Annotated in this window: 59 protein-coding genes (2 of these 59 only partly in view); 39 read left to right on the top strand and 20 right to left on the bottom strand. The window is 59.9% G+C overall.

The genetic code is table 11. The features are described 5' to 3' along the window. Window positions 1-531, top strand: the 3' portion of a protein-coding gene (locus G6L97_RS10140; protein ID WP_019565087.1) for a heme ABC transporter ATP-binding protein. It extends 252 nt beyond the left edge of the window; 531 of the gene's 783 nt are visible here — the last part of the coding sequence; the start codon falls outside the window, past its left edge; it ends in the stop codon at window positions 529-531. A 71-nt stretch (window positions 532-602) separates the two neighbouring features. Here the strand turns inward: G6L97_RS10140 and G6L97_RS10135 are convergent, their stop codons facing one another. Continuing rightward, window positions 603-959 carry a YbaN family protein gene (locus G6L97_RS10135; RefSeq protein ID WP_003514002.1) on the bottom strand — a complete coding sequence of 119 codons (357 nt, stop codon included), beginning with the start codon at window positions 957-959 and terminating at the stop codon, window positions 603-605. Window positions 960-1,218: 259 nt separating this feature from the next. On the opposite strand from G6L97_RS10135, the gene G6L97_RS10130 reads away from it, so the two are divergent. The 5 genes from G6L97_RS10130 (at window position 1,219) to G6L97_RS10110 (ending at window position 5,413) form a co-directional block, all read left to right on the top strand. Then, the gene (locus G6L97_RS10130) at window positions 1,219-1,614 is read left to right on the top strand and encodes a VOC family protein (RefSeq protein ID WP_111784148.1); all 396 of its coding nucleotides are present in this window, start codon (window positions 1,219-1,221) and stop codon (window positions 1,612-1,614) included. Between the two features lie 14 nt (window positions 1,615-1,628). Next, the gene (ung, locus tag G6L97_RS10125; protein ID WP_025594362.1) at window positions 1,629-2,321 is read left to right on the top strand and encodes a uracil-DNA glycosylase; all 693 of its coding nucleotides are present in this window, start codon (window positions 1,629-1,631) and stop codon (window positions 2,319-2,321) included. Between the two features lie 121 nt (window positions 2,322-2,442). Further along, window positions 2,443-3,519, top strand: a complete 1,077-nt coding sequence (locus tag G6L97_RS10120) for a siderophore-interacting protein (RefSeq protein WP_111784149.1) — start codon at window positions 2,443-2,445, stop codon at window positions 3,517-3,519. A 165-nt stretch (window positions 3,520-3,684) separates the two neighbouring features. After that, on the top strand, window positions 3,685-4,629 hold the full coding sequence (locus tag G6L97_RS10115) for a VOC family protein (RefSeq protein ID WP_111784157.1): 945 nt from the start codon (window positions 3,685-3,687) through the stop codon (window positions 4,627-4,629). Window positions 4,630-4,798: 169 nt separating this feature from the next. Further along, window positions 4,799-5,413, top strand: coding sequence for an alpha/beta hydrolase (locus tag G6L97_RS10110; protein WP_065662148.1), 615 nt, complete (start codon window positions 4,799-4,801; stop codon window positions 5,411-5,413). Between the two features lie 117 nt (window positions 5,414-5,530). Here G6L97_RS10110 and G6L97_RS10105 read toward each other — a convergent pair whose 3' ends face one another. Then, a complete protein-coding gene (locus G6L97_RS10105; protein ID WP_013636743.1) occupies window positions 5,531-6,115 on the bottom strand; it encodes a transglycosylase SLT domain-containing protein in 585 nt (194 codons plus the stop codon). Between the two features lie 682 nt (window positions 6,116-6,797). On the opposite strand from G6L97_RS10105, the gene G6L97_RS10100 reads away from it, so the two are divergent. After that, on the top strand, window positions 6,798-7,331 hold the full coding sequence (locus tag G6L97_RS10100; protein WP_026330751.1) for a transglutaminase-like cysteine peptidase: 534 nt from the start codon (window positions 6,798-6,800) through the stop codon (window positions 7,329-7,331). Between the two features lie 53 nt (window positions 7,332-7,384). On the opposite strand, the gene G6L97_RS10095 is transcribed toward G6L97_RS10100, so the two are convergent. After that, entirely contained in the window at window positions 7,385-8,272 is an 888-nt protein-coding gene (locus G6L97_RS10095) for a DMT family transporter (protein WP_162686679.1), read from the bottom strand. Window positions 8,273-8,511: 239 nt separating this feature from the next. Between G6L97_RS10095 and G6L97_RS10090 the strand changes: the two genes are divergently transcribed. Continuing rightward, window positions 8,512-9,810 carry an adenylosuccinate synthase gene (locus G6L97_RS10090; RefSeq protein ID WP_003513983.1) on the top strand — a complete coding sequence of 433 codons (1,299 nt, stop codon included), beginning with the start codon at window positions 8,512-8,514 and terminating at the stop codon, window positions 9,808-9,810. Window positions 9,811-9,880: 70 nt separating this feature from the next. Next, entirely contained in the window at window positions 9,881-12,184 is a 2,304-nt protein-coding gene (locus G6L97_RS10085; protein ID WP_162686680.1) for a hypothetical protein, read from the top strand. A gap of 253 nt (window positions 12,185-12,437) precedes the next feature. Here the strand turns inward: G6L97_RS10085 and rpoH are convergent, their stop codons facing one another. The 4 genes from rpoH to G6L97_RS10065 form a co-directional block, all read right to left on the bottom strand. Further along, window positions 12,438-13,340 carry an RNA polymerase sigma factor RpoH gene (gene rpoH, locus G6L97_RS10080; RefSeq protein WP_003491840.1) on the bottom strand — a complete coding sequence of 301 codons (903 nt, stop codon included), beginning with the start codon at window positions 13,338-13,340 and terminating at the stop codon, window positions 12,438-12,440. A gap of 165 nt (window positions 13,341-13,505) precedes the next feature. Continuing rightward, a complete protein-coding gene (locus G6L97_RS10075; protein WP_174002889.1) occupies window positions 13,506-14,330 on the bottom strand; it encodes a class I SAM-dependent methyltransferase in 825 nt (274 codons plus the stop codon). 33 nt (window positions 14,331-14,363) lie between these two features. Then, window positions 14,364-14,612, bottom strand: a complete 249-nt coding sequence (locus G6L97_RS10070; RefSeq protein ID WP_003513980.1) for a hypothetical protein — start codon at window positions 14,610-14,612, stop codon at window positions 14,364-14,366. Window positions 14,613-14,614: 2 nt separating this feature from the next. Continuing rightward, window positions 14,615-15,637 carry an RluA family pseudouridine synthase gene (locus G6L97_RS10065; RefSeq protein ID WP_111784152.1) on the bottom strand — a complete coding sequence of 341 codons (1,023 nt, stop codon included), beginning with the start codon at window positions 15,635-15,637 and terminating at the stop codon, window positions 14,615-14,617. Window positions 15,638-15,675: 38 nt separating this feature from the next. On the opposite strand from G6L97_RS10065, the gene G6L97_RS10060 reads away from it, so the two are divergent. Continuing rightward, window positions 15,676-16,068 carry a hypothetical protein gene (locus G6L97_RS10060; protein WP_003513978.1) on the top strand — a complete coding sequence of 131 codons (393 nt, stop codon included), beginning with the start codon at window positions 15,676-15,678 and terminating at the stop codon, window positions 16,066-16,068. After that, window positions 16,058-16,930, top strand: coding sequence for a TrmH family RNA methyltransferase (locus G6L97_RS10055; protein ID WP_025594351.1), 873 nt, complete (start codon window positions 16,058-16,060; stop codon window positions 16,928-16,930). Before G6L97_RS10060 ends, G6L97_RS10055 begins: the two co-directional genes overlap by 11 nt. 84 nt (window positions 16,931-17,014) lie before the next feature. Here G6L97_RS10055 and G6L97_RS10050 read toward each other — a convergent pair whose 3' ends face one another. Further along, a complete protein-coding gene (locus G6L97_RS10050; RefSeq protein WP_111784153.1) occupies window positions 17,015-18,214 on the bottom strand; it encodes a coiled-coil domain-containing protein in 1,200 nt (399 codons plus the stop codon). 143 nt (window positions 18,215-18,357) lie between these two features. Next, window positions 18,358-18,954 (bottom strand): DUF1134 domain-containing protein, encoded by a 597-nt coding sequence (locus G6L97_RS10045; protein ID WP_003513975.1) that lies wholly within the window; start codon window positions 18,952-18,954, stop codon window positions 18,358-18,360. A gap of 250 nt (window positions 18,955-19,204) precedes the next feature. Between G6L97_RS10045 and chpT the strand changes: the two genes are divergently transcribed. The 3 genes from chpT (at window position 19,205) to G6L97_RS10030 (ending at window position 21,635) form a co-directional block, all read left to right on the top strand. Next, the gene (chpT, locus tag G6L97_RS10040) at window positions 19,205-19,852 is read left to right on the top strand and encodes a histidine phosphotransferase ChpT (RefSeq protein ID WP_003513974.1); all 648 of its coding nucleotides are present in this window, start codon (window positions 19,205-19,207) and stop codon (window positions 19,850-19,852) included. A gap of 86 nt (window positions 19,853-19,938) precedes the next feature. After that, window positions 19,939-20,466: a GNAT family N-acetyltransferase gene (locus tag G6L97_RS10035; protein ID WP_111784154.1), complete on the top strand. Its 528-nt coding sequence runs from the start codon at window positions 19,939-19,941 to the stop codon at window positions 20,464-20,466. Between the two features lie 122 nt (window positions 20,467-20,588). Further along, window positions 20,589-21,635, top strand: a complete 1,047-nt coding sequence (locus G6L97_RS10030; RefSeq protein WP_174002887.1) for an alpha/beta hydrolase family protein — start codon at window positions 20,589-20,591, stop codon at window positions 21,633-21,635. Between the two features lie 50 nt (window positions 21,636-21,685). Here G6L97_RS10030 and G6L97_RS10025 read toward each other — a convergent pair whose 3' ends face one another. Together G6L97_RS10025 and ctrA are read right to left on the bottom strand one after the other, a co-directional pair. Continuing rightward, window positions 21,686-22,201 (bottom strand): GNAT family N-acetyltransferase, encoded by a 516-nt coding sequence (locus G6L97_RS10025; protein WP_174002885.1) that lies wholly within the window; start codon window positions 22,199-22,201, stop codon window positions 21,686-21,688. Window positions 22,202-22,283: 82 nt separating this feature from the next. Beyond that, window positions 22,284-22,988 (bottom strand): response regulator transcription factor CtrA, encoded by a 705-nt coding sequence (gene ctrA, locus G6L97_RS10020; RefSeq protein WP_003491823.1) that lies wholly within the window; start codon window positions 22,986-22,988, stop codon window positions 22,284-22,286. 481 nt (window positions 22,989-23,469) lie between these two features. Here ctrA and G6L97_RS10015 point away from each other — a divergent pair, with 481 nt between their 5' ends. Beyond that, window positions 23,470-23,820: a flagellar export protein FliJ gene (locus G6L97_RS10015; RefSeq protein WP_003513968.1), complete on the top strand. Its 351-nt coding sequence runs from the start codon at window positions 23,470-23,472 to the stop codon at window positions 23,818-23,820. Between the two features lie 312 nt (window positions 23,821-24,132). Beyond that, complete coding sequence (locus G6L97_RS10010; protein WP_003513967.1) at window positions 24,133-24,336, top strand: DUF1059 domain-containing protein; 204 nt, start codon at window positions 24,133-24,135, stop codon at window positions 24,334-24,336. Window positions 24,337-24,546: 210 nt separating this feature from the next. Here G6L97_RS10010 and G6L97_RS10005 read toward each other — a convergent pair whose 3' ends face one another. The 4 genes from G6L97_RS10005 to cysQ form a co-directional block, all read right to left on the bottom strand. Beyond that, window positions 24,547-24,828, bottom strand: a complete 282-nt coding sequence (locus G6L97_RS10005; RefSeq protein WP_003513965.1) for a GNAT family N-acetyltransferase — start codon at window positions 24,826-24,828, stop codon at window positions 24,547-24,549. A gap of 220 nt (window positions 24,829-25,048) precedes the next feature. Further along, complete coding sequence (gene sciP, locus G6L97_RS10000) at window positions 25,049-25,324, bottom strand: CtrA inhibitor SciP (RefSeq protein ID WP_003513963.1); 276 nt, start codon at window positions 25,322-25,324, stop codon at window positions 25,049-25,051. Window positions 25,325-25,515: 191 nt separating this feature from the next. Then, a complete protein-coding gene (locus tag G6L97_RS09995) occupies window positions 25,516-26,559 on the bottom strand; it encodes a DUF2793 domain-containing protein (RefSeq protein ID WP_111788418.1) in 1,044 nt (347 codons plus the stop codon). A 386-nt stretch (window positions 26,560-26,945) separates the two neighbouring features. Then, a complete protein-coding gene (gene cysQ, locus G6L97_RS09990) occupies window positions 26,946-27,740 on the bottom strand; it encodes a 3'(2'),5'-bisphosphate nucleotidase CysQ (protein WP_111784106.1) in 795 nt (264 codons plus the stop codon). Window positions 27,741-28,075: 335 nt separating this feature from the next. Here cysQ and G6L97_RS09985 point away from each other — a divergent pair, with 335 nt between their 5' ends. The 6 genes from G6L97_RS09985 (at window position 28,076) to G6L97_RS09960 (ending at window position 33,748) form a co-directional block, all read left to right on the top strand. Then, window positions 28,076-28,978, top strand: a complete 903-nt coding sequence (locus tag G6L97_RS09985) for a branched-chain amino acid ABC transporter permease (RefSeq protein ID WP_003513958.1) — start codon at window positions 28,076-28,078, stop codon at window positions 28,976-28,978. A gap of 49 nt (window positions 28,979-29,027) precedes the next feature. Then, entirely contained in the window at window positions 29,028-30,380 is a 1,353-nt protein-coding gene (livM, locus tag G6L97_RS09980; RefSeq protein ID WP_370647612.1) for a high-affinity branched-chain amino acid ABC transporter permease LivM, read from the top strand. Next, window positions 30,380-31,258 (top strand): ABC transporter ATP-binding protein, encoded by an 879-nt coding sequence (locus G6L97_RS09975; protein WP_111784105.1) that lies wholly within the window; start codon window positions 30,380-30,382, stop codon window positions 31,256-31,258. The genes livM and G6L97_RS09975 overlap by 1 nt, the downstream gene beginning before the upstream one ends. After that, window positions 31,258-31,986 carry an ABC transporter ATP-binding protein gene (locus G6L97_RS09970; RefSeq protein WP_003513939.1) on the top strand — a complete coding sequence of 243 codons (729 nt, stop codon included), beginning with the start codon at window positions 31,258-31,260 and terminating at the stop codon, window positions 31,984-31,986. The genes G6L97_RS09975 and G6L97_RS09970 overlap by 1 nt, the downstream gene beginning before the upstream one ends. Before the next feature lie 171 nt (window positions 31,987-32,157). Continuing rightward, window positions 32,158-32,511 carry a DUF6867 family protein gene (locus tag G6L97_RS09965; RefSeq protein WP_003513938.1) on the top strand — a complete coding sequence of 118 codons (354 nt, stop codon included), beginning with the start codon at window positions 32,158-32,160 and terminating at the stop codon, window positions 32,509-32,511. Between the two features lie 118 nt (window positions 32,512-32,629). Continuing rightward, window positions 32,630-33,748 (top strand): branched-chain amino acid ABC transporter substrate-binding protein, encoded by a 1,119-nt coding sequence (locus G6L97_RS09960; protein ID WP_003513936.1) that lies wholly within the window; start codon window positions 32,630-32,632, stop codon window positions 33,746-33,748. Window positions 33,749-33,951: 203 nt separating this feature from the next. Here the strand turns inward: G6L97_RS09960 and G6L97_RS09955 are convergent, their stop codons facing one another. From G6L97_RS09955 to G6L97_RS09935, 5 genes are all read right to left on the bottom strand, one after another. Beyond that, window positions 33,952-34,488: an AAA family ATPase gene (locus tag G6L97_RS09955; RefSeq protein WP_174002883.1), complete on the bottom strand. Its 537-nt coding sequence runs from the start codon at window positions 34,486-34,488 to the stop codon at window positions 33,952-33,954. A 193-nt stretch (window positions 34,489-34,681) separates the two neighbouring features. Further along, on the bottom strand, window positions 34,682-35,611 hold the full coding sequence (locus tag G6L97_RS09950; protein ID WP_013636721.1) for a response regulator: 930 nt from the start codon (window positions 35,609-35,611) through the stop codon (window positions 34,682-34,684). Beyond that, on the bottom strand, window positions 35,608-39,003 hold the full coding sequence (locus G6L97_RS09945) for a hybrid sensor histidine kinase/response regulator (protein WP_111784104.1): 3,396 nt from the start codon (window positions 39,001-39,003) through the stop codon (window positions 35,608-35,610). The genes G6L97_RS09950 and G6L97_RS09945 overlap by 4 nt, the downstream gene beginning before the upstream one ends. 43 nt (window positions 39,004-39,046) lie before the next feature. Next, window positions 39,047-39,817, bottom strand: a complete 771-nt coding sequence (locus tag G6L97_RS09940) for an SDR family oxidoreductase (protein WP_003510171.1) — start codon at window positions 39,815-39,817, stop codon at window positions 39,047-39,049. Between the two features lie 218 nt (window positions 39,818-40,035). Next, entirely contained in the window at window positions 40,036-41,070 is a 1,035-nt protein-coding gene (locus G6L97_RS09935) for a glutamine synthetase beta-grasp domain-containing protein (RefSeq protein WP_003510168.1), read from the bottom strand. A gap of 481 nt (window positions 41,071-41,551) precedes the next feature. On the opposite strand from G6L97_RS09935, the gene G6L97_RS09930 reads away from it, so the two are divergent. From G6L97_RS09930 to G6L97_RS09850, 17 genes are all read left to right on the top strand, one after another. Next, on the top strand, window positions 41,552-41,758 hold the full coding sequence (locus G6L97_RS09930) for a DUF2735 domain-containing protein (RefSeq protein WP_003513926.1): 207 nt from the start codon (window positions 41,552-41,554) through the stop codon (window positions 41,756-41,758). 343 nt (window positions 41,759-42,101) lie between these two features. After that, window positions 42,102-43,391 (top strand): urea ABC transporter substrate-binding protein, encoded by a 1,290-nt coding sequence (gene urtA, locus G6L97_RS09925; protein ID WP_111784103.1) that lies wholly within the window; start codon window positions 42,102-42,104, stop codon window positions 43,389-43,391. A gap of 273 nt (window positions 43,392-43,664) precedes the next feature. Beyond that, a complete protein-coding gene (gene urtB / locus G6L97_RS09920) occupies window positions 43,665-45,278 on the top strand; it encodes an urea ABC transporter permease subunit UrtB (RefSeq protein WP_111784102.1) in 1,614 nt (537 codons plus the stop codon). Further along, window positions 45,275-46,453, top strand: a complete 1,179-nt coding sequence (urtC, locus tag G6L97_RS09915; RefSeq protein WP_174002881.1) for an urea ABC transporter permease subunit UrtC — start codon at window positions 45,275-45,277, stop codon at window positions 46,451-46,453. The genes urtB and urtC overlap by 4 nt, the downstream gene beginning before the upstream one ends. A gap of 7 nt (window positions 46,454-46,460) precedes the next feature. Further along, window positions 46,461-47,222 carry an urea ABC transporter ATP-binding protein UrtD gene (gene urtD, locus G6L97_RS09910; protein ID WP_003513917.1) on the top strand — a complete coding sequence of 254 codons (762 nt, stop codon included), beginning with the start codon at window positions 46,461-46,463 and terminating at the stop codon, window positions 47,220-47,222. A 208-nt stretch (window positions 47,223-47,430) separates the two neighbouring features. After that, on the top strand, window positions 47,431-48,126 hold the full coding sequence (urtE, locus tag G6L97_RS09905; protein ID WP_174002879.1) for an urea ABC transporter ATP-binding subunit UrtE: 696 nt from the start codon (window positions 47,431-47,433) through the stop codon (window positions 48,124-48,126). 255 nt (window positions 48,127-48,381) lie between these two features. Continuing rightward, window positions 48,382-49,635, top strand: a complete 1,254-nt coding sequence (locus G6L97_RS09900; RefSeq protein ID WP_019565111.1) for an alpha/beta hydrolase family esterase — start codon at window positions 48,382-48,384, stop codon at window positions 49,633-49,635. Further along, window positions 49,542-50,393, top strand: a complete 852-nt coding sequence (locus G6L97_RS09895) for an urease accessory protein UreD (protein WP_162686682.1) — start codon at window positions 49,542-49,544, stop codon at window positions 50,391-50,393. The genes G6L97_RS09900 and G6L97_RS09895 overlap by 94 nt, the downstream gene beginning before the upstream one ends. A 109-nt stretch (window positions 50,394-50,502) precedes the next feature. Then, window positions 50,503-50,805, top strand: a complete 303-nt coding sequence (locus G6L97_RS09890) for an urease subunit gamma (RefSeq protein WP_003513909.1) — start codon at window positions 50,503-50,505, stop codon at window positions 50,803-50,805. 10 nt (window positions 50,806-50,815) lie between these two features. Next, complete coding sequence (locus tag G6L97_RS09885; protein WP_111784100.1) at window positions 50,816-51,073, top strand: DUF1272 domain-containing protein; 258 nt, start codon at window positions 50,816-50,818, stop codon at window positions 51,071-51,073. 20 nt (window positions 51,074-51,093) lie between these two features. Next, window positions 51,094-51,399, top strand: coding sequence for an urease subunit beta (locus tag G6L97_RS09880; RefSeq protein ID WP_003491734.1), 306 nt, complete (start codon window positions 51,094-51,096; stop codon window positions 51,397-51,399). A 1-nt stretch (window position 51,400) separates the two neighbouring features. After that, window positions 51,401-51,757, top strand: a complete 357-nt coding sequence (locus tag G6L97_RS09875) for a GFA family protein (RefSeq protein ID WP_111784099.1) — start codon at window positions 51,401-51,403, stop codon at window positions 51,755-51,757. 9 nt (window positions 51,758-51,766) lie between these two features. Beyond that, a complete protein-coding gene (locus G6L97_RS09870; protein ID WP_003513903.1) occupies window positions 51,767-52,177 on the top strand; it encodes a lysozyme inhibitor LprI family protein in 411 nt (136 codons plus the stop codon). A 5-nt stretch (window positions 52,178-52,182) separates the two neighbouring features. Beyond that, a complete protein-coding gene (locus G6L97_RS09865; RefSeq protein ID WP_162686683.1) occupies window positions 52,183-52,827 on the top strand; it encodes a Urease operon accessory protein in 645 nt (214 codons plus the stop codon). A 4-nt stretch (window positions 52,828-52,831) separates the two neighbouring features. After that, window positions 52,832-54,541: an urease subunit alpha gene (ureC, locus tag G6L97_RS09860; protein ID WP_013636712.1), complete on the top strand. Its 1,710-nt coding sequence runs from the start codon at window positions 52,832-52,834 to the stop codon at window positions 54,539-54,541. Window positions 54,542-54,550: 9 nt separating this feature from the next. Further along, entirely contained in the window at window positions 54,551-55,219 is a 669-nt protein-coding gene (locus tag G6L97_RS09855) for a TIGR02117 family protein (protein ID WP_162686684.1), read from the top strand. Between the two features lie 168 nt (window positions 55,220-55,387). Beyond that, on the top strand, window positions 55,388-55,521 hold the start of the coding sequence (locus G6L97_RS09850) for a peroxiredoxin (RefSeq protein WP_013636710.1). It continues 403 nt past the right edge of the window; only the first 134 of its 537 coding nucleotides appear in the window; the start codon lies at window positions 55,388-55,390; its stop codon lies off the right edge, out of view.

Here is a 55,521-nt window from a genome sequence, read left to right as displayed (position 1 = left end):
CAGCTTGCCTTTCCTTTCACCGCGCTCGAAATCGTGCGCATGGGCGCTGTCGCGCAAGGGTCGCGCGCGCCGGAAGAGCAGGCCCGCCGGGCGCTCGCCAGGGCCGGGCTTCGCGGGTTCGAGCAGCGCTCCTACAACATGCTGTCTGGCGGCGAGCAGCAGCGCGTGCAATTTGCCCGCGCTCTCGCCCAGGTGCCGCATCCCGTGGAAAACGGCGAGGTGCGGGCTCTCTTTCTCGATGAGCCGACGGCCAGTCTCGATATCGGCCACCAGATCGCGGTGCTGGAAACGGCGCGGGATTTCGCTATTGGCGGCGGTCTCGTGCTTGCCATCCTGCACGATCTCAACCTTGCGGCAGAATTTGCCGATCAACTTATCGTCATGCATGGCGGCCGGGTAACGGCGAGCGGTCCATCGCTGGATACGATCAGCGACGAGACGATTGCAAGGGTCTATGGCATTGGCGGCGTCGTCGGACGGCTGCCGGCGCGGCATATTCCTTATGTGCTGCCGCAGTCGAGGCATCGCTAGAGTATTTCCAGGAAAAGTGGAACCCGGTTTTCCGTCAGGAAATGCGACAAGGCTCTAAAGGTGATGTCGCCTCAGCTTTCCGGCCGGGTGACGATGAAGAGTGCAGAGCCGAGCATGACGGCGGCAACGATTGCCGCGCGCAGAGCCGGCGGGTCGCTCAGGAACCAGAAGGCAGCATAACTCGCACACATGGCCGACAGGGCCGCAATCTTCGCCTTGCGGGCAATTGCGCCGCGTTCGCGCCATTGCCGAAGCGACGGGCCGAATCGGGGGTGGGTCAGAAGCCACGCCTCGAGTTTCGGTGAGGAGCGGGAAAAGCACCAGAGCGCCAGCAGCAGAAATGGCGTGGTGGGCAAAACGGGAAGAAACGCGCCGACGATGCCGGTCGCGACCATAAGCCAGCCAAGACAGAGGTACAGAAGGCGCATGGATATGCCGGTATCATGAGTTCTCTACTCAGGATAGAGCGGCGGGGCGAAATGTGAGGGCCATTTTGACCGGAAAGCCCGCGTGCCCAGGTCATGCGCCAACTGTTTCGCCATCACATTTGCCGTGATCGGGCGGTTTCCCCTGCTCCTTAATCCGTCTTTAGGGTTGAAAGCACGGCACTCTGTCTTTATCCCGTTGGTCCGCAATGTCCGGAGCACAACCGGACGACGACGAGATAAGAAGCAGAAGGAAAACACCATGGCCAAGCTGATCCACTCGATGGTCCGGGTGCTGGAAGAAAAGCGTTCGGTGGAGTTTTACAAGCAGGCTTTCGGGCTTGCGATTGCGGAACGTGCCGAGTTCGAAAATTTCACGCTGATCTATCTCAGCAATGCCGAAGGCGATTTCGAGCTGGAGCTGACTGTCAACCGGGGTCGCGAAGTGCCCTATGCGCTGGGTGACGGCTACGGCCATCTCGCGGTCAGCGTTGCCGATGTGGATGCCGAACATCAGCGTTTCATCGAGCTTGGCCTGTCTCCGGGCAAGATCATCGAAGCCGACCATAGAGGTCAGCCTTTCGCGAAATATTTCTTCATTTGCGATCCGGATGGCTACAAGATCGAAGTGCTGCAGCGCGGCAACCGGTTCAAGTAACAAAGAGGCACAACATGGCAGAGGCAGGCGTCAAACTCGAAGACAGCTGGAAACGTGTTCTTTCCACCGAATTCGCCAGCCCCTACATGCAGAAGCTCAAAGATTTCCTGCTTGCCGAGAAAACTGCTGGCAAGCACATCTTTCCCAAGGGTGCCGAATATTTCCGGGCGCTGGATCTGACCCCGCTCGACAGGGTCAAGGTCGTCATTCTGGGGCAGGACCCCTATCATGGGGTTGGCCAGGCACATGGGCTTTGCTTTTCGGTGCAGCCCGGCGTGCGCATTCCGCCCTCGCTCGTCAATATCTACAAGGAATTGCAGAGCGATCTCGGCATCCGCCCCGTCAGTCACGGTTTTCTGGAAAGCTGGGCGAAACAGGGCGTGCTTTTGCTCAACAGCGTGCTGACGGTGGAAGAATCGCGCGCTGCCTCGCATCAGGGGCAGGGCTGGGAAAAGTTCACCGATGCCGTCATCCGCGCCGTCAATGACGAATGCGAGCATGTGGTGTTCCTGCTCTGGGGTTCGTATGCCCAGAAGAAGGCGGCTTTCGTGGACCAGAAAAAACATCTCGTGCTGCGCTCGCCGCACCCTTCGCCGCTTTCGGCCCATAACGGCTTTTTCGGCAATGGCCATTTTTCCAAGGCAAACGCCTTCCTGGTATCCCATGGCCGCGAGCCTATCGACTGGCAATTGCCGGAAACTGCTTAAGCAACCTTCCATCCTCCGCCGTCATGCCGGCTCAAGACGGGCATGACGGGGAGTGCAGCAAACATCTTTACAGCGCAGTCGGGTCCGGTTTAAGAATACTCGACTACAAAGTGAAGGATTTGTGCCCGTGTCTCTCCTGTCTGCAGAAACCTCTGTCTCGCTGCCCGATCCCGCATCGATCGTCGATGCTTTCGAGGATCATTTTTCGGAGCATATGGAGATGGAGCGGGAAGGGACGACGGTGCGTTTCAAGGCGGAATATGGCCATGGCAGCTTCAGCGCCGAAGGTGGCCGGTTCGCCGCCCGGGTAAGCTGCGTTTCCGAACATATATTGACGTCGGTCAAGGCCATGGTGGCTGAGCATATCGTTGAGTTTTCCGGCAAGACGGGACTCGATTTCCGTTGGAGCGGACACGGCGCCTATCAGCGCGAGCTACCCAATCTCTTCGTCGGCAAGGTTGCCCGCGCCTATAATCTGACGCCGCATATGCGCCGTCTCGTGGTGTCCGTCGAAAGCGGTATTGAAAGGCTTGTCACCGGCGGCATGCATGTTCGCCTGCTGCTCATTCCCGATCAGGCGCGCGCTGCGGTCTGGCCTTACCTCGCGCCCACCGGCGCGATCGTCTGGCCGGCGGGCGACGATCTTCTGACGCGGCGCGTCTATACCATCCGCTCCGGCGATGTCGGCCGCGGTGAGGTGGATATCGATTTCGTCATGCATGAGGGCGATGACATGCCGGGCGCAAATTTCGGCGCGACGGCAAAGCCGGGCGACGTTCTCGGCATCATCGGTCCGAGCGGCACTTGCCCGGAAGCGGAGCGTTACGTCTTTGCCGGCGACGAGACCGCGCTGCCGGTGATGCTGCGCATGGCGGCGGAAATGCCTGTTGGCAAGACGCTCAGCGTCTATGCCGAGATCGACAACGAGGCGGAACGGCAGGTGATCGTCTGCGCCGCCAATGTCGAATGGACATGGCTTTATCGTCGCGGCAAGCCCGCCGGCACATCGGGCCTTATCGAACAGGCGTTGCGCGGCCATGCCTGGACGGGCGAGCATGATGGCCTGCATGTTTTCGTCGCCTGCGAGAAGTCCGAGGCGAGGGCGGCGAAATCCTTCCTCACCGATGAGATTTCCTTCCCGAAAGCGTCGCTGCGCGCCGTCGGTTACTGGAGCATGGGCCTCGCCGACGATCATTGAGGCATGCCTCTATCGACTGAGTTGAACAGTCGGTTTTATCGTTCACCAATCGGGAACAATCCGTTCCTGTTGCCGGTCTATGCCCGCAGCACTTCTTACCCCATCTTCACGCCATGAACACGGCTGGCCCGATTGACGGGCCGCCAAGGCGAAAAGGGGTTTATCATGTTGAACCAGATCAAGGGCCTGCACCACGTCACCTCCATGGCCGGTAGTGCGCGCCAGAACAACGGCTTTTTCACCGATACGCTCGGCCTGCGCCGGGTGAAGAAGACGGTCAATTTCGATGCGCCGGATGTCTACCATCTCTATTATGGCGATGAGGTCGGCACGCCCGGCTCCGTCATGACCTATTTTCCGTTCCCGCACATTGCCCGTGGTCGTCCCGGCACCGGCGAAGTGGGCACAACGCTGTTTTCCGTCCCGGAAGGCTCGCTCGGCTACTGGCAGGATCGTCTTTCCAAGGCGGGCGTGGACGGTCTGAAGGCTGACGAGGCATTCGGCAACAAGCGCCTGCATTTTGAAGGTCCCGATGGTGATGGTTTCGCGCTGGTCGAGGTCAAGGATGATGCCCGTACGCAGTGGACCGGCAATGGGGTCAGTGCGGATCAGGCGATCCACGGTTTTCAGGGCGCCTCCTTGCGCCTCCGTGACGAAGGGGCGACCGCCGAGCTTTTGAAGTTCATGGGTTATGAGGAAGTGGACCGCCAGGATGGCGTGCTGCGTCTCGGCATGCCCGGCGGCAACGGTGCTGATGTCATCGACATCGAAACCATGCCGAACATCTCCGGCGCGCGCCTCGGCGCGGGTTCGGTGCACCACATCGCCTTTGCGGTCGAAAACCGCGAAAAACAGCTCGAAGTCCGCAAGGCGCTGATGGATACCGGCTATCAGGTGACCCCGGTGATCGACCGCGATTATTTCTGGGCGATCTATTTCCGCACGCCCGGCGGCGTGCTGTTCGAAGTGGCCACCAACGAGCCCGGTTTCGACCGCGATGAGGATACGGCGCATCTCGGCGAGGCGCTGAAGCTGCCGACCCAGCACGCGCATCTGCGCGCCCAGCTGGAAAAGCAGCTGGAGCCGCTGGGTGACGAGAAGGCGGTTTAACCCTATCGGACCTGGCCATCCTTTGGCAGGACGTTTGCCACTCTTTTCTTCTCCCCGTCCGGGGAGAAGACGACACGCTGAAACCTCTCGCTCGACATGTGATGCCCAATGCCTTGCGGCAGAGTGAGTTCGGTATCGCTGAATTTCTCCTTTCAGAAAGGATTATCCAATGACCAAAGACACATATTTCCACAAATCCCGTGCCGGCGTTGCGGGTGCACCGCTTTTCGTCGTGCTGCACGGCACCGGCGGTGATGAAAACCAGTTCTTCGATTTCGGCTCGGGCCTGTTGCCGAATGCCACGATTGTCTCGCCGCTCGGCGATGTCGCCGAACATGGCGCTGCGCGGTTTTTCCGGCGCACGGGTGAGGGCGTTTACGACATGGCCGATCTAGAGCGGGCAACAGCCAAGCTGGCGGATTTCGTCAAAGCCAACCGGGAGCACTATCAGGCTGGTCCGGTTATCGGTCTCGGTTTTTCCAACGGCGCGAATATTCTCGCAAATGTGCTGATCGAACAGCCGGAGCTTTTTGATGCCGCCGTGCTGATGCATCCGCTCATCCCGTTCGAGCCGCAGGCGGCTGCGGCCAAATCCTCGCGCCGGGTGTTGATCACGGCCGGAGAACGCGATCCCATCTGCCCGGTGCCGCTGACGAAGGCGCTGGAAAAGAGCCTTGAAGCGCAGGGCGGCACGGTGAAAACGGTGTGGCATCCGGGCGGGCATGAAATTCGTTCGAACGAAATCGAGGCGGTGCGGGCGTTTCTGGCGCCTTATGGAGGGTAGCTTTCTGCCCGGCCTCCTTCCTCACCGTCATGCCGGATCTAGTCCGGGGTGACGGTGAGGGTAGGTGATCCGCCTTTCCGCATCGCATCCAGGCAGAACGATCCTGCTACACCCGCCTTAGCGATATCCGCATTGCTGCAACTGCGCCTCGTAACGCAGCGCCATGTTGGCGGAGCGGCGGGCGGCTTTCTGGACGGCGGAATTGTTGCGCCAGCTTCCCTTGGCGTAACCGGCATGGCCGGAATAATAGGCGAGGTAGAGGTTATAGGGATCGTTCAGCGCAATGCCGTTTTCGCGGCGGCTCTTGGCGTGATACCAGCCGACGAAATGGATTGCGTCGGTGAAATCCGTGCGGCTGGCCGACCAGCGGCCGGTTTCGCGTTTGTAGACCTCCCATGTACCGTCCAGCGCCTGGGCATAACCGTAAGCGGTGGACTGGCGCGTCCAGGGAATGAAGCCGAAGAGTTTGGTGCGCGGCGGGCGGGCATAGGGGCGGAAGGCAGATTCGGTGTAGATCGTTGCCATCATCACCGGCACCGGCACGCCGAACTCCCGTTCGGCTGCCCTCGCGTCACGTCGCCAGTTGTTGAAGAGGCCGTTCCGCTGCTCGAAAATCGCACAGGCATTGGTGACCTGCGACGGTGCGGTTGCGCAACCGGCCAGAACAGTCATCAGTAAAACAACGGCAAATACGCCACGCATCGCGGAACCCTTTCGTTCCGCAATTCTTAAATTGCTAACCATTAACGTCGGGTTTTAAGACAAGGTTAATTCAAATGCCGCCGATCAAGCGCTTGTTAACCCGCTGAAAATTCCTGTGTCCGGGATGCGGCAAAACCATGGGGTGAGTGGCGTTTTTTTCCGGGCATGGCATTGCCGGCATCCCCGCACATCCCCGGTCTCACAAAGCCGCTTATGCTTATCCCATCCCGGTCATCCAGCGTGCGCGCGGCGCAAGGTGGGCGGGGCAGGCGGCCAAAACCGGGGAGTTTCCCGATGTCACGGTTGAGGCGGCCGGCATATGCTCATCCTCCAAACAGGAACCGGTTTGGCGGGCGGGTCACATGTTGAAGCCGGGGCCGCATCGTCTGCAAAACCCTACTACACCATTTGATACTCCCGCAGCGATGCGGCCCCTTTATCGCTTCTAAGCGTTGCCTCGGTTTCGGGGCGACGGGCGCGGGCTATGTTTCCGGAGAGCCTGCCCCCTGTACAAAAATGAAAACCGATAAAATTGTAGCAATCGGCTTAAAGCGGCTGAAAACAGTGCTGTGCCATTGTGGGATCACAGACAAGGAGCGGACAACCTGCAAGGACGGGGCCGCTGCGGAAAACAGAAATCGAGACCGGCACAAGCCGGCGGATCGTCAAACGGGGTATGAAAATGCTGAAGAAGATTATTGCTGCCGCCATCTGCGGAATTGCCATTGCTTCCATGTCCACTCATGCCGATGCGGCTGGTGCCGCCGGTTTTGCACGCAGCTTTGCCGCAGCCGAAAAGAGCGCCGTAACACAGATCGGTATTTCGGCGCCCGGCGGTTTTGATGGCTGCGTTCTGTCCGCCGGCCAATGCGTTTCGACGATTGCCGCACCGCTGACCGGCGAACGCCGCGATGAACTGCTGCGCGTCAACCGCGATGTGAACGCCACCATGGGCGCACTCGATGATTATTTCTCCGGCTTTTCAGCCGATGTTCCGGCAACGCCTTCGGTAAGCGCCAATGATTGTGGCGATTGTGCCGCGATCAAGCGCACGGCACTGGCCGGTGCCGGCTGGTCTTCCGCAGCACTGCGCCTTGCCTTTTTGCTTGATGATGACGGATCGCTCGAAAAGGTGCTCATTGTGAGCACCGACAAGGGCGATATCGTGCTCGGCAACGCCGCTTTCTCTCCGGTTGAGCGCGAAACCGCGCTCTAACCCTAACTTTTCATGCCTGCCAGACTGCGCCGGTTTTCCAGACCCTTACGGGATCAGGAAGCCGGCGATTTTTTTCGTTCCGCCACGGCAATGCCGGCCAGCGCCATCACCAGCGCCGCGATCTGGTAGGGATGCAGGGTTTCGCTGAGGACGATGACGGAGAGAAGCGTGCCGAAGACGGGGACGAGGTTGATGAAAAGGCCGGCGCGGTTGGCGCCGATCTGCTCCACGCCCTTGATGTACAGGATCTGGGCGATGAGCGACGCGAAGATGGCGGCATAGACCACCAGCACCCAACCCTTCTGATCGGGCCAGACGACGTTGTCGCGTGAGATTTCCCAAAAGACCAGCGGGACTGAGGTTAGGAGGGCGAAAAAGGCTGGGATCGCCATCAGCGTGCGCCAGTCCACGATTGGTTTCCAGCGCAGGATGACGGTGTAGATGGCATAGACCAGCACCGCCAGCAGCATGATGGCGTCGCCGGCATTCATCTCCAGTTGCAGCAGCGAGACCGGATCACCATGCGAGGCGAGAAGCGCCACGCCGGCAATGGTGAGACAGAAACCGGCGATCTGGCCGAACAGCACGCGAGTGCGGAACAGGATGAAGTTCAGCACGAATATGACCATGGGAATGCCCGCCTGGATGACGGCGGCATTGATGGCGGAGGTGTGCTGAAGCGCGGTATAAAGAAAGACGTTGAAGGCGGTGTAACCGATACTGCCGAGCACGAAGAAGTAAGGCAGGCGTTTTTTCACCACCGGCCAGTCCTTGATGAGCTGCGGCAAGGAAATGGCGAAGATGATGGCGACGGCCAAAACCCAGCGCAGGAAGGTAAACGCCATGGGGCTGATGTGGCCGACGGCGAGCTTTCCGGCAACGGTATTGCCACCCCAGCAGAGCGTGGCGATGATGAGGGCGAGATAGGCTTTCGAAGGCACGCTGATGTTTCGCTTCTTCAAGGGGCGGGAAAAGGCTAAGGGGTGAATAGCGGCCTTGTGTCCGCGCTTGTCCCCCACGGGGCGAGATAATGCGGAATTCGACGTTTTGTCACGGAAAAAGCAAAATTCACCATAAGAAACAGGGTCGCTTTCCGTAAAACAACGCAGTATACATTCGCGGGTTTGGGTTTCCCATCGGGTTATCGGGCGCGCAAGCGCCATGAGCAGGAAAGCAAGAAATGACGAATGTTGTGGTGGTCGGCTCGCAGTGGGGCGACGAAGGCAAAGGCAAGATTGTCGACTGGCTGTCCGAGCGGGCAGATGTCGTCGTGCGGTATCAGGGCGGCCACAATGCCGGCCATACTCTTGTCATCGATGGCATCAGCTACAAGCTTTCGCTTCTGCCTTCCGGCGTCGTGCGTCCGGGCAAGCTCGCCGTCATCGGCAACGGCGTCGTGGTCGATCCGCATGCGCTGATCGCTGAAATCGGCCGTCTGGAAGTGCAGGGCGTAAAGGTTACGCCGGAAAACCTGCGCATTGCAGACAATGCCACGCTCATTCTTTCCCTGCACCGCGAACTTGATGGCATGCGCGAAGACGCCGCCTCCAACAGCGGCACCAAGATCGGCACCACGCGCCGCGGCATCGGCCCGGCCTACGAAGACAAGGTCGGCCGCCGCGCCATCCGCGTCATGGATCTGGCCGACATGGAGGCGCTGTCCGCCAAGGTCGATCGCATCCTGACGCATCACAATGCGCTGCGTCGCGGCTTCGGCGCTGCTGAAGTTTCGCATGAAACCATCATGGAAGAGTTGAGCTCGGTTGCAGAACGCATCCTGCCGTTCAGCGAAACCGTATGGCTGCTGCTCGACAAGAAGCGCCGCGCCGGTGCGCGCATCCTGTTCGAAGGCGCGCAGGGCTCGCTGCTCGATATCGACCACGGCACATACCCCTATGTCACCTCTTCCAACACGGTTGCCGGTCAGGCCGCTGCCGGTTCGGGCATGGGTCCGGGTTCGCTGGGTTATATTCTCGGCATCACCAAGGCCTATACGACCCGCGTTGGCGAAGGTCCTTTCCCGACCGAGCTGCATGACGAAATCGGCCAGTTCCTGGGCGAAAAGGGCCATGAGTTCGGCACTGTCACCGGCCGCAAGCGTCGTTGTGGCTGGTTTGACGCAGCGCTGGTGCGCCAGTCGGTCGCCACCAACGGCATCACCGGCATCGCGCTCACCAAGCTTGACGTTCTCGACGGTCTGGACGAGCTGAAAATCTGCGTCGGCTACAAGCTCGACGGGCAGGAAATCGATCATCTTCCCGCAAGCCAGGGTGCGCAGGCTCGTGTTGAGCCGATCTATGTCACGCTGGAAGGCTGGAAAGAATCTACCGTCGGCGCCCGAAAATGGGCGGATTTGCCTGCTCAGGCAATTAAATATGTCCGTCAGGTGGAAGAACTGATCGGGGCGCCTGTCGCGCTTCTGTCGACAAGTCCGGAGCGTGACGACACCATACTTGTGACTGATCCGTTTGAGGACTAATGTCCTCGGCGATCTAGATTCATAAACCATATCGGGCCGGTACGTCGCCGGTCACGACGAGAAAGTGCTTATGGCGGATTTTGTAGCAGTCATTCGCAAGGCCGTGGATGGCTTGGCGAACAATACTCCCGAAAACCGGGCGAAGGTTTACGACAAGGCGCGCAGTGCGGTTGTGCGCCAGCTCGAGAATATGAAGCCACGTCCGCCGGAAGAATTGTTGCGCCGGCAGATCGCCAAGCTGGACGCCGCCATAGCCGAGGTGGACAGTGAATATGCCGAGGCCTTGCCGGCACTGGAGGAGGATGATGCTTTCTCCCCCGTGGCGGAAGAGGTGGATGCTGTCTATCATCCGCAGGACGTTGCCGAAGAGCCTGCCGTTCATGCCGCCGAGCGGTACGAGCCGGTGGAGGAAGAGCCTGCTCCGGTTGTGCCCGCACATTCGGAGCCGGTTTATCCTGTCCAGCCAGAGCCGGTTTATGAAGAACCCGCCCGCGAAGAGGAGCCTCTCCCCGAAGAACCCGTCGCCGCTTTAATCCCGCATGAGGAGCAGCATTACGGCGCGCGTGAGCCGGAGGAGCTTTACGACGCACCCGAACCGCCCCGTGTCGCGCCGGTTCATGAAGCCGGTCCTCACGAGGAAGCCGGTACCTATTTCACCCGCGCGCATGAAGAGCCGGCCTATCAGCCGGAGGACGAGCGCGTTGACGATATCGCGCCTGAAGCGGCGGCCCCCCATGCCGATGATTCCGTGCCGCCCCATTGGGCGCAGCCGGTTGACGAGGATGACTGGCGCAAGCTCGAAGAAGCGCAGGACGAGGATGTTCGCCCGGCTGCCGAGGCCGAAGTGCGCCACGAGAGGGACGACCATTCCGTCGTCGCCGGTTATTCCGCTCAGCACTATCAGGCCCCGGATGTCAGCTTCGAGCCTGAGCGGCGCGACGGGAACGAGCATGCCGGTTACCGCGCTGCTGCCGATCACGATCCGATTTTTGGCGGGCACGACGATTTTTCCGAACCCCGGCAAACCGAAGACACGGCCCCGAAAAAGGCTGCTGTCGTCGAGGACTTCTCGTCCTATTTCGAGGACACGGATCTCGCGATCCCGCCGAAGGCCACGCCTGCGTTGCCGCGCGCCGATAACGATCCCTTCGATGACCGTGCCTCCAAGGACAACAAGGAGCGCACGCCCTGGGACGATCTGGACGAACTGATCGGCTATGATGGCGCATCGTCTTCCAGCCGGGCAACGACGAACGAAATGCCCGCTCTCGGTGCTGGTGCCGCGACGCCCGCTTACATGGTCAAGAAGAAGCCGCGCCGGAATTATGCCTCGCTGGTACTTGCGCTTGTGGGCGCCGGGCTTCTTGCCGGTGGTGGTTATGCGCTCTGGTTGAACCGTGATGCGCTGAACGACATGGTCGGTGGCCTGGTGCAATCGGCACAGAAGGATGGCGGCACCCAGACGCCTCCAGCCAATACGGCGCAGACGCCGACATCCACACCGCCAGCTGCCCAGCAGCCGCCCGCCAGCGGGCAGCAGCCGACGACAAGCCCCACCAACCATCAGGCGCAGCCGCATGCCGATGACGGGTCCGTCACCGGCACCAAGTTCACCCAGCGGCTTCTGGCCGACGGGACCGAGCGCGATGACGGGCCGGCGCCGGGCGCCAATGGCCAGCCCGTCACGGCGGAAGGGCAGTCGGTCTATGAGCAGAATGTCGCGCCGCCACCTGCGGGCGAGGCTCCGGCCAATACGGCTGCGGGTACTCCGGCTGGTACGCCGCCGGCACAGCCGCCTGCTGCGGCCGCTGCCGCCACGGGCGACCGCATGTTCCTCTACGAAGAAGTGCTGGGCCAGACGGTTCCGACCGCCATTCAGGGCAGCGTTTCCTGGTCCTTGCAGCAGGAGAACGACAATGAGGGTCGTCCGTCCGCAACGGTGCAGGGCCAGATCACGGTTCCAGGACGTGGCCTCAGCGCGCTCATCACCTTCAAGCGCAACACCGATCCTTCGCTTCCGGCAAGCCATCTGATCGAGATCGTCTTCTCGGTTTCGCCCGGCTTCGAAGGCGGCGCGATCGACAGCGTCCAGCGTATCGCGATGAAGAGCACGGAGCAGGATCGTGGTAACGCCCTGATCGCGGTTCCGGCCAAGATCACCGACGATTTCCACATGATCGCGCTTAACGACTTCCCGGATGCGATGAAGACCAATCTGGAGCTGTTGAAGAGCCGCAACTGGATCGACATCCCGGTTTCCTACCGCAACGGCCGCCGTGCGCTTCTGACCTTGCAAAAGGGCAATGACGGCATCGCCGCCTTCGACACGGCGCTACGCGAATGGGCGGCTGCAAAGCCCGCGACCGGTCAGTGATTTGTGTGGGGGATCGGCTAAAGCCGGTCCCCTCATTTCTTCCTTATGTCTTGCAAATAAAAAGCCCGCAGATCTCGCGATCTGCGGGCTTAGAAATTTACTGGCAAAGAATCTCACTCTCTCGTCACGCCGGACACCAAGGGGAGTGAGATGGGATGGCAGTCGAGCCAATTACTCCGTAGTCATCCTCGGGACAGGCCCGAGTATGACGTAGCCGATAAGTTCAGCCCCACTCTCTTAAAAAGACCGAGCCTTACGCATCCACCACGCGCAGCGCGCGGGCGGCTTCGAGGGCTTCCTTCTGCACCGCTTCCTGAACCTTCTCGAAGGCGCGAACCTCGATCTGGCGCACGCGTTCGCGGCTGATATCGAACTCGGATGAGAGTTCTTCCAGCGTCACCGGATCTTCGGCAAGGCGGCGGGCCTCGAAGATGCGGCGTTCACGATCGTTCAGCACGCCCATGGCCTTGGCCAGCATGCGGCGGCGGGTTTCCAGCTCGTCCTGCTCGATCAGCACGGCTTCCTGGCTTTCATGGTCGTCCACCAGCCAGTCCTGCCATTGGCCGGATTCGCCTTCGGATGCCTTGATGGGCGCATTCAGCGATGCGTCGCCGTGCAGGCGGCGGTTCATCGAGATCACTTCTTCCTCGGAAACCTGCAGCTTGGTGGCGATTTCCTTGACGTGTTCCGGCTTCAGATCGCCATCGTCGATCGCCTGGATACGGCCTTTCAGCCGGCGCAGGTTGAAGAACAGGCGTTTCTGGTTGGCAGTCGTACCCATCTTCACCAGCGACCACGAACGCAGGATATATTCCTGGATCGAAGCCTTGATCCACCACATGGCGTAGGTGGCCAGACGGAAACCGCGTTCCGGATCAAACTTCTTCACCGCCTGCATCAGGCCGACATTGCCTTCGGACACGACTTCGCCAATCGGCAGGCCGTAACCGCGGTAACCCATGGCAATCTTGGCAACAAGGCGCAGGTGGCTGGTGACGAGCTTGTGAGCGGCGTCGCGGTCGCCATGCTCGGCGTAACGCTTGCCAAGCATGTACTCTTCCTGCGGCTCCAGCATCGGGAATTTACGGATTTCGTCGAGATATCTATTGAGACCGGCTTCGCCGGCCGTAATTGTAGGCAAACTATTGCGGGCCATAAAGCACCCCCTTATCTATGGTCTGGAACGGCACCCTCATCGACTGGCGATTACTCGCCCAAGGCACACCGCTAGTGGCGGGTCGTTACCGACCCCGCACGAACCCACGTAACAAATATGTATGCACCCGCCGAGTTTCAAGCGAACACAGCGTTCACACATGCGTTATGTCCCGGCGACACCTTCTTTGACCTGTTTAACTTTCGAACGGTAAATTCGTTCCGAAAAACCACCGAGACCAGAGCGCACCATCAACTCATACATGACCCGCCGGCGGGTGGGGTTGTGCAGGCGAACGACCCGGGAGCCAAGAAACTCCGTTTCGACATGATCGAGTGTCTGCAAGTCGGGGCCAGAGGCAATCGCGTCCGCGTAGACAGCGTGAAATTCACGGCGGCAGACATAGGTCTTGTATTTCGTCATTGCGAAGCAGGCGAGGCTGTGGCCGTGGGTGCGCAGAAAATCGGCGACGCCAACGGTCACTTCCGGCCATGCGGGGTTGAAGGTATCGTCGAAGACGATGACGCCGTGCGGGGCGATCACCTCCAGCGCCAGTTTCGCGTCCGCCAGCACATGGTGCAGGTGGTGCCCGCCGTCAATGCTGAAGAACCTGACGGGACCAGTCCGCGACGTAATATCGGTGGGTGCGAGCCGGGTGCTGTCGCCCTTGATGATCAAGTCCTCATCCATCGCAAAACCCAACCGCCTGCCGTTTTCCATCAGGCGGTCATATTGGTCGAGGCTTCGGTCCGAGGGTGGGTCGAGTTCGAACAGGTCGACGCCCAGAACCTTTTCCTGCGGCTGCGCGAATTTGCGCAGCAGAAAATAGGAGCGGCCATAATAGACGCCGATCTCCGCCATGCCGCCCTTCAGGCCGTCCCTTGTCTGCGCCTGCAGCAGCGCCTTGAAGACAAGCGCGTCGGGTGGGTCGATATAGCCTTCGACGCTTCGTAATTCCTGAAAGATAAACTGGCGTTCATCGGTGTTCATGCGCGATAGATCCCGTCGTCATGCCGGTTCCGTTCAGCTCTGCGGATAAAACGGCGTTCCTTGCAACGTCTGTCTTTCGGCAAGCCAGAGGTCCGGCCACGGCATTCGCGGTGACGATTTCAAGCTTTCCGGGGTTCGAAGAGGTGCGACGATTGAAGCGGAATTGGGGCGGTCTACAAGAAAGACCATGTGGGGAATATCGCTATCCGCTAATCTCTTTTTATTTTCCGTGGCTTCCGGCAAGATGCACGGCGTGGTTTTTTTGACCTCGCCGTGCGGCATTTTCAGCTCCGCAGGGCGATGAGCAGTTCTTCCATATCATCAGGCATGTCTGTTTCGAATTCCATCACCTCGCCGGTGCGGGGGTGTTCGAAGGCCAGGAGATAGGCATGCAGCGCCTGTCGCGGAAAGCGGTTGACGGTGCTTCTTGCCGGTTCATCAAGCAGGTTCGCCTTGGTGCGAAAGGCCGCGCCATATTCGGGGTCGCCGATCAACGGATGGCCGATATGGGCCATGTGCACGCGGATCTGATGGGTGCGGCCGGTTTCCAGGCGGCACTCCACCATCGAGGCGAGGCAGGACGCATCCGCCTTTTCATGAAAACGTTCCATAACCTCGTAATGGGTTATCGCCTCGCGGGCATCGTCCGTGTCCTCGCGCTTGACGGCGCGTTTGGTGCGGTCGGCGCCGCGGCCGAGTGCGGCGTCAATGGTGCCGCGCAGCGTGCGCGGTCGGCCCCAGACGACGGCCTTGTAGGCGCGTTCCAGCGGGCCGGTGCGGCCGTGATCGGCAAATTGCGCGGCGAGATGGCGGTGTGCATTGTCGTTTTTCGCCACGACCATGACGCCGGAGGTTTCCTTGTCCAGCCGATGCACGATGCCGGGGCGCTTCACGCCGCCAATGCCGGAGAGGCTGTCGCCGCAATGATAGATGAGGGCGTTGACCAGCGTTCCGGTCCAGTTTCCGGCGCCGGGATGCACGACGAGACCGGCGGGTTTGACGAGCACGATCAGGTCGTCGTCCTCATATTCCACATCGAGCGGGATATCCTCGCCCTTGGGTTCGGGGTCTTCCGGCTCCGGCATGACGATCTCGACGCGGTCGTGCGGGTGCACCTTCTTTTTCGGCTCGGTCACCGGCGTGCCGTTCAATAAAACGGCACCCTGCTCGATCAGGGCTTTCAGGCGGCTGCGCGACAGATCGCCGCCAACTTCGCCCGCCAGCCACACATCGATGCGGCCTTCGGCGTCTTCGCCGGCAATCAGGACTTTCCTTGCGTCTCCGCCTTGTTTAAAGGGGTCGTTCATTCTTATTTTTCCGATCAATCAGCATTCTAGGGAACCCGATGACGCACATCGAGCAAGACGAACAGGAAGACAAGCCGCTTGATCCGGCCATGGATAAAGTTCGCCGCAAGATGATCCGTTTGCAGATCGTGTCGGGCTCCGTGATGTTCATCAGCCTTATGGCTGTGTTCGGCGCGGTTGTCTACAAGGCGGTAGGACCATCGAAAACCGTTGTAACGCAGAGCGTACCGCAAAATCTGGCGGTTCCCACCGGCAACGGACCGCTTGCCGTGACCGCCAGCCTGCCGCAGGGCTTTACAATCGACAATGTCAGCTATTCCGGCGGTGACATGCTGTTTTACGGCAAGCTTGCCAACGGCACCCGCAAGGCGCTGGTCTTCAACGTCGCGGCCGGCCGGTTTCTCGCCGATGTGACGGTCGATGCCCAGTGAGGATATTGATCCGGCGGGCGCGCATGCGCTCCTGGACGGTCGAGCTCTGATCCCGGTCGAAGACCCGGCCGATCCGCGCATTGCCGCCTTTCGCGATATTCGCGAGCGTGATCTCACCGGTCGCCAGGGCCGTTTCATCGCGGAAGGCACGGTTGTGTTGCGCATGTTGGCCGCCGCCCACAAGGCGGGTGGTGCTTTTGCGGCGGAAAGCATTCTCATCCTCAAGAACCGGCTTTCCGGCGTCGCGGATATCCTTGCCGATTTTCCGCCCGATGTGCCGGTCTATGTGGCGGAAGCGCCGGTGCTGGATGGCATTGTCGGTTTTCACCTGCATCGCGGCATTCTGGCGCTCGGCCGCCGGGTGCGTGACATTACGCTGGACGGGTTGACGGACGCGCTTCCCGCCTCGTCGCTGGTGCTGGTGGGCTGCGGCATTTCCAACCACGACAATTTGGGTGCGATGTTCCGCAACGCCGCGGCCTTTTATGCCGATGCGGTGTTTCTGGACGAGACTTCATGCGATCCGCTCTATCGCAAGGCGCTCCGGGTGTCCGTCGGTTCCGTTCTCTCGGTTCCCTATCATCGCGGCGGTGGTGCGGTGCAGATGCTGGAGCGGCTTTCGCAGGCCGGTTTTGCGATCTGGAGCCTTTCGCCAAATGGCGAGACCGAGATTCGCGATATTCCACGTTCGGAGCGCATGGCGCTGGTCATCGGCACGGAAGGCGAGGGGTTGCCGCAATCGGTACTGTCTCGGTTCCATACCGCCCGGATTGCGCAGTCGCCGCAATTGGACAGTTTGAATGCGGGGACGGCTTCGGGGCTGGCGCTTTATCAGATGGCGGGGGCGATAGGGCGGGTTTAGGTTTACCCTTTGCGCGTGGGGCTTACCCCCCTCTGCCCTGCCGGGCATAAGGGGGTGAGCCGCATACGCAAAGGCGTAGAGGTATCAACCCTTCCGCTTCTCCATCAACACACTCGCCCGCTTCGCAAGGCTCTCACGGCCGGTCGAGGCGGCGGCTTTCGCAAGCAGCCCCGGGATCGGCGATTTCTCGCCCTCCTGCGCTGCGGTGAGCGCGATCATCTGGGCGGCGATGCGGGCGATTTCGCGACGGATCGGTTCGTCGTTGCCGGTGCCGCGCACATTCAGAAGGCGTTCGGTGAGTGCCGTTCCCTGATTGCGGATATCCTCGATCTCCTGCTCCAGACCTTCCGGCGGCGTCGCTGCCGGTTCCATGGCGGTTGAGACCGGTGGAATGTCTGCCGCGACCACGGGCGCGATTTCGGGCAGGACGGGCGCCTTCTGCGGCTGGCTTGCGGTTTCCCCGTTCAGTACGGCGGGGTTGGGCAGACGAATGATCATGTCGTCGGCGCGGCCGCCGGTTGCGGCAAGCTGTTCCTTCAGGCGGGCAACCTCCTGATTGCGCAGGGTCAGCATGGTGTCGAGATCGGCATTTTTTGCCATGACACTGGCGATCTGTTCTTCCAGCCGGGTGACCTTGCGGCTTTCGCGCGCAACCGCCGTCATGGCCTCCTTGTTGCGGGCAGCGACATCCTGCAATTCGCGGGTCGCCGTTTCGCCCTCCTTGCGGAAACGCGAGGCGGTCTGTTTTGCCTGCTCGGCCTCCAGATCGCGGGTGGCGGCGAGGATTTTCGAATCATCCAGCTCGCGGGTCAGATTGGTGAGGCGAGCGGTGATCTCAGACATCTGGCCGGCACGCGCATTTGCGGCCTGTTCCTGCTCCAGAAGGTTTGCCTGTATTGCGCTCGCGCGTTCCTCGCTGGCGTCGAGTGCGCCTCGCAATTCGCCGATTTCCAGCGTCAATTCCTCGATTTTCAGCAAAAGGCCGCGGTTCTGCTCGCCGAGGCGATAGGCGTCGCTGGATGCTGCCTCGTTGGCGAGGCGGAGCGAGGTGTTCTTTTCCCGTTCGGTGTCCAGTTCCTGACGAACCTTGGCGTTTTCGGCGGCATAGAGCGCGCGTGCCATGTCCTTCTGGGCGCGAACTTCCTGGGGGCTGATGGGCATTGTCGCGCGCAGCCGGTTTTCCGTATAGGCAACGATGCGGCGATGGATCGCGGGCGCGATCAGCAAGGCCAGCAGGGTTGCGGTGAGAAAACCCAATCCGAAAAGAATGGCATATTCAATCACGCGAGACAGTCTCCGAAACTCAGATACGCGCGCATTCGGAAAGAGGAGCGCGAGAGCACGTTACGCTATTATTGCAACCGTTGGGAGGGGTATCGCCAAGGCAATTGCGCGGGGAGCCGCAAGAGTGCCTCCCCATCTCAGCGTCAGAAGGGGTTCCAGGTCGGTTCCTGGGTAAGCTTCAGGTAGCCGACATTGATGCCGAGGCGCGCGCCGATGCCGGTGCGAATGGGTGCCAGCGTGACATCGCTGCTTTTCAGATAGGTCATGCCGACGCCGGCGACGATGAAGGCGGAGCCGCTGACGCCGCCGTAACGGCGATAAAGCGAATCGACCGACGGCAGATTGTAGACCAGCATCATGGCGCGGGTGCCCTGGCCGCCGTAATCGAGGCCGAGCGACGGGCCTTGCCAGAAGACGGGATGCTGGCCGGCATTCTTGGTATAAAGCGTGCCTTCGCCATAGGTGAGGCCCGCGACGAAAGCGCCGGAGCCTTCCTGCCCCAGAATATAACCGTTCGGAAGACCGTATTGCTGGAAGGCGCGTTCCACCACCTTGGCGAGGCCGCCGGTGGTTTCACCGAAGAATCCGTGGCCTGCATCCACGACTTCCTGAAAAGAATATTGATCGCTGTTCTGGGCCGAGGCCGGTGCGGCCCACATCAAAAGGCTGGCAAGGAGCGCAAAAATCTTTCCCAGTCCGAGGCGTGCAATGGTGCGGGTTTTCGTAAGGCGCATCGTCATGTCCGTCCGTCTGTTCGTTGGTGCATCAGCCCGAAAATCCGAATCGATTTTCGGCAGGGCCCATGCGAAGATTCAAAGTTCCAGAGCATCCTTTATACGTCCGAACGGACGCAGGGCGCTCCAGGGTGGCCTGTTAAGGCATTTGGCATTTTGAAACCATCCTATTAACAATCGGTTTACCAAATATGGTGTCATTATGGCTTAACAATTTCCACACCGTCCGCGCCTCCCTTGCGCAGGAGAGAATTTTATGACGAGCAAACTCAATATCACGCTGTCCGGCCCCGATCTGGCAGCTCTTCTGTGCAGTCGTGTGTGCCATGACGTGATCTCTCCTGTCGGCGCCATCAATAACGGCCTCGAATTGCTGGACGAGGGCGGCACCGATGACGATGCGCTGGATCTCATCCGCACATCCGCTCTTAACGCATCCGTGCGGCTGAAGTTCGCCCGCCTTGCTTTCGGCGCGTCCGGCTCCGCTGGCGCTTCGATCGATACCGGCGAGGCTGAAAAAGCCGCCAAGGATTTCGCTGCCGCCGAAAAGAAGGCCGAAGTGACCTGGAACGGCCCGCGCGCCATCGTCGCGAAAAATCGTGTCAAACTTTTGCTCAACCTCTTTCTCGTGTCCTACAGCGCGATCCCGCGCGGGGGTAATGTGGATGTGGTGCTGGAAGACCCTGAGGGTGACGCCAAATTCGAAATCACCGTCAAGGGCAAGATGATGCGCATTCCGGCCAAATTCGCCGAGATCTACGAAGGCAGGCTGGAAGAGGCGGTCGACGCCCATTCCGTGCAGCCCTATTACACGCTGCTTCTGGCGGAGGAGGCCGATATGGCCGTGGAATACAAGGTGCATGAGGATCGCATCGTGTTTACCGCAAAGACGGTTGCCGCGTGATCGTTCAGTTGCAGAGGTAGTTTTGTGAAAGGGCCGGGTAGCGTTTTCCGACGCGCCGGCCTTTTTTGCTTTTGGGGAAGAGGTTCATGACACGTCTGACAACCGCGCGCCTCGTCCTGCGGCCGCACGCCATCACGGATGAAGCGCTTTATTGTGCGTTCTGGAGCGCGGATGTCCGGCCCATCGAAGGGGTCACATCGATTACGTCGCTGGACCCCGAAATCGCCTTTGCCCGTCTTTTGCGCTTCATCGGCCATTGGTCGGTCTTCGGCTTCGGTCCCTTTGTCGTGGAGGAGGCAAGCTCCGGGCGTATCGTCGGCGAGGTGGGCTTTGCCCATATGCGCCGTGGAAACGGCACCGATTTCGATGGCGTGCCAGAAGCGATGTGGAAAATCGATGCTGATCTGAACGGCAAGGGCGTCGCGACCGAGGCGGTGGCGGCGGCAACAGGGTGGTTTGATCGCAGCGGAATTTCGCAGCGGACCGTCTGCATGATCGACCCGCTCAACACCCCCTCGCTCGTCATCGCCGCCCGTTTCGGCTTCCGCCTGTTTCGCGATTCGACATTCCGGGGCAATCCCATCCGGCTTTTCGAGCGGGTGGTGGGGGTTTAGTACTGCGCATTCCCACCGTGCCGTCTCAATCGCGTTTCAGGGCGTCCTGAAACCTGTTCGAGGTCTCGGACGGTGGCGGTTTGAACCAAGGGTTGATCCAAGATCAATTTTTGGAGCTTCACATGCGCTATTTTCTTGTGGTCGCCATCGCCATCCTCTCCACCGCTGCGCCCGTGATGGCGGAGAACGCTATTGGTTTCAGACAGCTAAAATTGCCCGATGATTCGGGCACGCGAATGCTGAACCTGTCATTGTGGTATCCGTCCGCACCATCGGGAAAAACTGAGACAGTGGGCGAAAACGCTGCCTTTCATGGTCTCGAGGTTCAACCTGATGCGTCGTTTCTGGCCGGTTCCCGTCCTCTGGTGTTGCTGTCACACGGATTTGGCGGAAGCTGGCGCAATCTGAACTGGATCGCCGGTGAGCTTGTTCAGCAGGGTTATATCGTGGCCGCGCCGGATCACGCGGGCGAATCATTCACTGAAGAGAATGCGATGGAGATCGTGCCGTTATGGGAACGCCCGCGCGACATCAGCCGAACGTTGACGGCGTTGCTCGATAACGATCAACTCGCTGGAAAAATCGACAGGGCACGCATCGCGGTCATCGGCCATTCTCTCGGAGGCTGGACCGCCATGGAGCTGACTGGCGCCCGCTACAGCGCCGATCGCGCGCTAAAAGACTGCAATGCGGAGAAGGTTCTGCCGCAATGCAAGGCACCACGGTTGCTGGCCAAGGTCGGAATCGTTAACGGTGGCAAGGCCGATCCACGCCTTTCGATGGATTTGCGCGATGCTCGCATCCGCGCGGTGATTGCGCTCGACGCTGGCCCGGCTGCCGGTTTCCTGCCGGAAACGCTGAAACGTGTCGATGTACCGGTTCTGGTTCTGGCCGCCGGTGTGGAAACGCCCGAGATTGCCGCTATCAAGGCTGATTCGGAATATATCGCCCGCAATCTGCCAAAGGCGACCACGGTTTATCGCGAAATACCGGATGCCAGCCATTTCAGCTTCATGCAGACATGCAAGCCAAACGGCGAAAAAATCGTCGAGGAGCTTTCACCGGGGGAAGGTTTCGTCTGCCGTGACGGCGGTGGCAGGAACCGCCTGGCAATCCACCGGCAGATCGCGGAGGCGATTGTCGGCTTCCTGAACGTGGAAATGCATTAAGACAGGTGTTCGGGACGTCTCGATGAACCGTTGCGCGACGTCCCGACCCTTCAGGCCACTTTTTGCGGATGATACCGATAGGCAAGGTCTTCGGGATCAGACCGTGGTGTCGATGGGTCGATAACACCGCCGAGGCGCTGTGCAACTGCTGCTGATTTGCTGTTGCGCGGCGAGACATAGCTGACCAGCGTCTGCAATTTCAGGGTCTCGAATGCCCAGTCGCGCAGTGCAGAGGCCGCTTCCGCAGCATAACCGTGGCCTTCCTGGCCGCCATAAAGCAGCCAGCCCAGTTCCTTTTCGGGAAATAGCGGGCCGTGATTGATGCCGACCTGGCCGATACATTGCCCGGTTTCGCCAAGTTCGATCATCAGCGCCCCGTGGCCGAAAAAATGCCAGTTGGCGAGATCGTGACAAAAAACGCCCCAGGTTGACGGCAGGTCATATGGTCCGCCGACGCCGATGGAGCGGGTTGACGCCATAAAGTCTCTATAGGCGGGGAAATCCGCCATGATCTGCGGGCGCAAAATCAGGCGTTCCGTTCTGAGGGTGGGGATAGAATGGTCCATGGCACTATCCAATCATGAAATCGCAACAAAAAACCCGCTGTCGCCAGCGGGTCTTTTAAAAACTGCCATATCCTGAAGGGGATCAGGCGGTTTCGAGAAATTCCGTGGCTCCATCAGGCTCGCGCAGGACATAACCGCGGCCCCAGACGGTTTCGATGTAGTTTGCGCCGCCTGCAGCATTTGCGAGCTTCTTGCGCAGCTTGCAGATGAAGACGTCGATGATCTTCAGTTCCGGTTCGTCCATGCCGCCATAAAGGTGGTTCAGGAACATTTCCTTGGTCAGCGTCGTGCCCTTGCGCAGCGAAAGCAGCTCAAGCATCTGATATTCCTTGCCGGTCAGGTGAACGCGCTGGCCGCCCACTTCAACCGTCTTGGCATCGAGATTGACGATCAGCTCGCCGGTGGAGATGACCGATTGCGCATGGCCCTTGGAACGGCGGACGATTGCGTGAATACGGGCAACAAGCTCGTCCTTGTGGAACGGCTTCGTCATGTAGTCGTCTGCGCCGAAGCCGAGACCACGAACCTTGTCCTCGATGCCGGCCATGCCGGAGAGGATGAGGATGGGTGTCTTGACCTTGGAAAGGCGCAAGGTTCTCAAGACCTCGTAACCCGACATATCGGGCAGGTTGAGATCGAGAAGAATAATGTCGTAATCGTAGAGTTTACCGAGGTCCACGCCTTCCTCGCCGAGGTCGGTCGTGTAGACGTTAAAACTTTCCGACTTGAGCATCAGTTCGATGCTCTGCGCTGTTGCGCTGTCGTCTTCAATAAGTAGAACCCGCATAATTATCCCCTTTGCCGCCCGCAGATTGGTAAATCATTGCCTCGCGCGATGCGGATCCAGACGTTGCCTGATTTGCAGGCTGCCACCAAATGGTTAACAAATTCTAATTGCCTTTGGCAAGGTGTATCGAATTTATTAAGCAAAGTTGGCATTTCGCTGTTTTTGCACGTGAATCCACCATCGCCAAAATTGAAGCTTAACGTGAGGATATCTCGCTAAGTGATTCAATCGACTCTTACATCGTCGGGCCCGTTTTTTTGGACCTGGCATTTACCGACCCTTAAATGATCGTGTTTATCATTAACGATGCCCGTAAACGAAAGGTTAACGGCGGCGTTTTTTTATTAACGCCGGGTAACTTTTGGGAATCATTCCGGCACAACGGGTTAACCGGGCCGGTTGAGCGGGCGGGTTAAACGGGCCGATCGAGGGGGCATAGTGCCTTTTTGATCCGGGTCTCGCTATCCATGGAGTATTGCGTATGAAGTCGCGTGACAGCCTGGTTCGCCTGAAAGAATTTCAGGTTAATGAAAAACGCCGGCAACTTAACCAGTTGCAGCAGATGATGTCCGAGTTTGAGCGGATGGCAAAGGAACTGGTGCATCAGATATCGCTGGAAGAGAGCAAGTCTGGCATTACCGATCCGACCCACTTCGCATATCCGACCTTCGCCAAGGCCGCGCGTCAGCGTGCGGACAATCTTCAGGTCTCGATCCGGGAGCTGAAGACCCAGCAGGAAGCCGCAGAGGCTTCTCTGGAAGAGGTGCAGGCCGAATATGAAAAGGCGGCGGCACTGGAAAACCGCGACGGAGCGATCCGCGCCCGCGCCTAGGTATTGGCGCAAGATCATATAAGGATCGTCCTCATTGACGGCTGCCGGTGGATCAGGAGGCGGCTTTCAATGACAGGATGCCCATGCTTTTTTCTGGAAGGCCGCCCCTCGTTGGCGGCCTTTTGCTTTGGCGCATCGCAGCGTCTTGCCCTGCTGGTTTCTTGCGGGGCAGGGATGCAGGGGATCCCTGCGTTTTCGATTGTCCGGGGCCGGGGAAAGGCGTAATTTGGTGAAGTTCCGACCAAGAGCCGGAGGCTTGTCCCACGCGCGCCCAGCGCGGACGCGGGTGGGCCAGAAGCGGGGAGGAAACAAATGGCCCGCCAATATATCGATTGCCGCGAATTCCCGAGCGACAGCAAATGCTCGATCGCCATCTCAGCCGATACGCCAGAGGAGCTCATGGAAGCGGCGGTTCAACATGCCGTGGCAGTGCATGGCGCCGAGGATACGCCGGAATTTCGGGCCGAAGTTCGAAGGAGCATACATGCAGGAACACCGCCGCTGAAGGTGGCGTGATTGCTGGCAGCCTGAAAATTATCCGTCGACATGCCGGGCCTGATCCGGCATCCAGCCGACGCGCGTCTGCGCGGCGGAAGATTCCCTTAAGCTCAAGGATTTGAGCTGGCTGGACCCCGGCTCTTGGCCGGGGTGACGGAGCGTGTGGGCTCCGCTTTCGCTAAAAAACAAACTTGAGGTTTTGTCCCGAGCCTCAGCCCGTCTGGCTAGTTACCCCTTGATAACATCTGCCCAGTCAGGGTGGCGTAGCGTCTGAGCCTTGAAGAAAGGGCAGAGCGGAATGATTTTCCAGCCGCCCTTGCGCGCTTCATCGATGGCATGGGCGGCGAGCGCCTGGCCGACACCCTTGCCCCGCAGTGCATCGGGCACGCCGGTATGGTCGATGATGATGAGGGAAGGGGAGGTGCGCGAATAGGTCATCTCGGCCTTGTGGCCGTCGATGGTTGCCGAATATTCGCCGCGCGATCCGGTTTCGGTTGTCTTGATATCCATGATCTCTGCCTTCGCATTGCTTTTCGTTTTTTCCACTGTAACGGCCTGCGCCTGAATTGAAACAGCGGGATAGCGAACGCAGTGGACACAAACCGGTGACAGTCACCGGCTGTGTCTGGCAATTTTCAGGGGAAATCCAAAATCAAACCGAAAGCCCCGTCGATACGACGGGGCGTTTTGGAAGTTCGGTTTGGGCGCGTTGCCGCGCCGGCGCACTGGTTTAGTGGCGATATTGCTGAATGCGCGTGGTGCGCAGGCCTGCAAGGCCATGATCGGCAATCGACGATTGCCAGGACAGGAATTCTTCGACGGTGAGCGTATAACGCTCGCAGGCTTCCTCAAGGCTCAGCAGTCCTCCGCGCACGGCGGCGACGACCTCTGCCTTTCTGCGAATAACCCATCGACGGGTATTTGACGGCGGAAGATCCGCAATCGTCAGAGGGCTGCCATCGGGGCCGATGACATATTTAACTCGTGGGCGTATCATTTCGGTCATTGGACACTCTATACAAACTCAAGACCATATGACGGGAACTTTAGCCCCGTACCTTTAAAAATTGCCTAAGCAGTTCGTGACAATTTATTAAGAATTTGAACGGTTTCGCCCGATCTGTTCGAGTCGCCTTATTTTGTCGGGAAAAAATTTTTCCAAAAATCGTGTTTTTTATCGTCCATCGGTTGTTTTCCTCACAACGCCGCAAGCGAAAGGCACGTTTTCCCGCTGCCGTGGGCGAATTCCGCGGTTCCCTCATGCACCAGCCGCAGGCGATCGCCGGCATTGAGGGGCAGGATAAGGGTCGTCGACTGCGAGGTGCCGGCATTGGAGGCGTTGCCCGCTACAGTGAGGCCGCCAGCCGCGCCGTTGACGGCAAGCGAAACCCGGTGCCCGGATGAGGACACCACGGCAAGCGACAGGGTGGCCAGATAGAGACCTTTCACGGGAACGACGAGTTCCCTTCCGCCGCCTGTGCCGACCGCGTCGCCGAGAACGAAACCACCCTCATCGATGAAGAGCATTGAAAACCCCGAAGCCGAGCCGTTGGCCGGCCTCGTCGTGCCCGAAGGCAGGCTGGCCAGAACCACGGGCCGGTTCGGCATCGTGACCCTGCCGTCGCCGCTGCACAAAAGGGCCGTGTGCCAGGAAATGCCGTCGGTGCTGGTCTTGATCGAAAAACCGTCATTGCCTGCAAGGCCCATTTCCGCCCGGCCGCTCCAGCCGGACTGGAACAGCAGCGAGGCGGTATCGGCCTTTGCCGCCTTGTTGATCGCCATGCGGTGGTTGCCGTTCTCTTCTGTGTGGGTGAAGAGGCTGGCGGGGGCGGCAAGCGCCAGACGGTTGGTGACATCGGCCTGTGTGCCAATACCAAGCTTTTCGAGGGTCGCCGCGGCAGGCAGCGGCACGTCCCGCCATGCGCTGTCCCGCAGGACGCGATGTTTACCCTCGCTGGCAAACCATGCCGTCCAGCCGGGCTGCGGCACTATCAGCAGCCATGCACCGTCCTGCCGGAAGGCAAGCTTCCCGCCCTTGCCCGCCCAGTCACCAGCCGCGTCAAGCGAGAGCAGGAAGCAGTCTCCCTCCGGCGAATTGTCGGGCGGGGCGGCGACCACGTCCTTGACGACCAGCTGGACGATCGCGTCCAGCCGCTGCAGCGCTTCGTTGTGGGTGACGTGTTTCTGTGCCTGCGAGGGCAGGATATAAGGAAGCCTAAGTCTCGCCGTCTGTTCAGTCATGATGTCTCTTCCGCGCTCCGTGGCTGTTCGCCGGCGATTGTGATGCGGCGCGGCGGGGCGGGGATGAGCGGGGATGAAATTATTTTCCGAGATACCGGTTCAACGCCGGTATGATCGATATAGAGGAACTGATTTTGGGGCTCGGCGTATGCGGCTTACCCCCCTCTGCCCTGCCGGGCATCTCCCCCACAAGGGTGGAGATCGGCAAGCGGCTTTACCGTCGCTTCATTCTCAAACATTGAGATCTGCGAGACCTTGCCACGAGTCGATCTCCCCACCTGTGGGAGAGATGCCCGGCAGGGCAAAGGGGGGTAAGCCGCAGACACCGAAGCGAACGCCTAAAAACGCCTGATCACCGAAGGAGGTCTAGCGGTCTCCTCGCAGGCTTATGTCGCAATTTCCACCGTCGCTGCCATTGCGCCCTCGGCAATGAAATCCGGGTTGGCGAGTGCATCCTCACCATCGCCTCTCACCTCATAGGCAAGCAGCCGGCCCTCGCAATCCAGCGTTCTGCCACCGGCGGCGCGCAGTACGGCGTCGCCTGCCGCCGTATCCCACATCATGGTGCGGCTGAAGCGGGGATAGATATCGGCAGCACCTTCCGCCAGCATGCAGAATTTCAGTGAGGAACCGACGGAAATGCAGTCTTTCAGGCCGTGTTCGGCCACGAAGGCTTCCGTTTTCGCGGTACAGTGCGAGCGGCTGATCAGCGCCACGGGGGAGGCGCCGCGCTGGCGTGCCCGGATGGGGTGGCGCGCGAGGATCGCTCCTTCGCCTGATATTGCGAGCTTTTCGGCGCTGTCGTCTTTGCCGGTCCAGGCCTGGCCGCGGCAGGGGGCGTAAACCACGCCGACAACCGGCGCGCCGTTTCTGATCAGGGCGATATTGACGGTGAAATCATCCTTGCCGGAAATGAATTCCTTGGTCCCATCCAGCGGATCGACCAGAAAAAATTCCGTGCCTGTCTCCGGCACAATGCCGTTCGAGACCGCTTCTTCGGCAATGACCGGGATTTGGGGAAAATGCGCAGCCAGTGCCTGCAGAATGATCACCTCCGCCCGCTGGTCTGCCTCGGTCACGGGTGAGCAATCGTCCTTGTACGATACGTGTGGCCCGGCGCGATGGACCGCCATGATTGCCTGCCCGGCGTCCAGCGCCGCTTTCGTCAATATGTCGATCATCTTGTTGCCGTTGCCATTTCGTGCCGGGGATCCTTTACCCCTCTATTTCGCTACTCTTTTGCCCGCCACCCGTCAAACAATGCGTCAGGCAACACTGAAATAAGCATTCGAACGCCAATTTTTTAGCACTTACTGCCGAAATCCTGGCTATTCTGATCGGGAAAACGGCAACGAATGTGGAAATTCCAAATTTTGTGCAGGATCGCCCGTTTTTGACTTCACATTTTTAGCGAACACGATATGCATTTTGCAGGTGGGGGCTAATCGAAAAGGTTCTCCCTATAATTAACATAAACGAGGCGTGGCTCATTAGAGGTCATGCCCAGGGGAAAGACATGGAGTATTTTATCCAGCAGCTCATCAACGGGCTGACTCTTGGATCGATCTACGGCCTCATCGCAATTGGCTATACGATGGTCTACGGCATCATCGGCATGATCAACTTCGCTCATGGCGATATTTTCATGCTTGGCGGTTTCGCCGCGCTGATCGTTTTTCTGATCGCAACATCGTTTTTTGCCGGTATTCCGGTGGCGCTTCTTCTGATTTTGATGATGGTCGTCGCCATGCTGATGACCGGCCTGTGGAACTGGGTGATCGAGCGCGTGGCCTACCGTCCGCTCAGAGGCTCGTTCCGCCTTGCGCCGCTGATCACCGCCATCGGCATGTCGATCGCGCTGTCCAACTTCATCCAGGTGACACAGGGTCCGCGTAACAAGCCGATCCCGTCAATGGTGACGGACAGCTACCATTTCGGCTCCATCACCGTCTCGCTGAAGCAGTTCATCATCATGGCGGTGACGTCGGTGCTGCTGTTCGCCTTCTGGTACATCGTCAACAAGACTCCGCTCGGCCGGGCGCAGCGCGCCACGGAACAGGACCGCAAGATGGCGGCCCTTCTGGGTGTGGATGTCGACAAGACGATCTCGATCACCTTCATCATGGGTGCCGCACTCGCGGCGGTCGCCGGTACGATGTATCTGATGTATTACGGTGTCGCATCGTTCAACGATGGCTTCATTCCGGGTGTCAAGGCGTTTACCGCAGCGGTTCTCGGCGGTATCGGTTCGCTTCCGGGTGCCGTTCTCGGCGGTCTCCTGATCGGCCTCATCGAATCTCTCTGGTCCGCCTATTTCTCCATTGCCTACAAGGACGTCGCGGCATTCGGCATCCTGGCTTTCGTGCTGATCTTCAAGCCGACCGGCATTCTCGGTCGTCCGGAAGTCGAGAAGGTGTGATCCCATGACCAATATCGCTTCCGAAAACGACACTTCCAGCCCGAGCCTGATGGCAACGGCGGTGAAGGAAGGCATCTTTGCGGGCATCGTCTCGCTCGGCATGTTCATTCTATACGTCGGTATCGTCACCTATCAGGACATCAACAACCAGCTTATCTGGGGCACCCGCTGGGGGCTTCTGTCGATCTTCGTCGGCGTCGCCGCCATCGGCCGTTTCCTGATGGTCGGCTTCATCCGGCCGTCGATGGATCGCCGCAAGCTTGCCAAGGCCAAAAGCGGCATTCTGGAAATCTCCGAGGAAAAAGGCTTTTTCCACAAGCACTTCCTGAAGCTCGCGCTTGTCCTGCTGCTGCTTTACCCCGTCGTCGCCGTGCAGCTGTTCGGTTTTCAGGGCTCGCTGAAATTCGTCGACAATTTCGGCATCCAGATCCTGATCTATGTGATGCTGGCCTGGGGCCTCAACATCGTCGTCGGCCTCGCGGGCCTGCTCGATCTCGGTTATGTGGCCTTCTATGCGGTGGGCGCCTATTCCTACGCGCTGCTGTCAAGCCATCTCGGCCTGTCCTTCTGGGTGCTTCTGCCGGTGGCCGGCATTCTCGCAGGCTTCTGGGGCATCATTCTCGGCTTCCCGGTGCTCAGACTTCGTGGCGACTATCTTGCCATCGTCACGCTCGCCTTCGGTGAAATCATCCGTCTCGTGCTGTTGAACTGGACGGATGTGACCAAGGGCACCTTCGGCATTTCCGGCATCGCCAAGGCGTCTATCTTCGGCATCTGGTCCTTCGATGTCGGCGCGCCGAACAATTTCGCCAAGGCCTTCGGCCTGACGATGTCGTCGGCCTATTACAAGATCTTCCTGTTCTACGTGATCCTGCTTCTGTGCATGCTGACGGCTTACGTCACCATCAAGCTGCGCCGCATGCCGATCGGCCGGGCGTGGGAAGCGTTGCGTGAAGACGAAATCGCCTGCCGCTCGCTCGGCATCGATACCGTTATCACCAAGCTTACCGCTTTTGCGACAGGCGCGATGTTTGGCGGTTTCGCCGGTTCGTTCTTCGCCGCCCGTCAGGGTTTCGTATCGCCGGAAAGCTTCGTCTTCCTGGAATCGGCCGTCATCCTCGCCATTGTCGTTCTCGGCGGCATGGGTTCGCTCACGGGCATCGCCATTGCCGCCCTCGTCATGGTCGGCGGCACGGAGCTGCTGCGCGAAATGGAATTCCTGAAGCATGTCTTCGGGCCTGATTTCACGCCGGAACTCTACCGCATGCTGCTGTTCGGTCTCGCCATGGTCATCGTCATGCTGTTCAAGCCGCGCGGCTTTGTCGGCTCACGAGAACCGACGGCCTTCCTCAGGGAACGCAAGGCCGTCTCGGGCAGCTTTACCAAGGAAGGTCACGGTTGATGGCTTCCGGAACGACAAACATGACACCCAATCTAACTGGCGACACGATCCTCAAGGTCGAACATCTCTCGATGCGGTTTGGCGGCCTGATGGCCATCAATGACTTCTCCTTCGAGGCGAAGCGCGGCGAGATCACGGCGCTGATCGGTCCGAACGGTGCTGGAAAGACCACGGTTTTCAACTGCATCACCGGCTTCTACAAGCCGACGATGGGCATGATCACCATGCGTCAGCAAAACGGCGAGGCGCATCTTCTGGAGCGCCTTCCGGATTTCGAGATCACCAAGAAGGCGAAGGTGGCGCGTACCTTCCAGAACATCCGCCTGTTTTCGGGTCTGACGGTTCTGGAAAACCTGCTGGTGGCGCAGCACAATGCGCTTATGAAGGCATCGGGCTACACCATTCTCGGTCTTCTCGGCCTGCCCGCCTACAAGAGGGCGGTCAACAGTTCGATCGATAGGGCCAAATACTGGCTGGACAAGGCCGATCTGACCGACCGCGCCGACGACCCGGCCGGCGATCTGCCCTATGGCGCGCAGCGCCGCCTGGAAATCGCCCGCGCCATGTGCACGGGGCCAGAACTTCTGTGCCTCGATGAACCGGCGGCCGGTCTCAACCCGAAGGAATCGCTGGCGCTCAATGCGCTGCTGCGCGGTATCCGCGACGAAGGCACGTCGCTGCTTCTGATCGAGCACGACATGTCGGTGGTGATGCAGATTTCCGATCACGTCGTGGTTCTCGAATACGGCCAGAAGATTTCCGACGGTTCGCCGGACCATGTGAAGAACGACCCGAAGGTCATCGCCGCCTATCTGGGTGTCGAGGATGATGAAGTGGAAGACGTGATTGCGGAAGAACTCGACGGAGGAGTGGCCTGATGTCCGGTGAACCGCTTCTCAAAGTACAGGGTGTCGAAACCTACTACGGTAACATCCGGGCCTTGGCCGGTGTCGATGTCGAGGTCAACAAGGGCGAGATTGTCAGCCTTATCGGCGCCAACGGCGCCGGCAAATCGACACTGATGATGACCATCTGCGGCAGCCCGCAGGCGCGCACTGGCCAGGTGACGTTCGACGGCGAAGACATTACCCGCCTGCCGACGCACCTCATCGCCCGCAAGCGTATTGCCCAGTCACCCGAGGGCCGCCGGATTTTCCCGCGCATGACGGTGCTGGAAAACCTGCAGATGGGCGCCAATCTCGACAACCTCAAATATTTCAAAGAGGACGTCGAGAAGATTTTCGTCATGTTCCCGCGGCTGAAAGAACGTCAGAGCCAGCGTGGTGGCACGCTTTCCGGCGGCGAGCAGCAGATGCTCTCCATCGGCCGCGCGCTGATGGCACGGCCGAAACTGCTGCTTCTCGACGAACCGTCGCTTGGCCTTGCCCCGCTGATCGTCAAGGGCATCTTCGAGGCCATCAAGAAGCTCAACCAGGAAGAGGGCCTGACCGTCTTCCTCGTGGAGCAGAACGCCTTTGCGGCACTGAAGCTTTCCGACCGCGCCTATGTGATGGTCAACGGCAAGGTGACGATGAGCGGTTCGGGCAGGGAATTGCTGGCTGATCCGCAGGTACGCGCGGCCTATCTCGAAGGCGGCCGGCACTGAAAGATTTTACTTGCGCCGGAAATTTTGCGGCGCAAGATAACGAACCGCCGCCGGCCGTTTTCGAAGGGGAAATGGCCGGTGGCAAACAATAAAATGCCTGCCGGAAAAACGGCGGGACGACAAACAAGGCAGGGCCGGACATTTGCATCCCGGCGCTGATGGGGAAAGAAGATGCAGGGCCTTTTATTCGAGACCGATAGCGGCGTGCGTTATATTCTGCGCGCACTGGTTGTTCTTCTTGGTTTCTGGACGGCGTGGCGCACGGGCAGATCCGTCGCCGATGGCTGGGGCGATTTCCCGCGTGTGGTGATCTATACGCTGGCTTTGGGGCTCGTGATGCGGTTTCTGCATTTCGCGCTTTTCAACGGGCCGTTCATCAACGGCTTCTACTACGTGTTTGACGTCGTTCTTCTTCTGGCTTTTTCCAGCATCGGTTTCCGCATGCGCAGGACGAGCCAGATGGTCAATAACTACTATTGGCTCTACGATCGGACGTCGGCATTTTCATATAAAAAGAAAGATTGACAGCCGGATTCCTCCGGCTGCACGATACTCGCGTGAGTGGAACGTTTCCTGTTCGGTTAAGGTGGGTACTGAACAGGTCCTGGTAGTCAACCCATCCAAAGGAACTGGGAGTATAGTAATGAAGAAGTCTCTTCTTTCCGCCGTTGCGCTGACCGCCATGGTCGCCTTCAGCGGTTCGGCCTGGGCCGATATCGTGATCGCTGTCGGCGGCCCGCTGACAGGCCCGAACGCCGCATTTGGCGCTCAGCTTCAGAAGGGTGCTGAACAGGCTGCGAAGGATATCAATGCTGCAGGCGGCATCAACGGCGAGCAGATCAAGATCGTTCTCGGCGATGACGTTTCCGACCCGAAGCAGGGTATCTCGGTTGCCAACAAATTCGTTGCTGATGGCGTGAAGTTCGTCGTCGGTCACTTCAACTCCGGCGTTTCCATTCCGGCTTCCGAAGTTTATGCCGAAAACGGCATTCTCGAAGTAACGCCTGCTGCGACCAACCCTGTTTTCACCGAGCGTGGCCTGTGGAACACCTTCCGCACCTGCGGTCGTGACGACCAGCAGGGTGGCATTGCCGGCAAGTATCTGGCCGACCACTACAAGGACGCCAAGATCGCCATCATTCACGACAAGACCCCCTATGGTCAGGGCCTTGCCGACGAAACCAAGAAGGCAGCCAATGCGGCCGGCCTGACGGAAGCCATGTATGAAGGCGTGAATGTCGGCGACAAGGACTTCTCCGCACTGATCTCCAAGATGAAGGAAGCCGGCGTTTCCGTTATCTACTGGGGTGGCCTGCACACCGAGGCCGGTCTGATCATCCGCCAGTCGGCTGACCAGGGTCTGAAGGCGAAGCTCATCTCGGGCGACGGTATCGTCTCGAACGAACTTGCTTCCATCGCCGGCGACGCCGTCGAAGGTACGCTGAACACCTTCGGTCCCGATCCGACGCTGCGTCCTGAAAACAAGGAACTGGTAGAGAAGTTCAAGGCCGCCGGCTTCAACCCGGAAGCCTACACGCTCTACTCCTACGCCGCCCTGCAGGCGATTGCCGGTGCTGCCAAGGCTGCCGGTTCCGTTGAGCCGGAAAAGGTTGCTGAAGCTCTGAAGAAGGGCACCTTCCCGACCGCACTCGGCGATATCTCCTTCGACGAGAAGGGCGACCCGAAGCTTCCCGGTTACGTCATGTACGAGTGGAAGAAGGGCCCGGACGGCAAGTTCACCTACATCCAGCAGGGGACGTAAGTCTTACTGGACTGCAATATGGAGGCCCGGTCGCAAGACCGGGCTTTCTGCTTTCTGGTGCGGGGCATTTTCGGCGTCAGCACCCAGCCAGCCCAAGTCCTTGGGCTAAAACACTTTCCGAGCCGCACGTCAGACGGATTCCGTCTCAAAGACGGAATGACGGTGATGGGAAAGGCTCGAAACACTTGGCTCCGATCGCGCCTTCAGCCAGCTTCAGCCGCCAGCCTCTCCAGCACAATATCGGCACGTTCCGTGACGGGTGCTTTCGGCAGCACAATCGTCTCATAATCCAGACGGGCATAGTCGTGCATCAGGCGTTGATATTCCTCCACTGCCACCTCGAAACCGTGCTTGCGCTCGCTGTCGCCTCGGTAGATCTCCGGCCAGGGCGGGGTGAGGAAGACCAGCGGGTTGTAGCGGTTCGTGCGCCGCAGCGTTTCGATGAATCCATCGCCGCTAATATGATGAAGTGCTGAGGCGGCGTCGATCAGGCCGCGGTCGAAGAAGACGAAGCCTTCCGCTGGCGCCTTTTGCCGGTCCTCCAGCGCCATGGCGATCGCCCGGCGGGCAAAGGCTTCCAGGTCGATCCAGGGGAGGGCGGTGCCGTTATTTCTCGTTTCCTCAATCACGATGCGCCGCCCCGGTTCCTCGACGGTCGCGAAACCACGGTGAGCAAGCTCGGCAAGCAGGGTTGATTTACCGCCGCCGGAGCAGCCGGAAAGAATAATGAAATGGTGCATGGGAACCTCCCCGCGCGGGGTTTGGGTTGGATGGAAGGTGATGGTTTTTGGGGACTTGGATTGCGGCGTTGCCGCTTGTTTCTTTCCTCGAGGGGAGAAGAAATACGCTGCACTCGCTCGGCGAATAAGTCGATGCTCTACGCTTAAGCGGAAAATATATGTTTTTCCAACCGTGTCACATCAGATGCAGCCGTCACCCCTGATGCAAAATATGCGCGGCCTTGACGGCGGCGGAGGCGCGGTTTTCGACACCGAGTTTGACGTAGATCTGTTCCAGATGTTTGTTTACGGTTCTGGCGGAAAGGCCGAGAATATCGCCGATATCGCGGTTGGATTTGCCTTTGGCAATCCAGAGCAGAACTTCCGATTCGCGCGTTGTCAGGGCAAAGTGGTCCTTCAGCAGGTGGTCGTCGGATTTCTCGTTGGCGGCTGTCAGACGGAAGAGATATTCGTCCGGTCCCATTGCGCCGAGGAAGGAGAGCTGCAAAGCGGGCCGCCCGGCCTCGGTGATCGTCAGCGGTGCATCGCGGGCGGAATCCACCGTTGTCCTGTCGGCCAGCCAGCCGGAAATATGTGCAACGACAATCTCCAGCCCATCATCACGGCCGGTGGCGGCGTTGACCAGCCGGGTTGCCTGTGGTGTGGACCAGTGGATCGCGCCGTTGGCGCGCACGGCAAGCAGGTGGCGTCCGGCGGCATCAAGCGCCACGCGGGCGCTCTGCGCCGAGCGGGCATTGGAGAGATGCACACGGATACGGGCGCGCAGCTCATCGATGTTGATCGGCTTGGTCAGATAGTCGACACCGCCGGATTCGAGCGCCCGCACCACATGTTCGGTCTCCGTCAGCCCGGTCATGAAGATGACAGGCACCTGGGCCACGGCGGCGTTGGCCTTCAGGCGGCGGCAGGTTTCGAAACCGTCCATGGCCGGCATGACCGCATCGAGCAGGATGATATCGGGCGTGATGCGTTCGGCAATGTTGAGCGCGGCCTGACCGGATGTGGCGATCAGCGCCGAAAAGCCTGACTGTTCCAGCGCATCGGTGAGGAACCCCAGCGCTTCCGGGCTGTCATCCACCAGCAATACAATGTCTCTCGGCAGTGCTGCGCCTTGCCCGCTCATGCCTTGCCGTCTCCCCTGTCGCTCTCTTCAAACCGCTTTAGAAAATGGGCGTAACCGGCCAGATCGAAGGCCTGCACATAGGTGCCAAGCTCTTGCGTGAAGGGCAGGTTGTTGGTGTTGCGGGCGAGATCTGCGAGTTTTGCCTCTATGCCGCGTATGTAGCCTATTTCGCCGAGCCTCTGCAAATCCTTGATATGAATTGCGCCGGGATGAACGATCTGCGCCGGCGGCTGGGGGATGGGTGCCGGGGGAAGGTCGGTATCGTAAATCCATTTCAGGCCGAGATGCACCGCAAGCCTGTCGCACAGGTGGCGGATATCGACCGGCTTGGCGATGGCGTCGTTGTGATTGTCTTCTCCGGCACCCGCTACGGTGCCGTCACCGATATTGGCCGAGAGCATGATGAGCGGAGCCGTCTGGCCTGCTTCACGCAACTTTGTCACAAGCTGCCAGCCGGACATGCCGGGCATGGAGATATCGATGAGAAAGAGGTCGGGCTGCACGCCTTCGATGAGTGTCAGGCATTCCGGTCCGCTCTGGGCGGTCAGCACCACGAAATCGAGCGGCGAAAGCACCTGCCGCATCAGCTCGCGGTGATCCTCGTTATCATCAACCACCACGATGGTGCGGCGTGGGCCGGAATAGGAGCGAATGGTTTTTTCCGGCGCAGGGGCGGTACTTGGCCGGTGCACGGCCGACAGCATGAGACGGACGCGGAAGGTGGAGCCGTTGTCCTTTTCGCTGGAGACGGAAATCTCGCCGCCCAGCGTGTTGGTCAGAAGCCTCGTGATGGTGAGGCCGAGGCCAAGGCCCGGCATGGGGCGCACGCTTTCGGCCTCGCCGCGCTGGAAAGGCTCGTAGATGCGGGCGAGGTCTTTTTCGGCAATGCCGCGCCCGGTATCCGACACCGTGAAGCTCGCCACCTGGCTGCGATAGGCGACATCGAAGGTGACGCTGCCCTCGTCGGTGAACTTGATGGCGTTGGAGAGCAGGTTGACGAGGATCTGGCGCAGACGCTTTTCATCCGTGCGGACATATTGCGGCAGGGAATGGGCGCGTTCATGCCGGAATTCCAGACCCTTGGCCTGCGCCTGCGGGCGGAACATATCGACGATCTGGTCGAGGAAATCCTGAATATTGATCTCGTTGGAATAGACCTGCAGGCGGCCAGCCTCTATCTTGGAAATATCCAGAAGCCCGTCGATCAGGCCGGAGAGATGGTCGGCGGAACGGCGAATGACCTTGATTGCCGATTGCCGCGGCGCGGGAATGGACTCATCGCGTTCGAGGATCTGGGCGTAGCCTAAAACAGCGTTGAGCGGCGTGCGCAATTCGTGGCTGAGGCCGACCACGTAGCGGCTCTTGGCGCGGTTGGCGGCCTCAGCCGTTTCCTTGGCGTCCTGAAGGGCGGCGTCGGTCTTCTTGTGGGCGGCGATTTCCTTCAACAGCAGCGTGTTCTGGCGTGAGGATTCCTCTTCCGCGACCACCCGGCTGTCATGGGCAAGAACCAGAAACCAGCAGACGATGCCGGCAATGACGGCAAAGACGAAAAACACGATGAGGATGGTGCGGTTGACCACGTCAGCCGTTGCCGGCGAGGCGGTGCCGACCTGATGGGCGATGAGCGCCAATATGCCGCCAATGGCGGTGACGGCGATGGCCGCCGCCATGCCATAACGTCCGAGCCGTGTGGCGAGTTTTGCCACCAGTTGGTGGGGCAGGAAAGATTTTGCGACCGTCGCTACCTGATAGTTGAGCTTGGCCTTCGGCTTGCACATGTCATGGCAGCGGCTGTCCAGCGAGCAGCAGAGCGAACAGATCGGCGCCGCATAGGCCGGACACCATGCCATGTCTTCCGGCTCGAACGGGTGTTCGCAGATGGAGCAGGTGATGGCGCTCAGCTCGCGCCATTTCTGGCGCGGCTTGCGGGCCAGATAGAATTTGCCCTTCGTGCCCCAGGCGATCAGCGGCGAGGCGATGAAGGCGACGATGAGGGTGAGATAGGGCGCAAGCGAGGCAGCGAGTGCGCCGAAGGTGCCGAAATGCGCCATCAGCGCAATGGTGGCCGAAAGCGCCATGGAGCCGACGCCGACGGGATTGATATCGTAGAGATGGGCGCGCTTGAACTCGATGCCCGGTGGGGCAAGGCCGAGCGGCTTGTTGATGAACAGGTCGGCCGAGATGGTGCAGAGCCAGGCCATGGCGACGATGGAAAAAATGCCGAGCGTTTCTTCCAGCAGGCGATAGATGCCGAGTTCCATCAACAGCAGCGCGATCACCACGTTGAAGACCAGCCAGACCACGCGGCCGGGATGGCTGTGGGTGAGGCGGGAAAAGAAGTTGGACCAGGCGAGCGAGCCCGCATAGGCGTTCATGACGTTGATCTTCAGCTGCGAGACCACCACGAAGGCGACCATCAGCAGCATGGCCGCCGTATGGTTGGGGATCATGTAGCCGAAGGCGGTCAGGTACATCTGGGCCGGATCGGCGGCGCGGTCCACCGAGACGCCGGAACTGAAGGTCAAGACCACGAGGAAGGAACCGGCCAGCAGCTTCGGCACGCCCACGACGACCCAGCCAGCACCGGCCAGAAAGACCGCGATGCGATGGCGCAGGCGGCTCTGGCCCTCAGCGGGCAGGAAGCGCAGGAAATCCACCTGTTCGCCGATCTGCGACATCAGCGCGAGGATGACGGCAGACGCCGCGCCGAATTCCACCAGATTGAAATGGGCCACGGTGCCCGGCGGACCGGAGGCGTGATGAATGCCGGAAAACGCCCGCCACAGGTCGTATTTTTCCCAGTCCATCAAAGCGATGAAGATGAAGGGCAATACGTTCAGCACGATCCAGAAGGGCTGGGTGATGATCTGGAAACGGCTGATGAGGCGCACGCCGTGGGTGACGAGCGGAATGACCATGACGGCGGAGATGATGTAGCCGATCCACAGCGGAATGCCGAGCGCCAGCTCCAGCGCGCCGGACATGATCGACGCCTCGATGGCGAAGAGCATGAAGGTGAAGGCGGCGTAGATCAGCGAGGTGATGGTGGAGCCGATGTAACCGAAGCTCGCGCCGCGTGTCAGGAGATCGATATCGACGCCGTGACGGATGGCGTAACGGCTGATCGGCAGGCCGACGGCAAGCATGGCAATGGCCGCGACGATGATGGCGTAAAAGGCGTTGGTGGTGCCGTATGACAGCGTGATCGCGCCGCCGATCGCTTCCAGCGCCAGAAAGGAAATAGCGCCGATGGCGGTGTGGGAGATGCGGTTGGACGAAAATTGCCGGGCGCTTTTGGCGGTGAAGCGCAGCGCATAATCTTCCAGCGTCTGGTTGGCGACCCAGCGGTTATATTCGCGCCTGACGGGGATGATGCGTTGCCGTGCGGCCATGCCTAGGATCCAGCCCCTTTCCGCAAAAGGTGTTTTGCCATTCTCACAGCCGCACCGACATGCCGCCATCCACCGTCAGCACATGGCCGTTGACGAAGGAGGAGGCGTCGCTGGCCAGAAACAGGGCTGCACCGGCGATTTCATCCGGCCTGCCCCAGCGTTCAAGCGGCACGCGCAGCTTGGCAAAGGCGACCATGTCAGGGTTTTCGGCAAGGGCCGCATTGGTTTCCGTGGCGAACATGCCGGGTGCAATGGCGTTGCTGGTGATGCCGCGCGCACCATATTCGACAGCTATTGCGCGCATCAGCCCGGTTAGCCCCTGCTTGGCAACGGGATAGATCGCATCGCCCGGCCTGACGATGTGGCCGAGAATGGAGGTGATGGTGATGATGCGGCCGTAACCGTTGGTGTTCATGGCTTGCGCGGCGTCTCGCGACAGCGAGACGGAGGAGGTGAGGTCGGTGCGGATAAGCTCCAGCACGTCCTCGTCGCTGAATTCGGAAAGCGGGCGGCGGTCGCGTGCGCCAACATTGTTAACGAGGATATCGAGATGGCCGAATTCGTCCATGATGCGGTGGACGAGGGCAGTTCCGGCGGCGGTATCGGCAATGTCGAAAGCGGCATAATCGGCTTTTCCGCCGGCTTGCCGAAGTGTGCCTGCTGCCTGTTCCAGCGCCTCGGCGTTACGGCCGGTCAGCCACACATGGGCGCCAGCCTCGGCAAAGGCCCTGGCGATTTCGAAACCGAGACCGCGGCCGCTGCCGGTGATGATGGCGATGCGATTTTCGAGAGAGAATTTTTTGAGAATGCCCATCGCTCACCTTCTTGCTTTAGAGCATCGGACCGAAAACCGTGCCGCGGTTTCGGAAAAGCCGATGCGGTTGGTCAAAGCCACGCAACGTCTTCGAGTTTGCGCATAGGCAAGAATATTCCACGCAGGGCAGAGGGCGAAAGGTCGCCTGTCCGGTCCGGCCGTTCGGTGGACATAAAAATGGCGTCGCCCGGTTGCGGGCGACGCCATGTCTTGGGTTATCAGGCAGCAGCCGACTTTGCGAGCGGCACTTCTGCAATCGTCTTCAGAACGACGGAAGCGATCTGGTAAGGGCAGCCCTGCGAGTTCGGACGACGGTCTTCGAGGTAACCACGGTAACCGTTGTTGACGAAGGAGTGCGGAACGCGGATCGAGGCGCCACGGTCGGCAACGCCGTAGGAGAACTTGTTCCACGGAGCGGTTTCGTGCTTGCCGGTCAGGCGCAGGTGGTTGTCCGGACCGTAAACGTCGATGTGCTCCTGCCAGTTCTTGGCGAAAGCGGCCATGAGGGCTTCGAAATACTCTTTGCCGCCAACTTCACGCATGAACTTGGTGGAGAAGTTGCAATGCATGCCCGAACCGTTCCAGTCGGTATCGCCGAGCGGCTTGCAATGGAATTCGACGTCGATGCCGTACTGTTCGCAAAGACGCAGCAGCAGGTAACGGGCGATCCAGATCTGGTCAGCGGCGCGCTTGGAGCCCTTGCCGAATACCTGGAATTCCCACTGGCCCTTGGCCACTTCGGCATTGATGCCTTCGTGGTTGATGCCGGCTTCGAGGCAGAGGTCGAGATGTTCTTCAACGATTTCGCGGGCAACCGAGCCGACGTTCTTGAAGCCGACGCCGGTGTAATACGGACCCTGCGGAGCCGGGTAACCCTGCTCGGGGAAGCCGAGCGGGCGGCCGTCCTGGTAGAAGAAATATTCCTGTTCGAAGCCGAACCATGCGTCCTCGTCGTCGAGGATGGTCGCGCGGCTGTTCGATGCATGCGGGGTGACGCCGTCAGGCATCATGACTTCGCACATGACCAGTACGCCGTTGGTGCGGGCCGGATCGGGGTAAATCGCGACAGGCTTCAGCACGCAATCCGAAGAGTGGCCTTCGGCCTGCTGCGTGGACGAGCCATCAAAACCCCAAAGCGGCAGCTGCTCGAGCGTCGGGAATTCATCGAATTCCTTGACCTGTGTCTTGCCGCGCAGGTTGGGGACCGGCTTATAACCGTCAAGCCAGATGTACTCGAGTTTGAACTTAGTCATTACGAACCTCTCATAGGTAACAATGCGAAGCCTTGAGGCTTGCCGTGGCTTTCGCCACCGGAAGCACATTCGCGTTCAAGGGCTGGCCATATAGATGCATGCCGCGTGCCAGATTGGCGATGTTTTGCGAATTCTTCGAAAAATCTTTCAGGCATGCTCAGGGCCGAGGGGGCTGATATGGCCATTAACCGCTCATGCTGCACTGCGGCAGGTAAATCGAACCCTAATGTTTCGTCAGTGATTCCTAACAGATAGCGGGTGGCATCGCTCAAAATGCCCTGTTGCGGTGCAATGTTTTCGATTGCGAACGACGGATCGGCATTTGCCCCAAAAACCGGCGCTTCCGGAATGGTTTTTCTTGCTGAATGACCATTTAATGCCTATATTTTTCGCAACGTGATTTTTTTTTAATCAGATGGAGCTAAACCAGAGCTAACGGGTTTGCTTCACAATCAAAGTGCTTCGATGCAAACAAAGTGAGATGTTCGATATGGCAACTGGCTTTCATCGTGAAACGGCAACGATCTTTCAATTTCCGGTCGGCGGACGCGCGGGGCTCTCAAAGTTCCGTAACATCGGGCTGAGCGATCTGGAGCGCGAGGCACGTCAGCCGCATGTCGATTTCGGCTCCTGGTATCATGACGATGCGATCCGCGACGAAGAGCGGGACGACAAGCCGCACGCCTGATGTGAAGCGTTGCTGATCGTTTCTTCTCCCCTGCCGGGGAGAAGGTGGCGCGAAGCGCCGGATTAAGGGACGACTTCTCAGTCTGCCTCCGACCTCGCACCCTCGACCCGCTGCTGCTCTCGTCTTGCCTGCCGGAGAAGAAGCAAGTTGAAACGCCAGGTTTCACATCGGTTGCCCCGGCCGGGATTTCCCTCTCCCCAACACCCCCTGCAGCTTTCGCCACCCCGCCTACGTCAATTGACGTATACGGTTTCTTGCCCGCGAGATCGATAGTCCCTTCCAGCAGCGGTCAACGATGCCGCTGAAGCCCCGTGAGGGCTAAACAAGGAGAGGGGTTCTTCCGATGACATTCCGCAAGACGCTTAGCGCCGCGCTGCTCGGCGCAATCATGTCCACCACCGCCTTCCATGGCGCATTTGCCGCCGACGATACGATCAAGGTAGGCGTGCTGCATTCTCTTTCCGGCACCATGGCGATTTCAGAGACGACGCTGAAGGACGCCATGCTGATGCTCATCGACGAGCAGAACAAGAAGGGCGGCGTTCTCGGCAAGAAGCTCGAAGCCGTCGTGGTCGACCCGGCCTCCGACTGGCCGCTGTTTGCCGAAAAGGCCCGCCAGCTGATTTCGCAGGACAAGGTCGCCGCCGTTTTCGGTTGCTGGACATCTTCGTCGCGCAAATCCGTGCTGCCGGTTTTCGAAGAGCTGAATTCCCTGCTGTTCTACCCGGTGCAGTATGAGGGTGAAGAATCCTCCCGCAACATCGTCTACACGGGTGCAGCGCCTAACCAGCAGGCCATTCCGGCCGTCGATTATCTCGCCAAGACCGAAGGCGTCGAGCGCTGGGTTCTGGCCGGTACCGACTATGTCTACCCGCAGACCACAAACAAGATCCTGAAGGCCTACCTGATGTCGAAGGGCGTCAAGGAAGACGACATCATGATCAACTACACCCCGTTCGGCCAGTCCGACTGGCAGACGATCGTGTCCGACATCAAGAAGTTCGGCTCGGCCGGCAAGAAGACCGCCGTTGTCTCCACCATCAATGGTGACGCCAACGTGCCCTTCTACAAGGAGCTGGCGAACCAGGGTATCAAGGCCGAGGACATTCCGGTCGTCGCCTTCTCGGTCGGTGAAGAAGAGCTTGCCGGTCTCGATACCGCGCCGCTGGTCGGCCACCTTGCCGCCTGGAACTACTTCCAGTCTGTCGATACCGAGGTCAACGCCGAATTCATCAAAACCTGGCATGCGTTTACCAAGAACGACAAGCGCGTGACGAACGACCCGATGGAAGCCGCCTATATCGGTTTCAACGCCTGGGTTAAGGCCGTCGAAACCGCAGGTACGACCGATACGGACGCAGTTCTTGACAGCATCATCGGCGTTTCCGTGCCGAACCTTTCTGGCGGTTACTCCACCGTCATGCCGAACCATCACATCACCAAGCCGGTGCTGATCGGTGAAATCCAGGCCGATGGGCAGTTCGAAATCGTGCAGCAGACGCCACAGGTCGTGGGTGACGAATGGTCGGATTATCTCCCTGACTCGAAGGATCTGATTTCGGATTGGCGCAAGCCGATGTCCTGCGGCAACTTCAACGTCGCCACGGGCAAGTGCGGCGGCAAGGGTAGCTGATAGGGGTTAGTGGTTTCCGCCCCCTCGTTGGGGGCGGTTTTATCATTCGAAACTGAACAAGCATGCCCCCCTCTGCCCCGCCGGGCATCTCCCCCACAGGTGGGGAGATCGACTCGCGGCAAGGCTCCGCCCTTTCTCATCTGTAGAGACAGAGCGACGCAGGCGCGTCTTGCCGATCTCCCTCCTTGTGGGGGAGATGCCCGGCAGGGAAGAGGGGGGTAAGCCACTTACTCATCGCCAGATAAAATACACCGCCGCTCCAAGGAACCCGACATGACGATCCGATCTTTTCTCGGAGCCATCTTCCTCTGGCTCACCCTGGGGATCGCCGCCCAGTCCCTCGCGCAGAGCGATCCGAAGGCGCTGATCGACCAGCTCGGCACGGCTGACTTCAAGCAGGCCGAAACATTGATCGGCCAGATTGCTGCCACCGGCGACGCGCGGGTGGTGCTGGCGCTTGAGGCTTTTGCATCAGGCGATCTTTACGTGCGCAAGGCCGACAATCTGGTGTTCATGACCAAGCCGTCGGGTTCCAATTTCACACTCATCGATCCGCTGACCGGCGAAAGTGCTGGCGAAGCGCCGAAGGCGGCGGTTACCAAGATCAGGGTCAACAACAATCTGCGTCGCGTCATCCGCGCCGCGATGGGCGGCCTGACGTTGCTCAGTCCGGAACGCTCGGTACGGCTTTCCGCCGCCGATGCGGTTCTGAAAGCCCCCAGTGCCGAAAATCTGGAATTGCTGGAAGCGGCCATATCCAAGGAAACCGACAAAGAGGTGCGGACGCGGATGGAGGAGGCGCGGGCTGTCTCGCTGCTTTCCTCCGACCGCCCCCTTGAGGTGAAGAAAGAAGCGATCGCCACCATCAAGGCGCTTGGCGGGCGCGATGCGATCAGCATTCTGATGGCGGCGACGCCCACGGTTGATCCGAGCCTGAAGCCGGATGTGGACGAGGCGATTTCCAGCATCGAGAGTTCCCTTGCCTTCTGGGATTACGCACAGAATGTCTGGTACGGCCTGTCGCTCGGCTCGGTGCTGCTGCTGGCCGCCATCGGTCTTGCCATCACCTTCGGCGTCATGGGCATCATCAATATGGCGCATGGCGAGATGGTGATGATCGGCGCCTATTCCACCTTCATGGTGCAGGAGTTGATCCGCAGCCATTTCCCCGGCCTGTTCGACTGGTCACTGGCGATTGCCCTGCCGGCCGCCTTTCTGGTCACAGCCTGCGTCGGCCTCATCATGGAGCGCGGCGTCATCCGCTATCTCTACGGGCGACCGCTGGAAACGCTGCTCGCCACCTGGGGTATCTCGCTGATCCTGCAACAGGGCGTGCGTTCCATCTTCGGCCCGACCAACCGTGAGGTCGGCAGCCCGAGCTGGATGTCCGGCTCGTTCAGCGTTGGTTACCTCAACTTCACCTGGAACCGCGTGTGGATCGTCTGCTTCTCGCTTTCCGTCTTCTTCGCGCTGCTGGTGCTTTTGAAGCGCTCCGCCTTCGGCTTGCAGATGCGCGCTGTGACCCAGAACCGCCGCATGGCCTCTTCCATGGGCATCCGCACGCCCTGGGTGGATGCCTTCACCTTCGCGCTCGGTTCCGGCGTTGCCGGCCTTGCCGGGGTAGCGCTGTCGCAGATCGACAATGTCTCGCCCAATCTCGGCCAGAGCTACATCATCGACAGTTTCATGGTGGTGGTGTTCGGCGGGGTCGGCAATCTCTGGGGAACGCTCGTGGGTGCGCTGTCGCTCGGCGTGCTCAACAAGTTCCTTGAGCCGACGGTGGGCGCCGTGCTCGGCAAGATCCTCGTGCTCGTTCTCATCATCCTGTTCATCCAGAAGCGGCCGCGTGGTCTCTTCGCACTCAAGGGAAGGGCGATCGAAGCATGATTACCGGCTTCCTCCTGCGCGCGCTCGATCGGCGCATTTCCATCGCCATCGGCATCATCCTGGCCATCGCCGTGCTGGTGCCCGCCTCCAATCTGCTGTTGCCGGCTGACAGCGCGTTCCGCATCCCGACCTACATCATGTCGATGCTCGGCAAATATCTGGCCTATGCGCTGCTGGCGCTGGCGCTTGATCTGGTTTGGGGATATTGCGGCATTCTCTCGCTCGGCCACGCCGCCTTCTTCGCGCTCGGCGGTTATGCCATGGGCATGTATCTGATGCGGCAGATCGGCACGCGCGGTGTTTACGGCCATCCCGTGCTGCCTGACTTCATGGTGTTCCTCAACTGGAAGGAACTGCCGTGGTTCTGGCATGGCTTCGACATGTTCTGGTTTGCAGCACTGATGGTGCTGGTGGTGCCCGGCCTGCTCGCCTTCGTGTTCGGCTGGTTCGCCTTCCGCTCGCGCGTCAACGGCGTTTACCTCTCCATCATCACGCAGGCCATGACCTACGCCCTGCTGCTTGCCTTCTTCCGCAATGACATGGGTTTTGGCGGCAACAATGGTCTCACCGATTTCAAGGATATTCTCGGCTTTTCCGTGCAGGCGGATGGCACCCGTGCCGTGCTGTTTGCGATGACGGCCGTGATGCTGGCGCTTTCGCTGCTGATTGCATCCGGCATCGTCAATTCCAAATTCGGCAAGGTGCTGGTGGGCGTGCGCGATGCCGAACGCCGGGTGCGCTTCCTCGGTTTCCGGGTGGAAAACATCAAGCTCTTTACCTTCGTCGTCTCGGCCATGATGGCGGGCATTGCCGGTGCGCTGTTCGTGCCGCAGGTGGGCATCATCAATCCCGGCGAATTCTCCCCCGCCAACTCCATCGAGGTGGTGGTTTGGACCGCAGTCGGCGGGCGCGGCACGCTGATCGGGCCGATCATCGGCGCGCTGCTGGTCAATGGCGGCAAGAGCTATTTCACCGGCGCTTTCCCCGAATTCTGGCTGTTTGCACTGGGTGGGCTGTTCATCGCGGTGACGCTGTTCTTCCCCAAGGGCATCGTCGGCACCGTGCAGCATTATCTGGTCGGGCTGCGCGAAAAGCGTGTTGCGCGGGCGGCAAGTGCGGCCGGACAACCGGGCAATGACAGTGCTGCAACAGCGGCGCAACAGGCGGCGGAGTGAGGCTGATATGAACACGGTTTCCGAAAACAGAACCAAAAGCCTGCTTTATCTCGACGGTGTTTCCGTTTCCTTCGACGGGTTCAGGGCGCTCAATTCCCTGTCCTTCGTGGTGGAGCCGGGCGAGCTGCGGGCCATCATCGGTCCGAATGGCGCCGGCAAGACGACGATGATGGATATCATCACCGGCAAGACCCGGCCGGATACCGGCACGGTGCTGTTCGAAGACAGCATCGACCTCACGAAAAAGGACGAGGCGGACATTGCCCAGCTGGGCATCGGGCGTAAATTCCAGAAGCCAACGGTGTTTGAAAGCCATACCGTCTGGGACAATCTGGAACTGGCGTTGAACCGCAAACGCGGCGTCTTCGCCACGCTGTTCTACAGGCTGACAGCGGAGGACAAGGCGCGTATCGAGGAAATCCTCGCCACCGTGCGTCTCAGCCACCGCCGCGGCGATCTCGCGGCCAACCTCTCGCACGGCCAGAAACAGTGGCTGGAGATTGGCATGCTCTTGGCACAGGAACCGAAGCTGCTGCTGGTGGACGAGCCGGTGGCCGGCATGACGGATGCGGAGACAGCCGAAACCGCCGTGCTTCTGAAGGAAATCGCCAAGACCCGCTCGGTCGTGGTGGTGGAGCACGACATGGGCTTCATCCGCGAGCTGGGCGTGAAGGTGACGTGTCTTGCCGAGGGCTCGGTGCTGGCGGAAGGGTCGATCGATTTTGTGTCCAGCGATCCGAAGGTGATCGAGAATTATCTGGGGCGGTGATGGAAGCGTCTGCGGCTTTATCCCCCTCTGCCCTGCCGGGCATCTCCCCCACAAGGGGGGAGATCGGCAAGCGGCTAACACCCTGCCCCAAGACCAGTAGGCGATGGGACGAGCGGGAACGGCATCTGATCTCCCTCCTTGTGGGGGAGATGCCCGGCAGGGCAGAGGGGGGTAGCGCCGCCCACCAAAGCATCAATGGAGTTGCACCATGCTGAACGTCGAAAACATCAACCTCCACTATGGCGCAGCCCAAGCCCTGCGGGGCGTGTCTCTGAAAGCGGAGATGGGCAAGATCACCTGTGTTCTCGGCCGAAACGGCGTAGGCAAAAGCTCGTTGTTGCGCGCGGTCACCGGCCAGCATGCCATCAGTGGCGGGTCGATCAGCTTTGAAGGAGCGGCACTGGATGGGCTGGCGCCTTACCACCGGGCCAAGCGCGGTGTCGGCTACGTGCCACAGGGGCGTGAAATCTTTCCGCTGCTCAGCGTGCAGGAAAACCTTGAAAGCGGTTATGCGCCGCTGCCGCGCAAGGAGCGTTTCATTCCCGACGATATTTTCAGCCTGTTTCCGGTGCTGCAATCCATGCTGGGCAGACGCGGCGGCGACCTGTCCGGTGGCCAGCAGCAGCAGCTCGCCATCGGCCGGGCGCTGGTGACGCGGCCGAAAATCCTCGTTCTCGACGAGCCGACCGAAGGCATTCAGCCGTCGATCATCAAGGATATCGGCCGCGCAATCAAATATCTCAGGGATTCAACCGGTATGGCGATCCTGCTGGTCGAGCAATATCTGGATTTCTGCCGTGAGCTTGCCGACTATGTCTACATCATGGACCGCGGCGAAATTGTGCATGAGGGGCTTGCCGAAACGCTGGATAAGCCCGAGGCGCGTCGCCATCTGACAGTATAAATCGACACTAGAAGCCACGCACGCCGATCACGGCGTGCAAACGTCCGATTAATATTTTGAAAGTCTATGCGTGTCTGCATGGCTTTTATGCGCAATTTTAGCATTTCATTGAATAAACGCCTGTGATATTGGCAGCGGAAATGCTGCATGCGAGACACAGACGAAGTCTATTCGCACGCCGCGACAGTTGATCCCTTACATTCCACGCGCGTCCGACGTATCGTCGGGGAAACCGTGCCCAATAAAGGCGTGTCAATGCATCAAGACTTTGCCCTTGGCCGGGCTGCCCGGCTGTTCCGCTCCGCCCGCACCCTGTTTCTGGGTCTTGCGATCTGCGCGAGCGCGAGTGTCGCAGCGTCGGCCTCGACCTGCGGTCAGCTTGCTCAACCCGGCGTGGAACCGGGCAGGCATGATTTTTCCATTCTTTCCAGTGGTCAGAAACGCGAAGGCGTTTATTTCGTTCCATCCGCCTATGACGGAAAAAAACCGGTGCCTGTGGTGTTCGATTTCCACGGCTCCAACAGCAATCCGCACGGACAGCTGAACCGCAGCGGCTGGGACAAGCTTGCCGAGCGCGACGGCCTGATGGTGGTGGCGCTGGCCGGCAGCCTCAATGGCGAATTGCCCGGCACCCATGCCTGGAACGTTCCTGGTGTTACCACCCGTCCCGGCGGGCTGGATGAGGTGAGCTTCATTCGCGATGCAATTGCCATGGTGAAAGGCAAGTTCTGCGTGGATGAGGAGCGCTTTTACGGTTCCGGTTATTCCGGCGGCGGGCGCATGCTGTCGCAATTCATCTGCAATGGCAGCGCGGATTTCACCGCTGCCGGCTTCGTTGCATCGTTGCGCGCGGGTTATCCGCTGGAGACCGAGGGCAAATGGGGACCGGATGCGGCAAGCTGCAAGCCGGCGCGGCCGATGTCGATCATCGCCTTTGCGGGTCTGAAGGATCCGGCCAATCCCTATCAGGGTGGTGGCAAGTCCTACTGGCAATATGGCGGCGAGACGGCGCTGAAACGCTGGGCGGAAATGGACGGCTGCAAGGGCGGCGCGAAAACCAGACCGGGCGAGAGCTTCACCGTCAATTCCTATGACGTCTGCAAGGGCGGGGCACGTATCCAGTCCTATGTCATCGACAATTGGGACCATGCCTGGCCGCGCGCCACCATGAAGGCGGAAGTGCTGGCAGCGTCGGCGGTCCTTACCCGCAAGCCTGGTGGCGAGCAGACGCCGAAGGCGGAACCTGCCGTGGAGCGCAAGATGCCCACAGGCGAAGTGACGCGCACGGTTGATGCGGCGGAAAGAATGTGGGATTTCTTCCGCAACACGGAAGGACAGATGGTGGTGGATGCCGTCGTCAAAAAAGATTGCGGCGCCAAGGCCGGGTCCGCTTCTGCAACCGTTTCGGAGACCGCGTGCAGCCAGAACAGCAAGCCTTCCGCCCTTCCGGTCTCGAAGACGGCGAACCTGCCCGGCAGCAGCGCGCCCGTGGCAGAGGACGCATTGTAACCAAGGCTGTCGAAGGTCGCAGCCGGCTGGACCAATTGTTCCAGGAAGGTTGCGCCAAGATCCGCCTGCCGGATACGTTTTCCAACGAGATCGAGGCCATCCTCATCAACTCCTCCGGCGGATTGACCGGCGGAGATGAAATGGAATGGCAGGCTGTTGCCGGGGCCGGCACCTCGCTGGTGGTGACGACGCAGGCCTGCGAGAAGGTCTACAAGGCATCCTCCGGAACCGCCACCGTCACCGCCCGCGTTTCCGCAGGGCCGGGCGCCCGGTTGCACTGGCTGCCGCAGGAAACCATTCTTTTCGACCGCGCGTCGCTGACCCGCAGGCTGGAAGCCGATCTCGACGCAACCTCCGAATTCATCGCCGTCGAAGCCGTGCTGCTCGGGCGTCAGGCCATGGGCGAAGCGATGCAGCATGGCCTGTTCCGGGATCGATGGCGCATTCGCCATGGCGGCCGGCTGGTACATGCCGAAGAGCTGCTGCTTGCGGGAGAAGTGGCGGAGCTGACTGCAAAACCGGCGGTGCTTGCCGGGCAGGTGGCCTTTGCCACGCTTCTTTATATCGGGCCACTGGCCGAGGCGCTTTTGCCTAAAATCCGGGCTATTGCCGGTGAAAGCGGCGGCGCCAGCGAATGGCAGGGCAAGCTTGTCGTGCGCGTGTCCGCCGCCGACGGTTTCTCCCTTAGAAAAATACTTTTTCCGATCATTTCGCTCTTGCGAAACAGCGCGCCAGTGCCGAAAGTCTGGAATCTGTAAAGCTCCGGATCGCCCGCGACAGGCGACCTTCCGGGGTCTGTCAAACAAGTCGGATCAGCCCCCGAAACACTGTGTTTTGCGGGACAGGTGCGAAAGCTGCGGGACGACGATGAACCTTACTCCGAGAGAAAAAGACAAGCTGCTCATTTCCATGGCCGCCATGGTGGCGCGCCGCCGGCTGGAGCGTGGCGTGAAGCTGAATTACCCGGAAGCGATTGCGCTGATTACCGATTTCGTTGTCGAGGGCGCCCGCGATGGTCGCGCGGTGGCCGACCTGATGGAAGCCGGCGCGCATGTCATTTCCCGCGATCAGGTTATGGAAGGCATCGCCGACATGATCCATGATGTGCAGGTGGAAGCAACATTTCCCGACGGCACCAAGCTTGTGACCGTTCACGAACCGATACGCTGAGGGGGACGATATGGCGCTGGAGCTTCGGCCCAATTGCGAATGCTGCGACCGTGATCTTGCCCCCGACAGCCGGGATGCGATGATCTGCTCGTTCGAATGCACCTTTTGCGCCGACTGCGCGACCGATGTGCTCAAAGGCGCCTGCCCGAATTGCGGCGGCGAGCTGGTTCGCAGGCCCATCCGCCCGGCGGCCAATCTCGTCAACAATCCGGCATCGACGACACGGGTGCTGAAGGCTGAAGGCTGCGCGGCAGCCACCGCTGCTTGAGAGAGACAAAGGGGAGCACCATGAAACCAGGCGAAATCATTGCCGCAGAGGGCACCATCGAACTCAATGCCGGCCAGCCGACGGTGACGATCGAGGTTGCCAATACCGGTGACCGGCCGGTTCAGGTGGGCAGCCATTACCATTTCTTCGAGACCAATGCGGGTCTTGTCTTCGACCGCGATAAGGTGCGCGGCATGCGTCTCGACATTCCGGCTGGTACTGCGGTTCGTTTTGAACCCGGCCAGAAGCGGGAAGTGACGCTGGTGCCGCTTTCCGGCAAGCGTGAGGTTTACGGGTTTCGTCAACAGATCATGGGGAGGTTATGAGATGGCGACGGCACATTATCACGGAAGTTGCCAATGCGGCGACGTGAGCTTCGAGGTCGATGCCGATCTCGACCACACGGTCGTGTGCAATTGCTCGCGCTGCAAGCGCTTGGCCTCGACGCTTGCCTTTGCGCCGCGCGAAAAATTCACCCTGCTTTCCGGCGACGACAAGCTGACGGAATACCTCTTCAACAAGCACAAGATCCATCATCTGTTCTGCTCCACCTGCGGCATTGAGAGTTTTGCCTATGCCGATGGGCCGGATGGGACGCCGATGGTGGCGGTGAATACCAATTGCCTTGATGGTGTCGATCCGCGTGCGCTGAAGCCGCAGGCTTTCGATGGCGCGGCTGCCTGAGTGATGGCCATGACTTTGAAAAAATTCTGTTTCGGTGCGGCTGTCCTGCTGTCTCTTGCGGCGTCTTCCGCATTTGCCGATGACGCGCCCGATTGCACCTCGCCGCAAACGCAGGCCGATATGACAATCTGCGCCGGCAAGGATTACGAAAAGGCCGACAAGCAGTTGAACGCCGCCTACCAGAAGGTTCGCAAGCAGCTTGCGGAGCGTGACAAGACGGCAGACGAAAGCGGCAAGGGTGCCGTGGATGCATTGGTTGCCGCCCAGCGTGCCTGGGTGGCGTTTCGCGATGCCAATTGTGATGCCTTCGGGTTTCAGGCGCGTGGCGGCACGATGGAGCCGATGCTGGTTTCCTCATGCCTGGCCGATATGAGCAACAAGCGCGCTGACGAACTGCGCCAGTTGTCCGAAGGTTTCTGAACGGTATGGGGCGGCGGATCATGATTGTCGGAAACGGAGAAATGCCGCAGGGCGTGGCTGATCTCATCGACCTTTCCGACATTGTCATCCGCTTCAACGATTGCCGTTCGCTGGGCGCTGGCGGCAGCCGCACGGATGTGGTGGCCGTTTGTAACACCGGCCGGCCGGGCCGCGAGATGAGCGAAGGGGCCGCGTGGCGCGACAATGAGGGGGTGCAGCAGGCTTCCGCTATCTGGTCGGTGCGCGATCCCGCGAAATTTTCGCAGATGGAGCCGGATATCCGCGCTCGCTGGCCCGAACTGACCGATTTTTGTGCCGATTATACCGCCGGTTTCGTAGCATTAGCCGAAGAGACCGGCAAGAGCCACCTCGTCATTCCGCGCGGGGTGCATGAGCGGCTTGATCACGCATTGCAGGTCTATGCGCCGGCCCCTTACGTCTGCCCGAGCACCGGGCTTCTTGCCATCGCCCATGTTCTGGAGACCGTGAGCGGCGGTGATGACGAGGTGGCGATTGCGGGCTTTGGTCATCACGGCTGGAACGGGCATCCGTTTGCCGCCGAAAAACAGCTTGTAGAGGCCCTCACACACGAGGGCCGGCTGACACGAATTTCTCCCATATCGATTTTCTCCGCGTCCGAAGGAGCCTGAACCCATGCCTTACAAGATTTCCCGCGCCGCCTATGCCGGCATGTTCGGCCCGACCGTCGGCGACAAGGTGCGTCTTGCCGATACCGAACTCTTCATCGAGATCGAGAAGGACTACACGACCTATGGCGAGGAAGTGAAATTCGGCGGTGGCAAGGTCATTCGCGACGGCATGGGCCAGAGCCAGGCGACGCGGGCCGAGGGCGCTGTCGATACCGTCATCACCAACGTCGTCATCGTCGACCATAGCGGCATCTACAAAGCGGATGTGGGCCTGAAGAACGGGCGCATCCACGCCATCGGTAAGGCGGGCAATCCCGATACGCAGCCGGGCGTGACAATCATTGTCGGCCCTTCGACAGAGGCGATTGCCGGCGAAGGCAAGATTCTGACTGCCGGTGGCATGGATGCACATATCCATTTCATCTGCCCGCAGCAGATCGAGGAAGCGCTGATGAGCGGCGTTACCTGCATGCTGGGCGGCGGTTCCGGCCCCGCGCATGGCACGCTTGCCACCACCTGCACCGGCGCGTGGCACATCGAGCGGATGATCGAGAGCTTCGACGCTTTCCCGATGAACCTCGCATTGGCGGGCAAGGGCAATGCTTCGTTGCCCGCGCCGCTGGAAGAGATGATCCTTGCCGGTGCCTCATCGCTGAAGTTGCACGAGGACTGGGGCACGACGCCCGCCGCCATTGACAATTGCCTGACGGTGGCTGACGAATATGACGTGCAGGTGATGATCCACACCGATACGCTGAATGAGAGCGGTTTCGTGGAAGACACGGTTGCCGCCATCAAGGGCCGCACCATCCATGCCTTCCACACCGAAGGGGCAGGCGGCGGCCATGCGCCTGATATCATCAAGGTCTGCGGCAATCCGAACGTCATCCCGTCTTCCACCAACCCGACGCGGCCCTACACCATCAATACGCTGGCCGAACATCTGGATATGCTGATGGTGTGCCACCACCTGTCGTCGTCCATCCCTGAGGATATCGCGTTCGCCGAAAGCCGCATCCGCAAGGAAACCATCGCGGCGGAGGATATTCTCCACGATATCGGCGCGTTCTCGATCATTTCCTCCGACAGCCAGGCCATGGGCCGTGTCGGCGAAGTGGCGATTCGCACCTGGCAGACGGCTGACAAGATGAAGCGCCAGCGCGGCCGTCTGAAGGAAGAGACCGGCGAAAACGACAATTTCCGCGTCCGCCGTTACATCGCCAAGTATACCATCAACCCGGCCATCGCGCAGGGCGTCAGCCATGAGATCGGCTCCATCGAAGTCGGCAAGCGTGCCGATCTGGTGTTGTGGAACCCGGCATTCTTCGGCGTGAAGCCTGAGATGGTGTTGCTTGGCGGTTCCATCGCCGCGGCACCCATGGGCGATCCGAATGCCTCCATTCCCACGCCGCAGCCGATGCATTACCGCCCGATGTTTGCCGCCTATGGCAAGCTGCGCACCAATTCCTCGGTTACATTTGTCAGTCAGGCGTCGCTGGATGCCGGCCTTGCAGGGCGTCTTGGTGTTGCCAAGAAGCTGATGGCGGTGAAGAACGTGCGCGGCGGTATTTCCAAGGCCTCGATGATCCACAATTCGCTGACCCCGCATATCGAGGTTGACCCGGAAACGTATGAGGTGCGCGCCGATGGCGAGCTTCTGACCTGTGAACCGGCGACGGTGCTGCCGATGGCGCAGCGTTATTTCCTGTTCTGACGGCGTTTCGTGGTGAGATTTATCACAAGGTGGATCGGCGGTGGCCTGCTGCTGACCATCCTGCTTCTTGTGCTCGGCACCGTCGTGCCGCGACCCTTTTTTGCCGATGAAACAAGCGGCGTGAGGGATCGCGAGATATTGCTATTGTCCAATCCGATACATACCGATATCGCCCTGCCTGTTGATGACGATCTGCGGCGGGTCTTTTCCGAATTGCAGGAGGGCGGTATCGCTGTCAACCATCCGGCTGCTGCCTATCTGGTGTTCGGCTGGGGTGGCCGGTCGTTTTACATACAGACGCCGACATGGGCCGACCTGAGGCCGATGCCGGTCGTGCGCTCTCTGACACTCGACCAGTCGGTGATGCATGTGGATGTGACGGGGGATTTTCCCGCCGACCTTGCCGGGGTGAAGCGCCTTCGCATTTCCGAAGCTGGATATCAGCGACTCGTGGCGGGCATTCGTGCGAGCTTCCTGCGGGACAATAACAAAGTTCAGCTTATACCCGGAGCTTCCTACAGCCTGACGGATGGATTTTTCGAGGCTAATGGCTGGTTCAATGCGCTGGCCGGCTGCAACACGTGGTCTGCCGCCATGCTGCGGCAAGCCGGCATTCGCACCGGCTGGTGGACACCGTTGCCGCCACTGTTGCGCTGGTCGGTAGCGCTGCACAATTGATCTTCCCGCGGTGCGACGTTTCGTTGATTTGACGTCTGGTAATCCGATTTTTATGCTGCACCGCAGCGCATCTTGCGCTAAAGAAACGGCAAAAGAATTCCGTGCGGATCGGTCCCAAGCGATCCGTGCAAAACGCCAGAAAATTGAAGACAGATCAGGAGACAAGACATGCTCGGCAAAAAAGTGCCCGCCGTTACCTTCCGCACGCGTGTTCGCGACGAGGCCGTTGGTGGCCCCAACCCTTTCCGTTGGCAGGACATGACCTCCGACGATTACTTCAAGGGCAAAAAGGTCGTTCTTTT

It is taken from the genome of Agrobacterium tumefaciens, from assembly GCF_013318015.2.
GTDB classification, from domain to species: Bacteria; Pseudomonadota; Alphaproteobacteria; order Rhizobiales; family Rhizobiaceae; genus Agrobacterium; species Agrobacterium tumefaciens.
This window is presented reverse-complemented; position numbering and strand designations above follow the sequence as displayed.

Coding starts and splice junctions, on each gene's coding strand:
- urtB (WP_111784102.1), top strand. CDS start 43,665: ATGACGATCCGATCTTTTCTCGGAGCCATCTTCCTCTGGCTCACCCTG.
- G6L97_RS09960 (WP_003513936.1), top strand. CDS start 32,630: ATGAAGAAGTCTCTTCTTTCCGCCGTTGCGCTGACCGCCATGGTCGCC.
- G6L97_RS09900 (WP_019565111.1), top strand. CDS start 48,382: ATGCATCAAGACTTTGCCCTTGGCCGGGCTGCCCGGCTGTTCCGCTCC.
- G6L97_RS10030 (WP_174002887.1), top strand. CDS start 20,589: ATGCGCTATTTTCTTGTGGTCGCCATCGCCATCCTCTCCACCGCTGCG.
- G6L97_RS10005 (WP_003513965.1), bottom strand. CDS start 24,828: ATGGATATCAAGACAACCGAAACCGGATCGCGCGGCGAATATTCGGCA.
- G6L97_RS10115 (WP_111784157.1), top strand. CDS start 3,685: ATGTTGAACCAGATCAAGGGCCTGCACCACGTCACCTCCATGGCCGGT.
- G6L97_RS10135 (WP_003514002.1), bottom strand. CDS start 959: ATGCGCCTTCTGTACCTCTGTCTTGGCTGGCTTATGGTCGCGACCGGC.
- rpoH (WP_003491840.1), bottom strand. CDS start 13,340: ATGGCCCGCAATAGTTTGCCTACAATTACGGCCGGCGAAGCCGGTCTC.
- ctrA (WP_003491823.1), bottom strand. CDS start 22,988: ATGCGGGTTCTACTTATTGAAGACGACAGCGCAACAGCGCAGAGCATC.
- G6L97_RS10075 (WP_174002889.1), bottom strand. CDS start 14,330: ATGAACACCGATGAACGCCAGTTTATCTTTCAGGAATTACGAAGCGTC.
- G6L97_RS09950 (WP_013636721.1), bottom strand. CDS start 35,611: ATGAGCGGGCAAGGCGCAGCACTGCCGAGAGACATTGTATTGCTGGTG.
- G6L97_RS09880 (WP_003491734.1), top strand. CDS start 51,094: ATGAAACCAGGCGAAATCATTGCCGCAGAGGGCACCATCGAACTCAAT.
- G6L97_RS09865 (WP_162686683.1), top strand. CDS start 52,183: ATGGGGCGGCGGATCATGATTGTCGGAAACGGAGAAATGCCGCAGGGC.
- G6L97_RS10035 (WP_111784154.1), top strand. CDS start 19,939: ATGACACGTCTGACAACCGCGCGCCTCGTCCTGCGGCCGCACGCCATC.
- cysQ (WP_111784106.1), bottom strand. CDS start 27,740: ATGATCGACATATTGACGAAAGCGGCGCTGGACGCCGGGCAGGCAATC.
- ureC (WP_013636712.1), top strand. CDS start 52,832: ATGCCTTACAAGATTTCCCGCGCCGCCTATGCCGGCATGTTCGGCCCG.
- urtA (WP_111784103.1), top strand. CDS start 42,102: ATGACATTCCGCAAGACGCTTAGCGCCGCGCTGCTCGGCGCAATCATG.
- G6L97_RS10130 (WP_111784148.1), top strand. CDS start 1,219: ATGGCCAAGCTGATCCACTCGATGGTCCGGGTGCTGGAAGAAAAGCGT.
- urtC (WP_174002881.1), top strand. CDS start 45,275: ATGATTACCGGCTTCCTCCTGCGCGCGCTCGATCGGCGCATTTCCATC.
- G6L97_RS09885 (WP_111784100.1), top strand. CDS start 50,816: ATGGCGCTGGAGCTTCGGCCCAATTGCGAATGCTGCGACCGTGATCTT.
- G6L97_RS09995 (WP_111788418.1), bottom strand. CDS start 26,559: ATGACTGAACAGACGGCGAGACTTAGGCTTCCTTATATCCTGCCCTCG.
- G6L97_RS09975 (WP_111784105.1), top strand. CDS start 30,380: ATGGCTTCCGGAACGACAAACATGACACCCAATCTAACTGGCGACACG.
- G6L97_RS09970 (WP_003513939.1), top strand. CDS start 31,258: ATGTCCGGTGAACCGCTTCTCAAAGTACAGGGTGTCGAAACCTACTAC.
- G6L97_RS10085 (WP_162686680.1), top strand. CDS start 9,881: ATGGCGGATTTTGTAGCAGTCATTCGCAAGGCCGTGGATGGCTTGGCG.
- G6L97_RS10070 (WP_003513980.1), bottom strand. CDS start 14,612: ATGCCGCACGGCGAGGTCAAAAAAACCACGCCGTGCATCTTGCCGGAA.
- G6L97_RS09965 (WP_003513938.1), top strand. CDS start 32,158: ATGCAGGGCCTTTTATTCGAGACCGATAGCGGCGTGCGTTATATTCTG.
- G6L97_RS09955 (WP_174002883.1), bottom strand. CDS start 34,488: ATGCACCATTTCATTATTCTTTCCGGCTGCTCCGGCGGCGGTAAATCA.
- sciP (WP_003513963.1), bottom strand. CDS start 25,324: ATGACCGAAATGATACGCCCACGAGTTAAATATGTCATCGGCCCCGAT.
- chpT (WP_003513974.1), top strand. CDS start 19,205: ATGACGAGCAAACTCAATATCACGCTGTCCGGCCCCGATCTGGCAGCT.
- livM (WP_370647612.1), top strand. CDS start 29,028: ATGGCAACGGCGGTGAAGGAAGGCATCTTTGCGGGCATCGTCTCGCTC.
- G6L97_RS10025 (WP_174002885.1), bottom strand. CDS start 22,201: ATGGACCATTCTATCCCCACCCTCAGAACGGAACGCCTGATTTTGCGC.
- G6L97_RS10055 (WP_025594351.1), top strand. CDS start 16,058: ATGCCCAGTGAGGATATTGATCCGGCGGGCGCGCATGCGCTCCTGGAC.
- G6L97_RS10060 (WP_003513978.1), top strand. CDS start 15,676: ATGACGCACATCGAGCAAGACGAACAGGAAGACAAGCCGCTTGATCCG.
- G6L97_RS09935 (WP_003510168.1), bottom strand. CDS start 41,070: ATGACTAAGTTCAAACTCGAGTACATCTGGCTTGACGGTTATAAGCCG.
- G6L97_RS09985 (WP_003513958.1), top strand. CDS start 28,076: ATGGAGTATTTTATCCAGCAGCTCATCAACGGGCTGACTCTTGGATCG.
- G6L97_RS10100 (WP_026330751.1), top strand. CDS start 6,798: ATGCTGAAGAAGATTATTGCTGCCGCCATCTGCGGAATTGCCATTGCT.
- G6L97_RS10105 (WP_013636743.1), bottom strand. CDS start 6,115: ATGCGTGGCGTATTTGCCGTTGTTTTACTGATGACTGTTCTGGCCGGT.
- G6L97_RS09930 (WP_003513926.1), top strand. CDS start 41,552: ATGTTCGATATGGCAACTGGCTTTCATCGTGAAACGGCAACGATCTTT.
- urtE (WP_174002879.1), top strand. CDS start 47,431: ATGCTGAACGTCGAAAACATCAACCTCCACTATGGCGCAGCCCAAGCC.
- G6L97_RS09870 (WP_003513903.1), top strand. CDS start 51,767: ATGACTTTGAAAAAATTCTGTTTCGGTGCGGCTGTCCTGCTGTCTCTT.
- G6L97_RS10110 (WP_065662148.1), top strand. CDS start 4,799: ATGACCAAAGACACATATTTCCACAAATCCCGTGCCGGCGTTGCGGGT.
- G6L97_RS10045 (WP_003513975.1), bottom strand. CDS start 18,954: ATGACGATGCGCCTTACGAAAACCCGCACCATTGCACGCCTCGGACTG.
- G6L97_RS10010 (WP_003513967.1), top strand. CDS start 24,133: ATGGCCCGCCAATATATCGATTGCCGCGAATTCCCGAGCGACAGCAAA.
- G6L97_RS09945 (WP_111784104.1), bottom strand. CDS start 39,003: ATGGCCGCACGGCAACGCATCATCCCCGTCAGGCGCGAATATAACCGC.
- G6L97_RS10090 (WP_003513983.1), top strand. CDS start 8,512: ATGACGAATGTTGTGGTGGTCGGCTCGCAGTGGGGCGACGAAGGCAAA.
- G6L97_RS10065 (WP_111784152.1), bottom strand. CDS start 15,637: ATGAACGACCCCTTTAAACAAGGCGGAGACGCAAGGAAAGTCCTGATT.
- ung (WP_025594362.1), top strand. CDS start 1,629: ATGGCAGAGGCAGGCGTCAAACTCGAAGACAGCTGGAAACGTGTTCTT.
- G6L97_RS09940 (WP_003510171.1), bottom strand. CDS start 39,817: ATGGGCATTCTCAAAAAATTCTCTCTCGAAAATCGCATCGCCATCATC.
- G6L97_RS09890 (WP_003513909.1), top strand. CDS start 50,503: ATGAACCTTACTCCGAGAGAAAAAGACAAGCTGCTCATTTCCATGGCC.
- urtD (WP_003513917.1), top strand. CDS start 46,461: ATGAACACGGTTTCCGAAAACAGAACCAAAAGCCTGCTTTATCTCGAC.
- G6L97_RS10015 (WP_003513968.1), top strand. CDS start 23,470: ATGAAGTCGCGTGACAGCCTGGTTCGCCTGAAAGAATTTCAGGTTAAT.
- G6L97_RS09875 (WP_111784099.1), top strand. CDS start 51,401: ATGGCGACGGCACATTATCACGGAAGTTGCCAATGCGGCGACGTGAGC.